Origin of the sequence: Burkholderia sp. BCC1640 (assembly GCF_902833125.1) — a bacterium.
Lineage (GTDB): Bacteria > Pseudomonadota > Gammaproteobacteria > Burkholderiales > Burkholderiaceae > Burkholderia > Burkholderia diffusa.
Genome location: NZ_CADFEF010000001.1, coordinates 1 through 55574 on the forward strand (window position 1 = coordinate 1; position 55574 = coordinate 55574).

At 68.5% G+C, this 55574-nt stretch carries 54 protein-coding genes, 1 tRNA gene and 1 pseudogene (1 of these 56 running past the window's edge); 26 read left to right on the top strand and 30 right to left on the bottom strand.

What is annotated here, in order from left to right:
* The first annotated feature begins 160 nt into the window (after positions 1-160).
* From HWX25_RS00005 to HWX25_RS00015, 3 genes are all read left to right on the top strand, one after another.
* The gene (locus HWX25_RS00005; protein WP_175906321.1) at positions 161-1201 is read left to right on the top strand and encodes a 2,5-dihydroxypyridine 5,6-dioxygenase; all 1041 of its coding nucleotides are present in this window, start codon (positions 161-163) and stop codon (positions 1199-1201) included.
* A 19-nt stretch (positions 1202-1220) separates the two neighbouring features.
* Positions 1221-1868 (top strand): isochorismatase family protein, encoded by a 648-nt coding sequence (locus tag HWX25_RS00010; RefSeq protein WP_059818849.1) that lies wholly within the window; start codon positions 1221-1223, stop codon positions 1866-1868.
* Between the two features lie 220 nt (positions 1869-2088).
* Positions 2089-4368, top strand: a complete 2280-nt coding sequence (locus tag HWX25_RS00015) for a molybdopterin cofactor-binding domain-containing protein (protein WP_175906323.1) — start codon at positions 2089-2091, stop codon at positions 4366-4368.
* Positions 4369-4404: 36 nt separating this feature from the next.
* On the opposite strand, the gene HWX25_RS00020 is transcribed toward HWX25_RS00015, so the two are convergent.
* Positions 4405-4851, bottom strand: a complete 447-nt coding sequence (locus tag HWX25_RS00020; protein ID WP_059818847.1) for a MarR family winged helix-turn-helix transcriptional regulator — start codon at positions 4849-4851, stop codon at positions 4405-4407.
* 533 nt (positions 4852-5384) lie between these two features.
* On the opposite strand from HWX25_RS00020, the gene HWX25_RS00025 reads away from it, so the two are divergent.
* Together HWX25_RS00025 and HWX25_RS00030 are read left to right on the top strand one after the other, a co-directional pair.
* On the top strand, positions 5385-6692 hold the full coding sequence (locus tag HWX25_RS00025) for an MFS transporter (protein WP_175906325.1): 1308 nt from the start codon (positions 5385-5387) through the stop codon (positions 6690-6692).
* Positions 6693-7119: 427 nt separating this feature from the next.
* Positions 7120-7884, top strand: a complete 765-nt coding sequence (locus HWX25_RS00030) for a DUF4397 domain-containing protein (RefSeq protein WP_059524878.1) — start codon at positions 7120-7122, stop codon at positions 7882-7884.
* A 51-nt stretch (positions 7885-7935) separates the two neighbouring features.
* On the opposite strand, the gene HWX25_RS00035 is transcribed toward HWX25_RS00030, so the two are convergent.
* Both HWX25_RS00035 and HWX25_RS00040 read right to left on the bottom strand, forming a co-directional pair.
* A complete protein-coding gene (locus tag HWX25_RS00035) occupies positions 7936-8484 on the bottom strand; it encodes a DUF3005 domain-containing protein (RefSeq protein ID WP_175906327.1) in 549 nt (182 codons plus the stop codon).
* Between the two features lie 193 nt (positions 8485-8677).
* A complete protein-coding gene (locus HWX25_RS00040; protein WP_175906329.1) occupies positions 8678-8971 on the bottom strand; it encodes a hypothetical protein in 294 nt (97 codons plus the stop codon).
* 197 nt (positions 8972-9168) lie between these two features.
* Between HWX25_RS00040 and HWX25_RS00045 the strand changes: the two genes are divergently transcribed.
* The 3 genes from HWX25_RS00045 to HWX25_RS00055 are packed head-to-tail and all read left to right on the top strand — an operon-like array spanning position 9169 to position 12655.
* Positions 9169-10701: an NCS1 family nucleobase:cation symporter-1 gene (locus HWX25_RS00045; protein ID WP_175906331.1), complete on the top strand. Its 1533-nt coding sequence runs from the start codon at positions 9169-9171 to the stop codon at positions 10699-10701.
* Positions 10702-10723: 22 nt separating this feature from the next.
* A complete protein-coding gene (locus HWX25_RS00050) occupies positions 10724-11452 on the top strand; it encodes an aspartate/glutamate racemase family protein (protein ID WP_175906333.1) in 729 nt (242 codons plus the stop codon).
* A 24-nt stretch (positions 11453-11476) separates the two neighbouring features.
* Positions 11477-12655: a LysR family transcriptional regulator gene (locus tag HWX25_RS00055; protein WP_175906335.1), complete on the top strand. Its 1179-nt coding sequence runs from the start codon at positions 11477-11479 to the stop codon at positions 12653-12655.
* A 63-nt stretch (positions 12656-12718) separates the two neighbouring features.
* Here the strand turns inward: HWX25_RS00055 and HWX25_RS00060 are convergent, their stop codons facing one another.
* Positions 12719-14287 carry an MFS transporter gene (locus HWX25_RS00060; RefSeq protein ID WP_175906337.1) on the bottom strand — a complete coding sequence of 523 codons (1569 nt, stop codon included), beginning with the start codon at positions 14285-14287 and terminating at the stop codon, positions 12719-12721.
* 101 nt (positions 14288-14388) lie between these two features.
* Between HWX25_RS00060 and HWX25_RS00065 the strand changes: the two genes are divergently transcribed.
* Both HWX25_RS00065 and HWX25_RS00070 read left to right on the top strand, forming a co-directional pair.
* The gene (locus tag HWX25_RS00065) at positions 14389-15267 is read left to right on the top strand and encodes a LysR family transcriptional regulator (protein ID WP_175906339.1); all 879 of its coding nucleotides are present in this window, start codon (positions 14389-14391) and stop codon (positions 15265-15267) included.
* A gap of 211 nt (positions 15268-15478) precedes the next feature.
* Entirely contained in the window at positions 15479-16468 is a 990-nt protein-coding gene (locus tag HWX25_RS00070; protein ID WP_175906342.1) for an ABC transporter substrate-binding protein, read from the top strand.
* A gap of 16 nt (positions 16469-16484) precedes the next feature.
* On the opposite strand, the gene HWX25_RS00075 is transcribed toward HWX25_RS00070, so the two are convergent.
* Positions 16485-16859, bottom strand: coding sequence for a phage protein NinX family protein (locus HWX25_RS00075; protein WP_175906343.1), 375 nt, complete (start codon positions 16857-16859; stop codon positions 16485-16487).
* A gap of 290 nt (positions 16860-17149) precedes the next feature.
* On the opposite strand from HWX25_RS00075, the gene HWX25_RS00080 reads away from it, so the two are divergent.
* Positions 17150-18226, top strand: coding sequence for a glycosyltransferase family 2 protein (locus HWX25_RS00080; RefSeq protein ID WP_175906345.1), 1077 nt, complete (start codon positions 17150-17152; stop codon positions 18224-18226).
* A 16-nt stretch (positions 18227-18242) separates the two neighbouring features.
* Positions 18243-19505, top strand: coding sequence for a glycosyltransferase family 87 protein (locus HWX25_RS00085; RefSeq protein ID WP_175906347.1), 1263 nt, complete (start codon positions 18243-18245; stop codon positions 19503-19505).
* Here the strand turns inward: HWX25_RS00085 and HWX25_RS00090 are convergent.
* From HWX25_RS00090 to HWX25_RS00145, 12 genes are all read right to left on the bottom strand, one after another.
* Entirely contained in the window at positions 19469-20509 is a 1041-nt protein-coding gene (locus tag HWX25_RS00090; RefSeq protein ID WP_175906349.1) for a TadG family pilus assembly protein, read from the bottom strand. The two genes, HWX25_RS00085 and HWX25_RS00090, sit on opposite strands and share 37 nt — an antisense overlap.
* Positions 20502-20930 carry a TadE family protein gene (locus tag HWX25_RS00095; RefSeq protein WP_059818839.1) on the bottom strand — a complete coding sequence of 143 codons (429 nt, stop codon included), beginning with the start codon at positions 20928-20930 and terminating at the stop codon, positions 20502-20504. The genes HWX25_RS00090 and HWX25_RS00095 overlap by 8 nt, the downstream gene beginning before the upstream one ends.
* A complete protein-coding gene (locus HWX25_RS00100; protein ID WP_175906351.1) occupies positions 20927-21784 on the bottom strand; it encodes a tetratricopeptide repeat protein in 858 nt (285 codons plus the stop codon). Before HWX25_RS00100 ends, HWX25_RS00095 begins: the two co-directional genes overlap by 4 nt.
* Positions 21781-22725: a type II secretion system F family protein gene (locus HWX25_RS00105; RefSeq protein WP_175906353.1), complete on the bottom strand. Its 945-nt coding sequence runs from the start codon at positions 22723-22725 to the stop codon at positions 21781-21783. The genes HWX25_RS00100 and HWX25_RS00105 overlap by 4 nt, the downstream gene beginning before the upstream one ends.
* Complete coding sequence (locus HWX25_RS00110; protein ID WP_175906362.1) at positions 22722-23699, bottom strand: type II secretion system F family protein; 978 nt, start codon at positions 23697-23699, stop codon at positions 22722-22724. The genes HWX25_RS00105 and HWX25_RS00110 overlap by 4 nt, the downstream gene beginning before the upstream one ends.
* Entirely contained in the window at positions 23696-25126 is a 1431-nt protein-coding gene (locus tag HWX25_RS00115; RefSeq protein WP_175906365.1) for a CpaF family protein, read from the bottom strand. Before HWX25_RS00115 ends, HWX25_RS00110 begins: the two co-directional genes overlap by 4 nt.
* Positions 25123-26346 (bottom strand): AAA family ATPase, encoded by a 1224-nt coding sequence (locus HWX25_RS00120; protein ID WP_175906367.1) that lies wholly within the window; start codon positions 26344-26346, stop codon positions 25123-25125. The genes HWX25_RS00115 and HWX25_RS00120 overlap by 4 nt, the downstream gene beginning before the upstream one ends.
* Before the next feature lie 22 nt (positions 26347-26368).
* Positions 26369-26752, bottom strand: a complete 384-nt coding sequence (locus HWX25_RS00125) for a CpaD family pilus assembly lipoprotein (protein ID WP_059524851.1) — start codon at positions 26750-26752, stop codon at positions 26369-26371.
* Between the two features lie 12 nt (positions 26753-26764).
* A complete protein-coding gene (locus tag HWX25_RS00130) occupies positions 26765-28147 on the bottom strand; it encodes a type II and III secretion system protein family protein (protein ID WP_059818834.1) in 1383 nt (460 codons plus the stop codon).
* Between the two features lie 54 nt (positions 28148-28201).
* On the bottom strand, positions 28202-29242 hold the full coding sequence (gene cpaB, locus HWX25_RS00135) for a Flp pilus assembly protein CpaB (protein WP_175906369.1): 1041 nt from the start codon (positions 29240-29242) through the stop codon (positions 28202-28204).
* Positions 29243-29262: 20 nt separating this feature from the next.
* Complete coding sequence (locus tag HWX25_RS00140) at positions 29263-29742, bottom strand: prepilin peptidase (RefSeq protein ID WP_175906371.1); 480 nt, start codon at positions 29740-29742, stop codon at positions 29263-29265.
* Between the two features lie 88 nt (positions 29743-29830).
* On the bottom strand, positions 29831-30013 hold the full coding sequence (locus HWX25_RS00145) for a Flp family type IVb pilin (RefSeq protein ID WP_044843866.1): 183 nt from the start codon (positions 30011-30013) through the stop codon (positions 29831-29833).
* A gap of 753 nt (positions 30014-30766) precedes the next feature.
* Between HWX25_RS00145 and HWX25_RS00150 the strand changes: the two genes are divergently transcribed.
* The 6 genes from HWX25_RS00150 to HWX25_RS00175 all read left to right on the top strand — a co-directional run bounded on the left by HWX25_RS00150 (position 30767) and on the right by HWX25_RS00175 (position 36683).
* On the top strand, positions 30767-31849 hold the full coding sequence (locus HWX25_RS00150; protein ID WP_175906372.1) for an ABC transporter substrate-binding protein: 1083 nt from the start codon (positions 30767-30769) through the stop codon (positions 31847-31849).
* A gap of 15 nt (positions 31850-31864) precedes the next feature.
* Positions 31865-32704: an ABC transporter permease gene (locus tag HWX25_RS00155; protein ID WP_175906375.1), complete on the top strand. Its 840-nt coding sequence runs from the start codon at positions 31865-31867 to the stop codon at positions 32702-32704.
* A 22-nt stretch (positions 32705-32726) separates the two neighbouring features.
* Entirely contained in the window at positions 32727-33551 is an 825-nt protein-coding gene (locus tag HWX25_RS00160; protein WP_175906377.1) for an ABC transporter permease, read from the top strand.
* A 35-nt stretch (positions 33552-33586) separates the two neighbouring features.
* Positions 33587-34444: an ABC transporter ATP-binding protein gene (locus tag HWX25_RS00165; RefSeq protein WP_175906379.1), complete on the top strand. Its 858-nt coding sequence runs from the start codon at positions 33587-33589 to the stop codon at positions 34442-34444.
* A gap of 163 nt (positions 34445-34607) precedes the next feature.
* Positions 34608-35564: a TauD/TfdA family dioxygenase gene (locus HWX25_RS00170; RefSeq protein WP_175906381.1), complete on the top strand. Its 957-nt coding sequence runs from the start codon at positions 34608-34610 to the stop codon at positions 35562-35564.
* Between the two features lie 171 nt (positions 35565-35735).
* Entirely contained in the window at positions 35736-36683 is a 948-nt protein-coding gene (locus tag HWX25_RS00175) for a TauD/TfdA family dioxygenase (RefSeq protein ID WP_059818827.1), read from the top strand.
* Positions 36684-36726: 43 nt separating this feature from the next.
* Here HWX25_RS00175 and HWX25_RS00180 read toward each other — a convergent pair whose 3' ends face one another.
* Positions 36727-38388, bottom strand: a complete 1662-nt coding sequence (locus HWX25_RS00180; RefSeq protein WP_175906384.1) for an ABC transporter substrate-binding protein — start codon at positions 38386-38388, stop codon at positions 36727-36729.
* Positions 38389-38749: 361 nt separating this feature from the next.
* Between HWX25_RS00180 and HWX25_RS00185 the strand changes: the two genes are divergently transcribed.
* Positions 38750-39157, top strand: a complete 408-nt coding sequence (locus tag HWX25_RS00185; RefSeq protein ID WP_175906386.1) for a DUF427 domain-containing protein — start codon at positions 38750-38752, stop codon at positions 39155-39157.
* 209 nt (positions 39158-39366) lie between these two features.
* Positions 39367-40359 (top strand): sulfonate ABC transporter substrate-binding protein, encoded by a 993-nt coding sequence (locus HWX25_RS00190; protein WP_175906389.1) that lies wholly within the window; start codon positions 39367-39369, stop codon positions 40357-40359.
* 20 nt (positions 40360-40379) lie between these two features.
* Here the strand turns inward: HWX25_RS00190 and HWX25_RS00195 are convergent, their stop codons facing one another.
* The gene (locus HWX25_RS00195; protein ID WP_175906862.1) at positions 40380-40964 is read right to left on the bottom strand and encodes a putative glycolipid-binding domain-containing protein; all 585 of its coding nucleotides are present in this window, start codon (positions 40962-40964) and stop codon (positions 40380-40382) included.
* A 30-nt stretch (positions 40965-40994) separates the two neighbouring features.
* On the opposite strand from HWX25_RS00195, the pseudogene HWX25_RS33870 reads away from it, so the two are divergent.
* Positions 40995-41108 (top strand): annotated as a pseudogene (locus HWX25_RS33870) (LysR family transcriptional regulator); the annotation flags it as partial.
* 13 nt (positions 41109-41121) lie between these two features.
* Here HWX25_RS33870 and HWX25_RS00200 read toward each other — a convergent pair.
* The 3 genes from HWX25_RS00200 to HWX25_RS00210 all read right to left on the bottom strand — a co-directional run bounded on the left by HWX25_RS00200 (position 41122) and on the right by HWX25_RS00210 (position 43504).
* On the bottom strand, positions 41122-42279 hold the full coding sequence (locus tag HWX25_RS00200; protein ID WP_175906391.1) for an iron-containing alcohol dehydrogenase: 1158 nt from the start codon (positions 42277-42279) through the stop codon (positions 41122-41124).
* Entirely contained in the window at positions 42276-42611 is a 336-nt protein-coding gene (locus HWX25_RS00205) for a putative quinol monooxygenase (RefSeq protein ID WP_175906393.1), read from the bottom strand. The genes HWX25_RS00200 and HWX25_RS00205 overlap by 4 nt, the downstream gene beginning before the upstream one ends.
* Positions 42612-42787: 176 nt before the next feature.
* Positions 42788-43504, bottom strand: coding sequence for an SDR family oxidoreductase (locus tag HWX25_RS00210; RefSeq protein ID WP_175906395.1), 717 nt, complete (start codon positions 43502-43504; stop codon positions 42788-42790).
* Between the two features lie 133 nt (positions 43505-43637).
* Between HWX25_RS00210 and HWX25_RS00215 the strand changes: the two genes are divergently transcribed.
* From HWX25_RS00215 to HWX25_RS00230, 4 genes are all read left to right on the top strand, one after another.
* A complete protein-coding gene (locus HWX25_RS00215) occupies positions 43638-44633 on the top strand; it encodes a LysR family transcriptional regulator (RefSeq protein WP_175906863.1) in 996 nt (331 codons plus the stop codon).
* 36 nt (positions 44634-44669) lie between these two features.
* The gene (locus HWX25_RS00220) at positions 44670-46058 is read left to right on the top strand and encodes a uracil-xanthine permease family protein (RefSeq protein ID WP_059818823.1); all 1389 of its coding nucleotides are present in this window, start codon (positions 44670-44672) and stop codon (positions 46056-46058) included.
* A 98-nt stretch (positions 46059-46156) separates the two neighbouring features.
* Positions 46157-46579 carry an NUDIX hydrolase gene (locus tag HWX25_RS00225; protein ID WP_175906397.1) on the top strand — a complete coding sequence of 141 codons (423 nt, stop codon included), beginning with the start codon at positions 46157-46159 and terminating at the stop codon, positions 46577-46579.
* Positions 46580-46665: 86 nt separating this feature from the next.
* The gene (locus tag HWX25_RS00230; protein WP_175906399.1) at positions 46666-46968 is read left to right on the top strand and encodes a hydrogenase maturation factor; all 303 of its coding nucleotides are present in this window, start codon (positions 46666-46668) and stop codon (positions 46966-46968) included.
* 48 nt (positions 46969-47016) lie between these two features.
* On the opposite strand, the gene HWX25_RS00235 is transcribed toward HWX25_RS00230, so the two are convergent.
* Positions 47017-47229, bottom strand: coding sequence for a hypothetical protein (locus HWX25_RS00235; protein WP_059524815.1), 213 nt, complete (start codon positions 47227-47229; stop codon positions 47017-47019).
* A gap of 366 nt (positions 47230-47595) precedes the next feature.
* Here HWX25_RS00235 and HWX25_RS00240 point away from each other — a divergent pair, with 366 nt between their 5' ends.
* Positions 47596-48756, top strand: a complete 1161-nt coding sequence (locus tag HWX25_RS00240; protein WP_175906401.1) for a DUF4382 domain-containing protein — start codon at positions 47596-47598, stop codon at positions 48754-48756.
* A gap of 523 nt (positions 48757-49279) precedes the next feature.
* Here the strand turns inward: HWX25_RS00240 and HWX25_RS00245 are convergent.
* The 7 genes from HWX25_RS00245 to fdxH form a co-directional block, all read right to left on the bottom strand.
* Positions 49280-49858 (bottom strand): DUF4337 domain-containing protein, encoded by a 579-nt coding sequence (locus HWX25_RS00245; protein ID WP_059699963.1) that lies wholly within the window; start codon positions 49856-49858, stop codon positions 49280-49282.
* A gap of 342 nt (positions 49859-50200) precedes the next feature.
* A tRNA-Sec gene (locus HWX25_RS00250) sits at positions 50201-50296 on the bottom strand.
* Positions 50297-50326: 30 nt separating this feature from the next.
* Positions 50327-52252 carry a selenocysteine-specific translation elongation factor gene (gene selB, locus HWX25_RS00255; protein WP_059818815.1) on the bottom strand — a complete coding sequence of 642 codons (1926 nt, stop codon included), beginning with the start codon at positions 52250-52252 and terminating at the stop codon, positions 50327-50329.
* Positions 52249-53688, bottom strand: coding sequence for an L-seryl-tRNA(Sec) selenium transferase (gene selA, locus HWX25_RS00260; protein ID WP_175906403.1), 1440 nt, complete (start codon positions 53686-53688; stop codon positions 52249-52251). The genes selB and selA overlap by 4 nt, the downstream gene beginning before the upstream one ends.
* A gap of 76 nt (positions 53689-53764) precedes the next feature.
* Positions 53765-54700, bottom strand: coding sequence for a formate dehydrogenase accessory protein FdhE (fdhE, locus tag HWX25_RS00265; protein WP_175906405.1), 936 nt, complete (start codon positions 54698-54700; stop codon positions 53765-53767).
* 109 nt (positions 54701-54809) lie between these two features.
* Entirely contained in the window at positions 54810-55436 is a 627-nt protein-coding gene (locus HWX25_RS00270; RefSeq protein ID WP_059524797.1) for a formate dehydrogenase subunit gamma, read from the bottom strand.
* Positions 55433-55574, bottom strand: the final stretch of a protein-coding gene (gene fdxH, locus HWX25_RS00275) for a formate dehydrogenase subunit beta (protein ID WP_059524795.1). It continues 773 nt past the right edge of the window; 142 of the gene's 915 nt are visible here — the last part of the coding sequence; the start codon falls outside the window, past its right edge — the gene reads right to left on this strand; the stop codon is at positions 55433-55435. Before fdxH ends, HWX25_RS00270 begins: the two co-directional genes overlap by 4 nt.

Sequence of the window (55574 nt, forward strand, 5' to 3'; positions counted from 1 at the left end):
GCCACAACCAAGCGCTCATCGCGCTCGCACGGCGACGCTGTGACGTCCTGTTCGCCATGCTGCGCGACGGCACCATTTACCAACCCAAGTCAGCCCCTACCGCTTGACGAAACACATAGGGGCACCCCCTTTTCCCTTCACGCTTTTACCGGAGCCGACGATGCCAGTCAGCGACTATCAACTGATCGACGCGTGGAAGCAGGTGCTCACGCTGTCGCGCCTCGAACCGGGCCAGACCGTCACGATCCTGACGAGCGCGGCCACTCACCCGCAGACGCTGTCGTGCGCGCTGATCGCGACGCAATCGATGGGCGCGATCGTCAACCGGCTCGACCTGCCGCCGGTGAACGGCGAGAAGGCGTTCAGCCGCGACCCGCTCGCGTATCTCGGCACGACGCCGCTGACCGGCAACCGAGCCGCAATCGCCGCGCTGCGCGAGAGCGACCTCGTGCTCGACCTGATGACGCTGCTGTTCTCGCCCGAGCAGCACGACATCCTGAAGTCCGGCACGAAGATCCTGCTCGCGGTCGAGCCGCCCGAGGTGCTGGTGCGCATGGTGCCAACGCTGGCCGATCGCACGCGCGTGCTCGGTGCCGCGAAAAAAATCGCCGCCGCGCGCGAGATGCACGTGACCTCCGCGGCCGGCACCGCCCTTGCGTGCCCGCTCGGCGATTTCCCGCCGACCGCCGAATACGGCTTCGTCGACGCGCCGGGCCGCTGGGACCACTGGCCGAGCGGTTTCGCGCTGACCTACCCGAACGATCGCACCGCGCGCGGCACGATCGTGATCGATCGCGGCGACATCCTGCTGCCGCAGAAGCACTACGTGAGCGAGCCGATCGCGCTGACCGTCGAAGGCGGTTACGCGACGCGCATCGAAGGCGGCATCGACGCCGATCTGCTGCGGGACTACATGGAAACCTTCGCCGACCCGGAAGGCTACGCGATCTCGCACATCGGCTGGGGGCTGCAGCCGCGTGCGCGCTGGTCGACGCTCGGCCTGTACGACCGCGAGGCGACGATCGGGATGGATGCGCGAGCGTTCGAAGGCAACTTCCTGTTCTCGCTCGGCCCGAACAACGAAGGCGGCGGCAATCGAACGACCACCTGCCACATCGACATCCCGCTGCGCCGCTGCACGGTCGAGCTCGACGGCGAGACCGTCGTGCGCGACGGCCGCGTGACCGACCAACCCGCCTGACAGACGAGTGCCCGACACCATGACCGACCTTTCCCATCATGCCGAAGCGAACGTCTATCGCCAGCAGGGTTTCGGCACGCCGCTGCCGCCGCACGGCAACATCGGACTGCTGATCGTCGACTTCGTGGTCGGCTTCGCCGATCCCGCGACGTTCGGCGGCGGCAACATCGCGCCGGCGATCGCGCGCACGACGCGGGCGCTCGCGCTCGCGCGCGAACGCGGCTGGCCGGTCGCGCACAGCCGCATCGTGTACGCGGACGACGGCAGCGACGACAACGTGTTCTCGCTGAAGGTGCCCGGCATGGCGACGCTGACCGAGCACCATCCGAACAGCGCGATCGTGCCCGAACTCACGCCTGCCGCCGGCGAACTCGTCGTGCGCAAGACCGTGCCGTCGGCGTTTTTCGGCACGCAGCTTGCACCGTGGCTCGCGCAGCGCGCGGTGCAGACGCTGCTCGTTGCCGGCGCGGTGACGAGCGGCTGCGTGCGCGCGAGCGTGGTCGACGCGATGTCGCACGGGTTCCGTCCGCTCGTGCTTGCCGATTGCGTCGGCGATCGCGCGATCGCGCCGCACGACGCGAACCTGTTCGACATGCAGCAGAAATATGCGGCCGTGATGCCGCTCGATGATGCGATCGCGGCGATCGATACCGTGCACGCGCGCTGAGCCGCCACGCCACTCCGTGCCGCGCGGGCGGCGGCCTGGCCGTCGCCCGCGCCCTCACCCTTCACCCGCGTGCGATTGACGCTGCGGTTTTGGCGACCTAGATTGACCGCGTGCGCCGTCGCGCAAGCCCAGGCCGCCACCTCGTGCGCGGCACGCAGCGTCTGCACGCCGAAGCCCGTGCGCCCGCCAGCCGCGCCCTCTCCGACAGGACACCTCGATCGTGAATCGCTCCGAACTGCTTGCGCGCGACGGCTGCCTGACCGTGATCCGGCCGCCCGCGCCGCCGCCCAGGCCGGCGCCCGGCCAGCCGGGCAGCCTGTCGTCGTACGTGCCGGTGCTACCCGAGGTGTTCGTCGCGATTCTCGACGACGGACGCATCCTCGCGTTCAACGGCCATGTCGACCTCGGCACCGGCATTCGCACGTCGCTCGCGCAAATCGTGGCCGAGGAACTCGACGTGCCGCCCGCGCGCGTGACGATGGTGCTCGGCGACACGGCCGCGACGCCGAACCAGGGTCCGACCATCGCGAGCGCGACGATCCAGATTTCCGCGACGCCCTTGCGCTGCGCGGCCGCGCAGGCACGCCACGCATTGCTGATGCGGGCCGCCGAGCGTTTCGGTGTCGATCTCGCGCAGTTGAGCATCGACGACGGAACGATCTCCGCGCCGGCACACGGGCACGCCGCGACGTTCGCCGCGCTCGTCGCGGAGCACCGCATCGCACTGACGCTCGACCTGAATGCCCGCACGAAGGATCCCGCTGACTACCGGATCGTCGGCCGATCGTCGCCGCGCGTCGACCTGCCCGCGAAAGCAACGGGCCAGCTCACGTTCGTGCACGACATGCGCGTGCCGGGCATGCTGCATGGCCGCGTCGTGCGGCCGCCGTATGCAGGCCACGACAGCGGCGCGTTCGTCGGCACGTCGCTGGTCGACGTCGATCGCGCGTCGGTCGCCGACGTGCCGGGGCCCGTGGCGATCGTCGCGATCGGCGATTTCGTCGGCGTCGTGGCCGAGCGCGAGGAACACGCGATCCGCGCGGCGCGCCAGCTGCGCGTCACGTGGCGGCCGCATCCCGCGCTGCCGCCGCTCGATACGCCCGCGGCCGCGATCGCCGCCGCGCCCGCGCAACGCCGTTTGTTGCTCGACGAAGGCGACGTCGACGCGGCACGCACGCAACCCGACACGATCACGCTGTCGCGCACCTATGCATGGCCGTTCCAGATGCATGGCTCGATCGGCCCGTCGTGCGCGCTCGCCGACTATCGCGCGCCCGGCGACGGCCGGATCACCGTATGGTCCGGCACGCAGAACCCCGTATCGCTGCGCTACGACCTCGCGACGCTCGTGGCGCGAGACGAAGCCGATTTCGACATCGTACGAATGGAAGCAGCCGGCTGCTACGGCCGCAACGGCGCGGACGACGTATGCGGCGACGCGCTGCTGCTGTCGCGCGCGGTCGGCCGTCCGGTGCGCGTGCAACTGTCACGCGCGGACGAACATCTGTGGGAACCGAAGGGCGCCGGGCAACTAATGCAGGTGACGGGCACCGTGACGCGCGACGGCCGCCTGCTGAGCTACGACTTCACGACGCGCTATCCATCGAACGACGCGCCGCTGCTCGCAACGCTCCTGACCGGCGCGATCGCACCCGAGCCGCGCGTGTTCGAGATGGGCGACCGCACGGCCGTGTCGCCGTATGAAAGCCCGAACCGCCGCTTCGTCTGCGAGGATCTCGCGCCGCTCGTGCGCGCATCGTGGCTGCGCGGCGTGTCGGCGTTACCGAACTCGTTCGCGCACGACGCGTTCGTCGACGAATGCGCGGTGCTGGCCGGCATCGATCCGGTCGCGTTCCGGCTTCGGCATCTCAAGGACACGCGCGCGCGCGAACTGCTGCAGGCCGTGGCTGATCGCGCGGGCTGGACCCCGTGCGCGGGCCGCAACCATGAACACGAAGGATCGCGCGTCGTGCGCGGGCGCGGCGTCGCGTATGCGCGCTACGTGCACAGTCGCTTCCCCGGTTTCGGCGCGGCATGGTCCGCATGGATCGTCGACCTGAGCGTCGATCGCGTGTCCGGCGAAATCCGCATCGAGCGCGTGACGGTCGGCCAGGACACCGGCACGATGATCAACCCGGACGGCGTGCGTCACCAGATCCACGGCAACGTGATCCAGGTATTGAGCCGCACGCTGAAGGAGCGTGTGCGGTTTGCCGATGGCAAGGTCGCTTCGCGGGAATGGGCAAGCTATCCGATCCTGACGTTCGACGAAGTGCCGGATGTCGACGTGGTGCTGATGCCGCGGCAAGGCGAGCCGCCGCTCGGCGCGGGCGAATCGGCGTCGGTGCCGGGGCCAGCCGCCGTCGCGAATGCGCTGTTCGACGCGACCGGCGTGCGCTTCTACGCGCCGCCGTTCACGCCCGAGACGGTGCGTACAGCGCTGCGCGAGGCCGGCCGGCTTCCTGGTGCGGAAGCGCCCGCCGCAGCACGCGCGGTGTAAGGGTGGTTCGCGTCGAGGGCCGGACGGCGCCGCGCGTCACGCGTCGCCATCGGCCTCCATCATCTTGCGCAGCAGATACTGCAATGCGACGCGTTCGCCCGGATTGAGCGGCCCGTACGTGCGCTCGGTCACCTGCCGCGCGAACGGCACCGTGCGGTCGATCAGCGCGAGGCCCGCCGCGGTCGCGCGCACGATCAGCTTGCGGCCGTCGTTCGGGTCGGGCAGCACCTCGATCAGCTCGCGCGCCTTCAACCGATCGACGACGCCGCGGATCGTCGCCTGGTCGATCGCGGTCGCCTTGACGATGTCGTTCAGCGAACACGCCTGCTTTTCCTTGACCGCGCACAGCGCGACGAACTGCGCGGCCGTCAGGTCCGAATCGGGGATCGCTTCCTGGAAGATCGCGACGTGCCGCTGATAGGCGCGGCGCAGCAGGTGCCCGACCTGGTCGTGAAAGTCGTAGGAATCCTTGGAAGACGCCATGAAGATGAAGGCCCGCGCGGCATGAATGAGAAAGGCAAGCAGTGTACACCCTCGAATCGGCACGATCGTTCGCGCGGTGGTCGCTTCATTGCGGCACGTCAGGGTTCGTCGCGCCCGCTCCGTCTTTGACCTGACGATTGCCCGACTGTGCCGACCCGCCCACGACACCGCGCCCCAAGGGTGCCGTTCGCACCATCCTGCGGACTACCGAACGCACGCTATCGCACCACCGAGGCACTTGCATGCACACACTCCACTTTTAAGCGCACACGCACGAGTTTTGTGCATCCGGATCCGCTCGTGATGTTCGCGAAAATATGTGCTTTTCCCCGAATAATTCCTCGAAAAACATAGGCCTTATACGGCACATCGATCGATCCTAAAACGGATGTTTTCATGCCAGTGCGATTCCGTATTTTCTAGTGTGTACGCTATGTAATTGGCGTGCTATACAGACTCCAGCGCGCGGCGAACCTTCGCTCGCGTCGAACGGCCACCCACTTCATCCGTCACATTCGAACAGGGGCAATCCCATGTCTACCGCACACCCGAGCGCAGCCGTCTCCGCCGACGACACGCTGCACGGCGCGCTATACCGCAAGGTCACGCTGCGCCTGATCACGCTGTTCTGCCTGTGCTATTTCGCGGCCTATCTCGACCGCATCAACATCGGGCTCGCGAAGCTGCAGATGCTCGACGCGCTGAAGTTCAGCGACACCGTGTACGGGCTCGGCGCCGGCCTGTTCTTCGGCGGCTACATCCTGTTCGAAGTCCCGAGCAACCTGGTGCTGCAACGCGTCGGCGCGAAGCTGTGGATCGCGCGGATCATGATCACGTGGGGTCTGCTGTCGGGCGCGACGATGTTCGTGCAGACGCCGATGCAGTTCTACATCGTGCGCTTCCTGCTCGGTGCCGCCGAAGCCGGCTTCCTGCCCGGCGTGCTGTTGTACCTGACGCAGTGGTATCCCGATGCGCGCCGCGCGCGGATCGTCGCGCTGTTCATGGTCGGTCTGCCGCTGTCGAGCATGATCGGCAGCCCGATTTCCGGCTGGATCATGCGGGCGTTCGACGGCGCGCACGGGCTCGGCGGCTGGCAGTGGCTGTTCCTGCTGGAGGCATTGCCGTCCGTGCTGCTCGGCTTCGCGGTACTGCGCTGGCTGCCCAACGGCATCGAAACCGCGCGCTGGCTGAACCCCGATGAGAAGCGCACGCTGCGCGCCAACCTCGACGCCGATCCGTCCGGGAACAAGAGTCATGCGCTCGGCCGTGCGTTCACCGACCCGAAGGTGTGGGCCCTCGGTCTCATTGACCTCTGCGTGCTGCTCGGGCTGTATGCGGTGAGCTTCTGGCTGCCGACGATCCTGCGCGACACAGGCGTGAAGGACGCGTATCACATCGGCTGGCTGATGGTGATCCCCAATGCCGCGGCCGTGCTCGCGACGCTGTATTGCGGCGCGAGCTCCGACCGTGCGCGCGAGCGCCGCTGGCATATCGTCGTGCCGTTCCTGGTGTCGGCCGTCGCGCTCGCATTTGCCGCCGCGTCGTCGCACGGCACGCTCGCGACCGTGTTGCTGTTCTCGCTAATCAACGCGGGCGCGGCCGCCGCGATGCCGGTCGTCTGGGCGTTGCCGTCCACATTCCTGAAAGGCTCGGCTGCGGCGGGCGGGATCGCTTTCGCATGTTCGATCGCGAACCTCGGCGGCTTCGGTAGCACTTACTTCATCGGCTGGCTGCGCGACACGTTCCATTCGCAAAGCGCGGGGCTATACGGCTTTGCCGCATGCATGCTGGTCGGTTGCGCACTCGCGCTCGCGTATCCGGCGAAGCTCGTGAATCGGTGATGCACATCACGCGCGCGGCGCCGCCAGGTCGCCGCGCGACCGCATGATCTTCCTCATATCGATGCGCACGCAACGATATGCGCGAAAATCACCGCCCCCTGTCCCGCGTCGGCCGCAGCGCACAACGGTCGACGTTTGAAACGCCTTTTCGGCACACGTCGCGCGCTCCCTGGTTGCATCGCCTTTTTACAAGCATCCAACCCCGACTCGCACGATCCGGCGCGGCACGCAACTGCCCTGCATGCCGCACCTCCGCCACACGGGCGCCCGTGCCGATTCCGTCGCGTGGGCACATCGCTTGCGACATCCATGCGCCCGCCGCCCCGGCGGACGGCAATTCCTTCCTTCAATCCGGCGCTGCGTACCGCGCGATGCCTCGCGCGGCGACACCGCATCGCAATCAGGTTCCCTGAATGAGAGGACGACAATGAAATCCATTCGAACAATAGCAGCCCTGTGCTCGGTCGTTTCCATGCTCGCGGCATGCGGCGGAGACGGCAACGACGTCGGCACCGAACTCGGCATCTCGAAACCGCAGGCGCGCTTCATCAACGCGGTGCCGGCCGGCCCGAATCTCGATTACTACCTGAATGCGAAGGTCGACGCGTCGGGCGTCGCGTACAAGGGCGTCACCCGCTATCACGACATCGACTCGGGCACGCAGACCGTCAGCTACGACGTATCGGGAACGACCACGACCGTCGCGTCGCAGTCGTTCGGCGCGGCGAACGGCCATCACTACACCACGATCGCGCTGCCGAGCACGTCGTCGGCGATTTCGGTGATCGACGATCCGTTCGACAAGAAGCTGCTGTCCGACAAGGCGCGCGTGCGCAGCTTCAACGCGTCGCCGAACGCGCAGAACGTCGACGTGTACGTCGTGCCTCCCGGCACCGACATCAACGCGCAAAGCCCGACGCTCGCGGGCGCCGCGTATCAGAATGCCGTGCCGGCATCCGGGCAGGATTCGGTCTACCTGAACGGCGGCAGCTACCAGGTGATCGTCACGACGGCCGGCAGCAAGTCGCCTATCCTAAAGACCGCACCCGTGAGCATCAACAACAACGCCGACTGGCTGCTGGTGACGATTCCGTCGGGCGGCATCGGCGACGTGACGCCGAACGACGTCCACGTGCTCGTCGCGCAAGGCAACGATGCGGACACGTCCGCGCAGGAACTCGGCCCGCAGTAACGGCCATCGGCGGACCGCCGGCCGGCGGTCCGCCCCGCGTCCATCGATGCGTCAGTCGGTCCGCTCGAGGCGGATCACGTGCTCGGCCCGCGTGCCGTCGCCGTGCTCGACATCGACGTCGCCGACATAGCGGACGCGCCAGCCCGGCCGCGTCGCGATTTGCGGCATGTTGCCGCCCGGGCGGCTCTCGATCCCGCCGAGCCCTTCGTCGGGCGTGTCGACCGCGTCGTCGAGCGACGCGTTCGAGTAAATCACGTTGTCGTGCCATTCGGTCGCGCCTGCACGCGCCTCCAGGCCCTTGCCGTCGACGTCGACCGTGTTGTCCGTCATCGCCATGTTGGCGTTGTCGAGCGTGACGATCCGGCCGGCCGCACGACGCACGGGGTCGCCGCTGTCGACCGCATTCGCGTCGACGTCGATCGGCGGCAGGCCGGTCGGCGTTTTCGCCGCGACCGCCTCCGGTGTCAGCGGATGCTTCGCGACTTCGGCTGCCTGGGTCGCCGCATCCGGCATGTCGCCGGCCGCCGGCGTCTTCACCGGGCTCTTCTGGATCTGTTCCCGCTGCTGTTCCGGGGTTGGGTTCGATTCCGCGTTCTGCATCGCACCTCCTGTTCCCGACGGCGCGCGCCGGCATGACGCGGCCGGCGCCGCTCCGGGAATCGCTACAACGGTCCTTGCAAATCTTTCACGCGCAACGCGCTACCCGCGCACGTCCTGCGACGCACGTGCCGAGCGGAACGCCGTTACGGCGGCGCACGGGCAATCTGCCCGCGCACGCCGCCCGCTCCCGCGATCAACCGCCGCTTGCGCCCGTCGGCGCGGATGCCGCGCCCGGCATGCTCGCCGCGCCGCCGGCCGTGCCGCTGCCTGGCATGCCCGAGGGTGCGGTGGACGGCGCCGGCGCCATGCCGCCGGTGGCGCTCGTGTCCGAACTCGCGCCGGTGCCGGTGTCGCTCTTTTTCTGACAACCCGCACCCGCCGCCAGACCGGCGATCAGGATGCCGGCGAAGACGGCCCGCGATACGTGACGAATGGAATATCGCTGCATGACACCTCCGCTGATGTCGATGTGGATGGAGCCCTTCAATACGCAATTCGCGTGCCGCGCAGCCGATCCATCCCCATTCATTTTTCAAATGACGCCTAGCCGAATATTTAATTTCCCATCGCCGCGCCCGCCGCCCATACTCGCGAACAAATCCGAGACATAACGTCCACGGCGGCGGGCCCGCGCTGCGTGCACACGCTGCCGGTTCGCGCCCCGCACATGGAAGGAGACAAGGCGTGCAACTGGAAGCCATCCACCGCGCGGGCATCGTGCCCGGCGCGCACGACGCACTGCATCGAACCGATACGGCCGCGCGCGATCCCGCGCTGAGCCCGCGGCTGCACAACGCCGACCTCGCGCCGACCAAGGCCGAGGGCCGCACCTGGGGCCGCTACAGCATCTTTGCGCTCTGGACCAACGACGTGCACAACATCGCGAACTACTCGTTCGCGATCGGCCTGTTTGCGCTCGGCCTGTCGGGCTGGCAGATGCTCGCGTCGCTCGCGATCGGCGCCGTGCTCGTGTATTGCTTCATGAACCTCACCGGCTACATGGGCCAGAAGACCGGCGTGCCGTTCCCGGTGATCAGCCGGATGAGCTTCGGCATTTACGGTGCGCTCTTGCCCGCGATGATCCGCGCGGTGATCGCGATCGCATGGTTCGGAATCCAGACCTATCTCGCGTCAGTCGTGCTGCGCGTGCTGCTCACCGCGATCTGGCCGGGCCTCGCCGCCTTCGACCACGATGCGATCCTCGGGCTGTCGACGCTCGGCTGGATCACGTTCGTCGCAATCTGGCTGGTTCAGATCGGCATCCTGACTTACGGCATGGAGATGGTCCGCAAGTATGAGGGGCTCGCCGGCCCGGTCATTCTCGTCACGACGCTGTCGCTCGCCGCATGGATGTTCAGCCGCACCGGTGGCCATCTCGCGATGTCGATCGGCAAGCCGATGACCGGCCTGAAGATGTGGACCGAGGTGTTCGCGGGCGGCTCGCTGTGGCTCGCGATCTACGGCACGCTGGTGCTCAACTTCTGCGATTTCGCGCGCTCGTCGCCGAGTGCGAAGACGGTGCGGGTCGGCAACTTCTGGGGCCTGCCGGTGAACATCGTGGTGTTCGCCGCGATCAGCTTCGTGCTCGCGGGCGCACAGTTCAAGCTGAACGGCCAGATCATCCACAGCCCGACGGAAATCATCGCGACGGTGCCGAACAAGCTGTTCCTCGTGCTCGGCTGTCTTGCATTCCTGATCGTGACGGTCGCGGTGAACATCATGGCGAACTTCGTCGCACCGGCCTTCGTGCTGACGAGCCTCGCGCCGCACCGCCTGACGTTCCGCCGCGCGGGCCTGATCAGCGCGACGGTCGCGGTGCTGATCCTGCCGTGGAACCTGTACAACAGCCCGATTGTGATCGTCTATTTCCTGTCCGGCCTCGGCGCGCTGCTCGGCCCGCTGTACGGGATCATCACGGTCGACTACTGGCTCGTGCGCAAGCAGCGCGTGAACGTGCCGGATCTCTATACCGAAGCGCCGACCGGCGCCTATTTCCATACGCGCGGCGTGAACCACAAGGCGCTCGCGGCCTTGCTGCCGTCCGCGCTGATCTCGATCACGCTCGCCGTCGTGCCGGCCTTCAGCGCGATGACGCCGTTCTCCTGGCTGCTCGGCGCGGCCATCGCGGGCGGCGTTTACTGGCTGACGGCCGATCGCAAACGGCAATACGAGGAGCGCTCGGGCGAACACATCGCGGTCGCCTGCGCCCGACACTGAACGCAGCATACGGAGTGCACCGATGAGAATCCTGGTAGTCAACGTCAACACGACCGAATCGATCACCGACGCCATCGCCGCGCAGGCGCGCGCCGCCGCGTCGCCCGGCACGGAGATCGTCGGGCTGACGCCGCGCTTCGGCGCGGAGTCGGTCGAGGGCAACTTCGAGAGCTACCTCGCGGCGATCGCCGTGATGGACCGCGTGTTGAGCTACGACGAGCCGTACGACGCGGTGATCCAGGCCGGCTACGGCGAACACGGCCGCGAAGGGCTGCAGGAACTGCTGACGGTGCCCGTCGTCGACATCACCGAAGCGGCCGCGAGCGTCGCGATGCTGCTCGGCCACCGCTATTCGGTGGTCACGACACTCGACCGCACGGTGCCGCTGATCGAGGATCGCCTGAAGCTCGCCGGACTCGATGCGCGCTGCGCATCGGTGCGCGCGAGCGGTCTCGCGGTGCTCGAACTCGAGGAGAACCCGGCCCGCGCGATCGAGTCGATCGTCGGCGAGGCGCAGCGCGCGGTAAAGGACGATCACGCGGAAGTGATCTGCCTCGGCTGCGGCGGGATGGCCGGCCTCGACCGGCAGATCGAGGAATGCACGGGCGTGCCGGTCGTCGACGGCGTGTCGGCCGCGGTCGCTCTTGCCGAATCGCTGGTGCGCCTGAAGCTGAAGACGTCGAAGGTCCGTACGTATGCGCCGCCGCGTCCGAAGCGGATCGTCGGCTGGCCGGGCACCTTCGCCAAATGACGGGCCGCGCGAACGCGTAGCGACATGCGGGACGCACCGAAGCCGAACGGCCTTGCCCTCGACGCGTCCGACGCAACGGGCGCGCTCGACGTGCTGGACGCGCGGCTGATGCGCATCCTGCTCGTGCTGCTCACCGAGCGCACCGTGTCGCGCGCGGCCGTGCGGCTGAACATGTCGCAGCCGGCGACGAGCGCCGCGCTCAAGCGCCTGCGCACGCTGCTCGGCGATCCGCTGCTGGTGCGCAGCCGCTACGGGATGGTGCCGACCGAATTCGGCGCGCGGCTGATCGAGCCGCTGCGCAACGCGCTGCGCGTGATCGACTTCATCCGCATCCAGCAGCCGACCTTCGACGCGCGCACGTCGGTGCGCACTTACCGGATCGGCTGTCCCGACTACCTGAACGTGCTGTTCGTGCCGAAGCTCGTCGCGCTGTTCCGCGAACGCGCACCGAACGCGCAGCTCGTGTTTCATCCGCTCGGTGACGGCTTCGACGACGAACGGGCACTCGCCGACGGCGAGCTCGACGTCGTGATCGACAACCGCCCTGCCCGCTCGTCGCGGTTCCGGCAGGACGACCTGTTCGACGATCGCGTCGTGTGCCTGATGCGCGCGACGCATCCGCTCGCGCGGCGCGGCGCGATGACGGCCGCCGAATTCGCGCAGGCGCCGCAACTGTGCCCGACGCCGTCGTGGCTCGAAGCGTCCGGCGCGATCGACCGGCAGCTCGAACGCGTCGGCCTGCAACGGCGGATCGTCGTCACGCTGCCGCACTTCGAACTCGCCGCGCATGCGCTGGTGCGCTCCGATCTGATCCTGACCACCACGTACCGGCTCGCGCGCCACTACGCGAAGCTGCTGCCGCTCGGCACGGTCGCGCTGCCGGCCGAGCCGCCCGACATCGTGTACCGGATGACGTGGAACGAATCGGGATCGTGCGTCGACGGTGTGCGCTGGCTGCGCGGGCTGATCGCCGAGGCGACGCGCGGCTGGCTCGATGCGGAGGCCGCACGGCCGGCCGTTGCGGCGGTCGCCGCGAATGCGAACGCTGATGCGGACGCGCGAACGAACGCGCCGATCATCGATGCCCCGCCCGAGCCGACGCGGCGCACACGCCGCCGTCAGGCGACGCATTGCGGTGCATCGCAGCGACCGCACGTCGCGCGCGCGGCGCGCATCCATCGCCTCGCGATGAAATCGCGCTGAACTGCGGGCTCGACGACGCCGCGTCGTCGCGTGCAACGGGAAGCGCGTCGCTCGCGGCACGCGTCACCCATCGCGCATCGGTTGCGCAAGCAACGTGTATGCAACGACGGCGACAGCCAGCGCGAGCACGCCGCTCAACGTCAGCGCGGCGGCGAATCCGCTCGCGAAGGCCGCGGGCGCCGCGTCGGCGAGCGTACGCGCGGCCGACGGCGGCACGTGCGCCAGCGCCTGCCCGAGATCGCCGGCCAGCAGGCTCGACATGAACGGCGCATCGACGAACGCGCGCACGTCCGCCACGGCGGACAACATCCGGTCGAGTCGCGCGTGCGTGCTGGCGGCCAGCACCGCGCCGAGCACGCCGACGGCCGTCACGATCGCCGAGAAGCGGGTGGTCGTGCTGATGCCCGACGCCATTCCGGTCCGGTTCGGCGGCACGCACGCCATGATGGCCTTCTGCGTGTCGCCGTTCATGATGCCGGCACCGCAGCCCGTCACGAACATCCCGAGCGCGACGAGCCGGTAGTCGCCGCAGGCGGTCAGCGCCGCGGTCACGAGATTGCCCGCGCCGATCAGCGCGAGCCCGCCCGCCAGCACGCCGCCGGACGACACGCGCGCCGCGAGCATGCTGCCGAGCGACGGCCCGGCGATCATCGCGAACGCGAACGGCAACATCCCGAGCCCCGCGTCGATCGCCGACATCCCGAACGCGTTCTGCAGGTACAGCGGCAGGAACGTCATCATCACCTGCGCGCACGCCGCGTAGCCGAACATCGCGAGCACGGCACCGACGAAGCGCGGCTGGCGGAACAGCGCGAGATCGATCATCGGCCGCGCCTGCCAGCGCTCCGCGCTGATGAACGCGGCCAGCAGCGCGGCGGCGAGCGCGAACCGGCCGAGCGTCGCGGCCGACAGCCAGCCGTGCGACGGCGCGCCGATCAGCGCCGCGATCGCGCACGCGAGCGCCGTGCCGAACAGCAGGCTGCCCGCGGCGTCGACCCGCTTCGCATGCAGGTCGCGCGACTCGTCGATCGCGACGCGCGCGCCGACCGCGAGCAGCGCGCACACCGGCAGGTTCAGCAGGAACACCCAGCGCCAGCCGATCCACTGCGTGATCGCGCCGCCAACCAGCGGCGCGACGGCCGTCGCGATCCCCATGCACATCCCCCAGATCGCCCACGCGCGGGCGCGTTCGCGCCCGTCCGGAAAGCGGTTCGCGATCACCGCGAGCGCGGCCGTCAGCAAAAGCGCGGCCCCGCCGCCCTTCACCGCGCGCGCGGCGATCAGCCAGCCGGCCGACGGCGCGATCCCGCACCCGAGCGACGCGAGCGCAAAGAGCGCGAGCCCCGCGCCAAGCATGCGTTTGCGCCCGAAGCGATCCGCGAGCCCGCCGGCCGGCAGCAGGCATGCGGCGAACGCGGTCATGTAGGCGCTCACGACCCACTCGATGTCGGCGAAACTCGCATGGAAGCTGCGCGCGACACTCGGCAGCGACACGGCGACGACGTTCGTGTCGAGCACGATCAGCGAGCACGTTGCGGAGGCGACCGCGAGCGTCGCGGCGGCCGGCAGGCGGGCATGCGCATGCGCGGCGGCGGGCGCGCCCGCGCGCGGGGCGGGAGAAGACTGGGACATCGACGGGCTCCGGAGCAAGAGGGACGAGCCGTATGCTAGGCTGGCCCCGTATTGCCTGTCATTGACATACCCATGCAGTTTCATTGACGAAAATCGCAATCATGAATCCGCTCGAATTCCGTCACGTGCGCGCGTTCCTGGCCGTCGCGCAGCACCTGCATTTCGCCCGCGCGGCCGACGCGCTCGACATGGCGCCGCCCGCGCTCACGCGGCAGATCCAGGAAGCCGAGCGGCTGCTCGGCGTGCGGCTGTTCCAGCGCTCGCGCCGCGCGGTCACGCTGACGGCGGCCGGCGAGGCGTTTCTCGCCGAGGCGCGCGCCGCGTTCGAGCATCTGCAGCGCGGGCGCGAACTCGCGACGCTCGCCGAGCGCGGCGAGCTCGGCCGCCTCGAGATCGGCTATGTGTCGTCGGCCGTCTATTCGGGCACGCTGCAGCGCACGGTCGGCGCGTTCCGCGCCGCGCATCCGCGTATCGAGCTGAACCTGCGTGAGGTGCCGATGGACGACGTCGCGAAGCAGCTCGACACGGGCCGGCTCGACCTCGCATACGTGCGCCCGCCGTTGCCGCTGCCGGGCGGGCTGCGGATCGTCACGCTGCAACGCGACGTGTTCGTCGCGGCGGTGCCGGCCGATTCGCGTTACGCGGCGATGACCGCCGTGCGCGCCGCCGATCTCGCCGACGCACGCTTCGCGGTGCCCGAACAGGAACGCGGCACGCTCGAAGTCGCACGCCGCGGCCGCTTCGCGCCGGTAATCGCCGCGCGGCCGGGCGGGTTGCTCGCGGTGCTCGCGTGCGTGTCGGTGAACGGCTGGGTCGCCGTGATCCCGGACGCGCTCGCCGGCTGCGTGTCGTTGCCGGGCGTCGTGTACCGGCCGATCGCCGGCAAGCCGATCATGTCCGAACTCGCGCTCGCGCATCGGCGCTTCGAAAAGGCGCCCGCGGTGCGCGCCTTCCTGCGCACCGTTCCGGCCGCTGGCTAGGGCCTGTTCGCGCCAACAACGGACTGGCGCCGCCCCGCCGCCGCCGAGCATGCGTCGAGGGCGGCCGCGGCCTTGGCTTCTCCACACCGCCACTCACCAGCCTCGCGTGAATAAGCATTTCGCGATTCGATGTTTGCCGGCGCGAAACCGATTCCGTAATCTGCCCGGCAACCGCGCGACCTGCGCGCGGATCACCGAGGACCCGCCGCCGATGACTTCGCCCCCCGCCCCGGCCCGCCGCCGCGCCCTGCTGCGCGTCGCCGCCCTGGCCGCCGCACCGCTGGCCGGCGCCGCCGCATTGCCCGTGCGCGCGGCCGGTCCCGACCTGTCGAACGTCACGCTGGTGCTCGGCGACCAGGCCGGCGGCCTGCGCGCGCTGGCCGAAGCCGCGCGCGTGCTCGACGGCGTGCCGTACCGGTTTCGCTGGGCGAATTTCCAGGGCGCGGCACCGTTGTTCGAAGCGCAGCGCGCGGGCGCGATCGATCTCGCGCCGGCCGGCGACCTGCCGGTGTTGACGGCCGCGCTCGGCGATCCGGCGTTGCGGATCGTCGCGACGCGCGTCGGCTCGCCGACGTCGCTCGGCATCGTCGTGCAGCCCGATTCGCCGGTGCGCACCGTCGCCGACCTGAAGGGGCGCACCGTCGTCGTGTCGTCGGCGCGCGGCAGCATCTCGCAATACCAGCTGTACGGCGCGCTGCGCGAACACGGCCTCGCACCGGGCGACGTCGAGGTGCGCTTCGTGCTGCCGGTCGATGCGTTCGCCGCATTCGAGGCGAAGCAGATCGGCATCTGGGCGACCTTCGATCCGTATTACGGACACGTGGTTCGGCGCGGTGCGCGCATCGTGCGCGACGGCAGCGGGATCAATTCGGGGCTCGCGTTCCTCACGTCGCCCGTCGACACGCTCGACGATCGATCCAAGCGCGCGGCGCTGTCGGACGTGCTCGCGCGCCTGACCCGCGCCGGCCAGTGGGCCTTGTCGCACTCTTCCGATTACGCGGCCGTCTATGCGTCGCTCACGCGCCTGCCGCGCGATGCGGCCGCCGACATCGTCCGCCGGGCGGCGCTCGCGCAGCGCGGCGTCACCGGCGCGGACATCGACGTGCTGCAACGGATCGCCGACCGTGCTGCCGCGGACGCGATCCTGCCGAAGCGCGTCGACGTCGCGTCGATCGCGATACGCAACCTGTCGGCCGCCTAATCGGTTTCGCGCGCGCTCAGCGCGGTTTCGACATGTCGAGATCCGGGACGTCGTCGCCGAACGTCGACGCGACCAGCGTGCGCATCGCGGCGACCAGCAGCGTCGGCCCCGACTGGTTGAACGTGCAGCGCTCGCCTGCCGCCGGCACGGCCCGATGCAGCACCGCGCGCCACGCGCCGTGCCCGCCGTCGCGCTCGAACGCGCCGAACGGCAAGCGTTCGACCAGCGGGCCGCCGTCCGCCCATGACGACGACGGCGCGTACAGCACCGGCGTGCCGCCCGATTCGCGAATGACCGTGCACCGCGCGGCGTCGACGCGCGGCGCGCCGAGGTCTTCCGCCATCGCCACCCAGAAATCGAGCGGCGCACCGGCCAGATCCTGAACCTGCATCGCGCCCTCCAGCGGCCTTGAAAACGCCATCCTAGCGCCGCTGCGCGCGGTTCGCCGACGCGCCGCCGTCCGATGTTTCCCCCGGCAAACCTGTCCGGCGTGCAAATCCATCGATACGTGTTACGAATCGGCGATTCCTGCCTACAATGAACGCAACGCCTGTCGTCCGGTACGCGGTGGACGAACAGGCCGGAACCGACTTCACGCCGAACCGGGCCGGGCCCGTTCGGCAAACGACAACCGGAACCATACGGTGCAGCGCAGGCCGGATCTCTCGGGGGAACCGCAGCATGTCCACGCACGCCAGGAAGCCGCTGATATCGCTCGTCGTGCCGTTTCACGACGAAGAGGAAACGATCGACGCATTCTTTGCAGAAACGCTGCCCGTTCTCGAGTCGGTCGCCGGGGTGCGCTTCGAGATCGTCTGCATCAACGACGGCAGCCGCGACCGCACGCTCGACCGGCTGGTCGCGGTCGCCGCCCGCGACCCGCGCGTGCACGTCGTGGATCTCACGCGCCGCTTCGGCAAGGAAGCGGCGCTCACCGCGGGCCTCGACGAGGCCGCCGGCGCCGCGGTGATCCTGATCGACGCCGACTTGCAGGACCCTCCCGCGCTGATTCCCGCGATGATCGAACACTGGCGCGGCGGCGCCGAAGTCGTCGCCGCGAAACGCACCGACCGGATGTGCGATCCGTACCTGCAGCGCGCGGCGGCGGCACTTTACTATCGCGTGCACAACGCGCTGTCCGAAGTCGAAATGCCGGAAAACGTCGGCGATTTCCGCCTGATGGATCGTGAGGTCGTCGATGCGCTGCGCGCGCTGCCGGAGCGGCGGCGGTTCATGAAGGGGCTGTTCGCGTGGGTCGGCTTTCGCACCGCGATCGTCGAATACACGCGCGCGCCGCGCAGCGGCGGCCGCTCGAAGTTCTCCGGATGGCGCCGCTGGAACTTCGCGCTCGAGGGCATCACGAGCTTCAGCACCGTGCCGCTGCGCGTGTGGACCTACGTCGGCATCACGTTCGCGATGCTGTCGCTCGTGTACGGCGCCTTCATCGTGGTGCGAACGCTGCTGTTCGGCAATCCGGTGCATGGCTACCCGTCGCTGATTTCCGTCGTGCTGTTCGTCGGCGGCATCCAGTTGATCGGCATCGGCGTGATCGGCGAATACCTCGGCCGGATCTATCACGAGTCCAAGCAGCGCCCCGTCTATCTCGTGAGGCGACGCTATCGTGCCGAGCGCGATGCCGCCGGGCAGCCGGCATCGAAGCTGCTGCAGTTCCCGCTGAAGCGCGCGAACGCCGCGCGCCGCCGGACGGCGCTGCCGGCGGCAACCGGCGTCGCTGCTCGCAAGGCGTCGTTCAAGTAGAACCGGGCGGCCGCAATTGGACATTCCCCGGCAATCGCTGCGCTCGGCGGAGCGCCCGGTCGTCGCGTGGCTCACACCGCGACGCGTCATCCTGTACAGCATGCTGATGCTGGCGTTGTCCGCGCTGTTCGTCGCGATCTGGATATCCGTCGTGCGTCATGCGCACGGCAGCGTCCTATCGCGCGCCGGCGCCGACTTCTCGGTGTTCTGGTCCGCGTCGTACGTCATGCTGCACGGCTCGCCCTCGCAGGCATACGATTTCTCGGTATTCTCGCGGCTGACGGCCGAACTGTTCCCGAATCTTCGTCGCGACGCCTTCGCTCCGTGGCTGTACCCGCCCACGTATCTGCTGCTCGTGACGCCGCTGGCGCTGCTTCCCTTCGCGCTCGGTTATCCGCTGTTCGTCGCGTTCGGCGTGGCCGTGCTCGGCCTCGCCGCGTGGCGCGTGGCGCGTCTCGGCGTGATTCCCGGCGCATGGCGCGCCGGCATCGTTGCGCTGCCCGTCGCGCCGTGCGTGTTCGTCACCGGGGCGCTCGGGCAAAACGCGTTCCTGACCGCATCGTGCGCGGCGCTGGCCGTCTACTGGGCCGAGCGGCGGCCGATGTGGGCGGGCCTTTGCATCGGACTGCTGTCCGTCAAGCCGCAGATGGCGCTACTGTTCCCGTTCGTTCTGGTGGCGACACGCGCATGGCGCACGATCGCGTGGGCTGCGCTCGCCACCGGCACGTTCGTCGCGCTAAGCGTCCTGGTCTGCGGCATCGAGTCGTTGCGCCTGTTCGCCGCCGGCACGGACCTCGTACGCTCGATCGTCCTCGAACACGGCGTCGTGTTCTGGCTCGCGTCGCCGACGCCGTTCGCGGCGTTCCGGCTCTCGGGCGTGCCGCTCGGCGCCGCGTATGCGGCACATGCGGGTATTGCCGCGATCGCGATCGCGGCCGCCTGCATCGCCTGGATGCAGTCGCGCGATACCCGCGTGCGCGCCGCCGTGCTGACGGTCGCGACGCTCGTGGCCACCCCCTACCTGTGGCACTACGAACTCACATGGCTCGCCATCGCGATCGCCTGCATGCTGTCGATCGGCTGGCGCGACGGCTGGCTGCGCGGCGAACAGACCGCGATCGCGCTGATGTGGGCACTGCCGATCGTCGAATACCTGAACCCGTGGCTCCAGTGGCCGCAGATCGGCCCGGCCGTGACGCTCTTCGCGCTGCTCGTGCTGCTGCGCCGCGCGCGCCACGACGCTCACAGCGCGAGCCGCGGCGGCACGTATAAGCCGTAGTACGGCCCGACGCCCGTCGCGACGCCGGTCATCTTCACGCCGGCGACGAAGTGCCCCTGGATGTACTTGTACGTCCCGCCGAGCGACACGTCGATGTGGAACGCCGCGAACGCGACGATCGGCACGTAGGTGCTGCTCGCCGTCTGCGTGACGACCGGCAGCACGACCGTCGTGCCGACCGGCACCGACGTGTAGAGCGTGGCCTTCACGCCGGTCGCGAGATAGATGCTGTCGCCGATGTTGAGCGTCGTCGGGTTGCCGGTCACCATCAGGCCGCCCATCGTCGTCGTGTCGGTCGCGGTCGACTGGAACGACGTCCACTGGCCGCCCATGCACAGCGTGCCGTAGGTCTGGCCGTTCGTGATCGAGAATTCGTACGGCAGGCCGGTTAACGGATTGATCAGCGGCTGGTTGGTCGCCGCGTTCCAGTACTGGTTGTACACGCACTGGTCGATCGCGATCGGAAAGAGCCCGCCCGCCGCGACCCCGCCGGGCGCGGCGAGCACCGCGATCGCGGTCGCGCTGCCGGACGCGCCGGGGATGCCGAGCAGCCCGCCGAGCAGCAGCGGAATCGACCCGCCGTTCACGCCCGGCGCGCGCGACACGGTCACCTGCACCGCGGGCACATCGTACGAGCCGGGCGTGATGGTGGTCGGCTGCATCGACGCGGGGCTGCGCGTCACGTTCCAGTAGCCGGTCGTCACCGTGCCGGTCGCCAGCGGTGCGCCTGCCGCCGCGTTCCGCGCGATCACGCCGTTCGCCGCGGGCGCGGCCTGCGACCAGTTCAGCGCGCCGCCGGTCGGCGACATCATCGCGTCGGCCGCCGCGAGCGCAGCCGCGTCGGCGGCGTTCTGCAGCTGGTTGCGTACCGTGGCCACCCACGCGATGTCGATCGCCAGCGCGCCGAACGACAGCAGCGGAATCAGGAACATCAGGAAGAACAGCGCGACGGAACCGCGCTCGCGCACGGCGCCGATCCCTGGCGCGTCGGCGGCGTCACTCATAGAGCATCACCGAACTGGCCGAGATCGTCACCGGGCCGGTCAGCGCGCTGAATGCCGAACCCAGCACCAGCCCCGAATACGTGTAGGTCACCGTTACCGTCAGCGCGGTGCCCGACGTCGTGCCGTTCGCCTGCGTCACGGTCACGGTCGGCGTCGTCGCGGTGCCGCCGGTGATCAGGCTGTTCTGCGTGTAGCTCGATGCAACGCTGGCGATCTGCGTCGTGGTCAGCATCGGCACGCGCAGCATGACGCCGGCGCGCGCGGCTTCGCGGCTCGCGTTCGTGATGACGGCCTTGTCGCATAGCAGCAGGCTCGTGTCGATGATGCCGATCAGCACCATCAACAGGAACGGTAGCATCAGCACGAATTCGAGCGACACGACGCCGCGCGCGCGGCGCGCGCCCATCGCCCCGCGTGTCATTTTTCGGCCTCCGCGGCAGGCCGCACGGCGCGCGGCTCGAGCGCGGCGCCCGTCGACGGTCGTGCCGCGGCGGACGCCGGGCGCGACGCGAGCTGCGCGCGCACCGCCTGGTAGACGCGCAGATTGTCAGCCACCGCCGACGCGGGCAGATCCGCGGACAGCAGCTTCTTCGCCGAATCGGTGTTGCCGAGCACGCCATACGCGAACGCGAGATTCTGGCGCGCCTGCCACGGCGCGTCGGGCAGCCCGGCCACGTCGAGCAATACGTTCACGCCCTCGCGTGGCCGGTTGCCCAGCACGAGCGACAGCCCGAGGTCGACACGCAGCCCCTGCGCATCCGGATGCGCGCGCAGCGCATCCCGGTATACGGCCTGCGCGTCCTCGTGGCGGCCCTGCAGATCGAGCACCGTGCCGAGCCCTTCGGCCGCGAGCGGAAGGTTCGGCTGCGCGGCCAGCAGGTCGCGGTAGCGCCGTGCGGCCTCGTCGAGCCGACGCTGCCGCAACGCGACCCGCGCAAGCCCGATCTGCGGCCCGAGTTCGGCGGGCGCCTGCTGCCGCGCCTGCTCGTAGAGAATACGCGCGCGCTCCAGATCGCCCGCGCGGTAGTTGACGTCGCCGAGCCCCAGACGCGCCGGGAGCGAATCGGGATGCCGGGCAAGCACCTTCTCGTACAGCGTCGATGCGAGATCGACGTTGCCGCCGGCCAGCGCGCTGTCGGCAATGCGCAATTCGGCCTGCGGGTCGTCGCTCTTGTGCGACAACGCCGGCCGCGTCTGGATACCCGGCGCGCAGCCGCCGGCCAGCACCGGCAACACGGCCGCGAACGCGAGCGCACGGAGGACGGATCGTGTCATTTGAATACCTCGAGCAGGCGGATCGCCGCCGGGCCCGCCGCGATCAGGCCGACCGTCGGCAGGATGAACAGCATCATCGGCAGCGTGATCTTCGGCGCGAGCTTCGCGGCCTGTTCCTCGAGCGCGACGATCTGCTCGGTCCGCTCGCTGCGCGACAGCGTCCGCAGCGCCTGCGTGATCGGCGTGCCGAATCGCTGCGATTGCGTGAGCGTCGTGGCAAGCGAGCGTGCCGACGCGAAGTCGACGCGTATCGAAAAATGCGCAAGCGCTTCGGCCACGTTGCCGCTCAGCGTCAGCTCGTCCGCGCACACCTTCAGCTCGTCGGCGAGCGGCGGACAGATCCGCTCGAGTTCGCGCGCGACGCGCCGCACGCCCGATGCGAGGCTGTTGCCGGCCATCGTGCAGATCACGAGCAGGTCGAGCGCATCCGGAAAGCACGCGGAGATGATGCGTCGACGCCGCCGGATCATCGCGCCGAGCACGTATTCGGGCACGATCACGCCGATCACGAACGCGGCGACCATCGCCAGCGCCCGGATCACGAAGTATTCGCCGAAGCGCGGAATGTACGGGCTGAACACGATCGCGACGCCCGCGAACAGCACGCCGCAACTCAGCTTGATGCCGATCATCGACGACACCGCACGCCGCTCGCGAAAACCCGCGCGTGTGAGCTGCAGCCCGAGCTTCGCGCGCTGCATCGGGTCGAGCACGGGCAGCCGCTCGCCGAGCTGCGCGAGCCGCCGCGTCAGGTCCTGACGCACCTCGCCCGGCTGCAGCCGCCCCGACGCCAGCGACAGCGAGCGTTGCCCGGCCGCCTGCTGCACTCGCTCCGCGATCCGTCGGCGTGTACCGCCGCCGGGCGGCACGAGCGCCGCCGCGACGCACGCGAGCAACAACAACAGTTCGAGGCCGCGGGCGGCCAGCATCGACATCGTCATCGCGCGGTATCCAGTTTCGAGATCTTGCGGATCGTCAGTAATCCGATCGTCAGCAGCGCCGCGGCGATCGTCAGCATCACGCGTCCGGGATGCGTGTCGAACAGCAGCATCACGTACGCACGGTTCACGAGGAACAGCGCACCGATCATCACGAACGGCACCGCCGAAATGATCTTCGTCGTGATCCGCCCCTCGGCGGTCAACGCGCGCGTCTTCAGACGGATGTCGCGGCGCGTGCGAATGATGCTCGACAGCTCGTCGAGCGTCTCGCCGAGGCTGCCGCCCGTCTCGCGCTGCAGCAGCAGGTAGACGGTGAAGAACGAGAAGTCCGCGATCATCAGCCGGTCCGCCGCGAGCGTCAGCACGTCCTTCAGATCCGCGCCGACGCGCAGGCTGTCGCCCATCGTGCGAAAGGTCGAGCGCACCGGCTCCGCCGCGCTGTCGCCGACCGTGCTGATCGCCTGCGTGACCGGAATGCCCGCGCGCACCGCGCGCACGATCAGGTCGATCGCGTCCGGGAACGCTTCGAGAAAGCGCAGCCGGAACCGCTCGACCAGCGCGCGGTAACTGGCGCGCATCGCTACCAGCGGCAGCCCGACGTAGATCAGCGGATGAAGTACGCTCGGCAGCGCGACGAGCTCCACCACGGCGATCGCGGCGATCGCGCCGGCGAGCGTACCGGCGACGACGATCCGCATCCCGCGTTCGCCACCGACCGCCCGCACGCGCGTCACGTAACGCTGTAGCCACGCACGCGCGCGGCTTTGCCGGCGCGGCAGGTTGAACAGCGCGATGCCGGGCGCCGCGGCCGCACCGGCCTCCCGGCCCGCCAGCGATGGCGCAAGGTGCCGCATCCGCGCGCGAATGCGCTGCTCCGGCGTGTGGCGCGCACGATCGAGCAGCGCGGACAGCGCGAGGCCCACCGCGAGGATCACGACGAATGCGCCGAGCGCGAACAGGTCCGCGGCGCTCATTGCCGGAATACCTCGGAAAGCGCGTCCTCGACGCCGTAATACGCGGCGCGCGGTGCGAATGCGGGCCGCAGCGACGACGCCTCGAACACGCCCTTCACCACGTCCCGCGTCGTGTCGCCTTCCTGACGGAACGCGAAGAGATCCTGCGTGATCACCACCTCGCCCTCCATCCCGACGATCTCGGTGATGCGGGTCACGCGGCGCACGCCGTCGCGCATCCGCTCGACCTGCACGAAAAGGTGCACGGCGCTCGCGATCTGGCGCCGGATCGACAGCAGTTGCAGATTCGCGTTCGCCATCATGACCATGCTTTCGAGCCGGCTGATCGCGTCGCGCGGCGAGTTCGCGTGGATCGTCGTCATCGAGCCGTCGTGCCCCGTATTCATCGCCTGCAGCACGTCGAACGCCTCCGCGCCTCGGATTTCGCCGAGGATGATGCGGTCGGGCCGCATCCGCAGCGCATTGCGCACGAGGTCGCGCTGAGAAATCCCGCCGAGCCCTTCCGTATTCTCCGGCCGCGTCTCGAGACTCACGACGTGCGGTTGCAGCAGTTGCAGTTCGGCCGCGTCCTCGATCGTCACGATCCGTTCGTGCTCCTCGATATGTTGCGACATCGCGTTGAGCAGCGTCGTCTTGCCCGAACCGGTACCGCCCGAGATCACGATGTTCAGCCGGCATGCGCACGCGATCTTCAGCACCTGAAGCATCCCGTGCGAGATATTGCCCTGATGCGCCATGCGCGCGAGCGTGATGTCGCGCTTCGCGAACTTGCGGATGGAGATCGACGCGCCGCGCATCGCGATCGGCGGCAGGACCACGTTCACGCGGCTGCCGTCGGCGAGACGCGCGTCGACCATCGGGCTGCTTTCGTCGACGCGACGCCCGACCGCCGCCGCGATCCGCTGCGCGACGCTCGTCACGTGCGCGTTGTCGCGAAACTTCAGCGGCGTAAGTTCGAGCCGGCCCGCGCGCTCGACGTACACCTGATCGGGGCCGTTCACGAGAATGTCGGAGACGGTGTCGTCGGCGAGCAGCGGCTCGATCGGCCCGACGCCGAACATGTCGTTCAGGATCGCATCGACGATCAGCACCTGCTCGCCCGTCGTGATCTTCAGGCGTTCGCGCTCGACGGTGTGCGCGGCCACCTGCTCGATGCCCGCACGCACTTCGTCGCGCGTCTTCATCAGCGCCGCCGACATGTTCATCGACGAGAACACCGCGGTGCGAATCGCATCGAACTTGCCGGAGCGAATGAGCGCCTCCTGGGTATCGGCCGACGCCAGCGCGCGCGCGGACGCGGACGCGGGCGCCGGGCTCGCGGCCGGACCCGCGCCTGGGCCCGGCCCGGGCGCGCCGTCGGGCGGCGCGGCGGGCGCCCCTGCCGGCGCCGGGTCCGGCGTCGACTGCTTGCGGGTGCCGAACGTCACGATCCCTTCCTCCATTTGACGAAGCGCGCGTACCACGGCTCGGCGACGGCCATCGATTCGCCGGTGATGCCGTTCGCGAGCAGCCGGATCTCGTCCAGGAAGCCGTGACGTTTCGCGCGCTCGATCGGCTCGCCGAGGTTCTCGGCGACCGCGAGCGGCTGCGGCTCGTGCGGCAGCTCGCGCAGCCTCACGCCGCCGAATGCGTCCTCGAAGTCGGTCTGCGCGACGCGCCCCTTGACCGGTTCGAGCGGGTTGTTCAGCATCATCGACAGCAGCCGCTCGCCGGGCAGCTCCTTCACGAAGCGCGCAAGCCGCGCGGCTTCGTACGCGGCGTGCACCGAACGGTCGGCGACGATATAGACGAGATCGGACACCGCCAGCGCGTCCTCGAACAGCTTGCCGGCGCGGGTGCCGACGTCGAACAGCACGTAGTGGAAGCGGTCCTTGAGCATGTCGACGAGCAACGCGACCGCATCGTCGCGCAGCGGCGCGTCCTCGCCATACGCCAGTTCGGCCGACAGCACGTGCAAGCGGTCGCCCTTCGTGACGAACATGCGGTCGAACAACGCGTCGTCGGGGCGCTGCTCCATGTTCAGCAATTCGATCAGCCCGTTGTTGCTCGACAGCCCGAACATCGAGTTCGCGCCGCCGCCATGCAGGTTGAGGTCGACGTACGCGACGCGGCGGCGCTTCTCGCCCGCCAGGCAGCGCGCGAGACTCACCGCGATCGTGGTCGTGCCCACCCCGCCGCGCGCGCCGACGAAAGCGACGATCTTGCCGGTGCGCGCCTGCACGACCGATTCCGTCGCGGTCAGCGCGCGCCGCATCAACTCGACGGTCAGCGGCTTCACGATGTAGTCCTGCACGCCGATGCCGAGCAGGTTGCGGAACAGCCCGACGTCGTTCTGCGTGCCGATCGCAATGACCCTCACCGACGGATCGCACACGTCGGCGAGCCGCATCAGGTCCGATACCGGCAGCACCGAATTCGATACGTCGACGATCAGCTGGCGCGGCGAGCGTTCATGCTGCTGCAACAGCCGGATCGCGTCGTCGCAATTGCCCGGCTGCACATGAGCGCGCGTGATCGACAGATCCTGCGCGACGCGCCGGATCACGTCCTCGCTGCCGGCATCGGACACGACCGCGACGAGGTCCGCCGCTCCGGCTGCGGCGGCGTGCTTGGCATTCTGGCGGTCGAGGACGTTCATGGGCGGCATCGCGCTTCGCATCGGGAGTGGGTCAATGGCCGGGCGAGCCGGTCGTCGTCAACGTCTTGCCGGGCGCGGGCTGCTTCACGCGATCCTCGACGTAGCGGCGCACGGCGTCGGCCGCGACTTGCGCGTCCGCGCCGCCATACGGCACGGGCGCGACGAGATCCTCCGGGCGCGCGAGCATCGTCGCGAGATTCGTGTAGGTCGCGCAGCCGAACGGCACGCCGGGCCGCCCGAACCCGGCATCGACGAGATGCGACGGCTGCATCAGCTTCGCGCAGTCGGGCGGCACCGCGTGCACGCCGTCGAAGCCGATCGCGCGCGCATCGGGCAGGTTGATCGGCGGCGGCGCCGACAGGCAGCCCGCCAGCGCCGGCGGCAACAGGACGGAGACGATGGTTCGAATTCGCATGCGGTCCTCCGGTCAGTACACGAAGCCCGCGGCGCCGACGAGGCGCGGCGTGTCGCCCGACAGCATGTCGATCCCGAGATTGCGCTGGATCGCGAACTCGAGATCGCTACTCGGCCGCGCGACGGTGTCGAGCGCCTGCTCGAGCTGGCCGGGGCCGGTCGGCTGCACGATGTACGGCGTCACGATCACGACAACCTCGGTCTTGTTGTCCTGAAAGTTCTTCGACGAAAACAGCCGGCCGATGATCGGTAGCCGGCCGAGCCCCGGGATCTGCGACACGGTATCGGCCGTCTGGCTCTGCAGCAGGCCGCCGATCGCGAAGCTCTGCCCGCTCGACAGCTCGACCGTCGTCTCGACGCGCCGCACGGAGAGTCCCGGCACCGTGACGCCGCCGGTCGTCACGCTGTTGCTCGAGTCGACCTCGCTCACCTCCGGCCGCACCTTCAGGCTGATCCGGTTGTCGGCGAGCACGGTCGGCGTGAAGTCGAGCGACACGCCGAACGGCTTGAACTCGACCGTGATCGCGCCGGTCGTGGTGCCGGCCTGCGCGACCGGAATCGGAATTTCGCCGCCGGCGAGGAAGCTCGCGGTCTGCCCGGACATCGCGGTGAGATTCGGCTCCGCGAGCATCGTGATCAGGCCTTCCTGGTCGAGCGCATCGAGCACGACGTCGATCGACCAGCGCCCCGCGTGGAAACCGCCGAGTATCGAATACGCGCCGGTCGGCGACAGGTTGAACAGCTTGGTCGTCGGATCGATCAGCGTACGTCCGTTGAACAACCCGCCGACGAAGTTGCCGGCCGCGCCGAGCGAGCTCCAGTTGATGCCAAGCTGCTGCGTGACGTTGCGGCTCACCTCGGTCACGCGCACGCGCAGGTTCACCTGGATCGGGCGCGACAGCGTGAGCCGGTTGACGATCTTTTCCTTGTCGTTGAGATACGGTGTGAGCGACTGCATCACGGCGTCCGCGTCGGCTGCGCTCGGCACCTTGCCCGACACCATCAGCGAGCCCGGCGCGCCGGACACCGACAGCTTCAATTGCGGAAAGCGGCTGTCGAGCACCGCCTGCAGCGACACGGTATCGACCTGCACGATCACCGTCCGGCGCAGGATCGGCCGATGGTTCGCGCCGAGCGCGATCAGCGTAGTCGTGCCGGCCTTCTTCCCGAACACGAACACGGTGCGCGGCGACGGCACCTGGATGTCCGCGATGCTCGGGTCCGCGACGAACATCGCGGTCGCGGGTTCGGACAGCGATAGCATCTCGCCCTTGCCGGTCGCGATCGACAACGCCGCGCCGGCGTCCGCCGCCTGCGCGCGCGGCGCGAGCACGACGCCCGGCGCGACGATGCAGGCCAGGCACCAGAAAGCGATCCAACGAACCATGCGCACCATGCGTCTTCCCGTCAAATGCCGGCCGCCGGGCGGCCGGCCCGAATCGTCATGCCGTCACTGCGGCACGGCCGCGCGCGGCGCTTGCGCCGTCGCGTCCGCGGCAGCATTCCCGCCCGCGGGCGCAGCCGGCGCAACCGGCATGCCTGGCGTGCCTGACATAGCCGGCCACCCGGACGGCAGCGGCGGCAAGCCCGGCGTGCCGATGCCGCCGCCGCGCGACCCGTCGTCGACCGACGAGCCGCGATAGATCACGACCGTGTTGCCCTGCACCGTCGGCCGCGTGCCGCCGTCCGTTCTCCCGGACGGCGCCCGCGCCGCGTCACGGGCCGCGCGCGACACGTCGCCGGCCCACACCGGCGGCGTATCGGGCTCCTGTTCGTCGCCGCCCGCCGCCTGGCGGCGATCGCTCGTCGCGAAGCTGCGCAACGCCAGCGACAGCGAGCCGAGGCGCGTCGCGACCAGCACGACCTGAGCGGTGCGCGGCGCGACCTCGAGCGTGACCGTGCGCGCGCGGACCGGCGCGTCCGGTGCGCTCGCGGGTGTCTTCGCACGCTGGAATTCCGAGCCGACCGCGAGCACGCGCGCGCGCCGCACGACAGTCTCCGCTTCGAACGTGCCGGGCGTCGTCGCGGACCCGCCGATCTCCTGCGTGAGCACCACGTCGACGAAGTCGCCCGGCTGGATCAGCCCCGCGTTGCCCGACACGTCGTCGACCGGCACCGAGATCGCGCGCATGCCGGGCTGCAGCGCGGCCGCGAGAAAATCCGGCGCGCCGGCCGCAATCACGTTGTCCGCACGGATCGGCGCACCGGCGTCGACACGGTTGCGCAGCAGCGCGCCCTTCAGGTCCGCGCCCGGTTGCGACTCGACGAACGCACCGGCCGGCACCTGCGTGCGCGGCATGCGCTTCCACGCGAGATCGTTATCGCGCAGCAGCAGCCCTTCGGGCAGGTCCGCCGCCGCGACGCGCACACTCACCTCGGCCGCTTCGCCGGGCGCGGAAGGCGTCGACGCGGAGACATACAGCTGACGCAGGATGAACGCGCCGATCGCGGCAGCGATGATCAGCACGGCCATTCTCAGGGGTTTGGGCATGGCGGCGTGCGTCCCCCGGTCTAGGTAAGCGAAACCGCGTGAGGAAACGGCGCCCAGACGGCCAGCATGCCGCCGAGCGCGAGCGCGATGCCGTACGGCACGCCGCGCGGCGCGATCGCACGTGCCGGCGCGGTGTGACGCCGCCATGCAACGGCCGCGAGCGCGGCGACGCCATACAGGGCGCCGCTCGCGGCGACGAGCGTCAGCACCGGGAACGCGAGCGTCGGGCCGGCCCACAGGAACACCGCCGCCGCCAGCTTCACGTCGCCGCCGCCCATCCAGCCCGCGTGACGCAAGCCGGCGAACAGCAGCAGCATCGCCGCGGCGGTCGCCACGTGACCGGCGAGTTGCGCGAGCCCGTCGCGCGCGAGTGCCGCCGCGATCAAATACAGCATCGCGAACGCCAGCACGGCGCGATTGGACAAGCGCCGCTCGCGCAGGTCCTGCGTCGCGAGCGACACCAGCACGAGCGTCGCCGCCGACTGTACGAGAAAGAGCATCGGAGAGCCGTCCGTCGGCGCGCCCCGGCTGGATACGTCGTACCGCTGCGGATCCGTGTGTCCGCCGACGGCGCGCGGGTTCAGGAGATCAGATCAACGCCGTGACCTTGTTGATCAGTGCGGTGAACACGGCCGGCAAGCCGCCGGACGTGCTGCTGAGAATCACCCCGACCGCCGCCAGCGCGACCACGACGATACCGGCCAGAACCGCATATTCGAGCGAGCTGACACCACGTTCATCGCGCAGCAAGGTCTTGACGTATTGCAGCATGACAACCTCCGTGTGGCGGGGTCGGTGATCGACCGTTGAATGTAATGACGCGGTGTTGCACGGGGTGGTGCGCACGGCGTTCGCCCATTCGTGACTCATGCGGCGGCCCCGGCATCGGACCGTGCGCATTCCCCGGAATCCATTCGATCGCTGCAACGCGTGGTGTGCGGCGGCGGCATTGGCCGCTACATTCGCGCGTTTGTGGCGAGCCGCATTGACACGATGCGGAACACGCCGATTCGTCTAGGGTATATACAATTTTTTGGGCGAATTCAAATAATTTGGCGTCGGAATGCATTTATGAGCGGAGCGCTTCAGCGATGAAATACGCGCACGTCATTTACCGCTTTTCCATCGTGGCGCGGCAGGCCGGTCATGGCTCGGAGTAAGAATGTTAATGCCCGGCCGCATCATTGCCGCCGGCGTTCACTTCGATGGTTTTTTATTCAGTTTTTCGATATGCCGCGCGCTTCGCATTGACGAATTCAGAACAAACTCCCGCGTGCGTTGCCCGGCAATCCTTTCGTGCATTCCAGCGCGATCCGGAAAATATTGCACGCGCCGATCGGCTGCGGGATCGGTGCTCGGCGTTGGCGCGATTCGACATTTCCAAGTGGCGCCACGCGTGATTTGCCAACCGGAAACGCGGCGATAAGCATAGTTCAAATCGTTGCTTGTCCCGCGCCGGCGGCGTCCTCCAGAATGGTTCGACATCCTCCGGCCCGATTTCCACTCCTCGCCATCCGACGCGCCATGATCGACCGATTCCCGTCCCCCCTGCGCCTGCTGCGATCGTTGCTGATCGCGTCCCTCGTCGCGTTCCCCGCTGTCGCCGCGCACGCCGACAAGCCCGCCACCATCCGCATCGGCGTCGCCCAGCAGGGCGCCGGCGATCCGCAGACCTTCGGCGGGTCGAGCGCGGCCACCGCGCAATTGCAGCAACTGGTCGAAAAGGAGTTCGCGACCGACGGCATCAAGGTGCAGTGGCTGTTCTTCAAGGGCGCCGGCCCGGCCGTCAACGAGGCGATCGCCAACAAGGCGCTCGACTTTGCCTACCAGGGCGACCTGCCGGCGGTGCTCGCACGCTCGAACGGAATCAGGACGCGCCTGCTGCTCGCCGCGAGCGTGCGCTCGGGCGTGAAGATCGCGGTGCCGCCGGACTCCGCGATCCGCTCGATCGCCGACCTGAAGGACCGCCGCGTATCGATCTTCCGGGGCACGAACCTGCAGCTCGTCGCCGACAATGCACTCGCGAAGAACGGCCTCGGCGAACGCGACCTGCGCGTGATCAACCTCGATTCGGCGAGTTCGCTTGCCGCGCTCGCGTCGAAGGGTATCGATGCATCGGTCGGCGACTATCAGTTGTACAAACTGCGCGACGCGGGGCTTGCGAAGATCATCTACGAATCGCAGAACGACGGCCCGCAGTTCACGCGCCAGACCCACCTGCTCGTGCTCGACGACTTCGAGCGCGCGCATCCGGACATCGTGCAGCGTGTCGTCGACGCGCTGGTCAAGGGCGCGCAATGGTCGTCCGATGAAGCGAACCGCGACGCGTTGTTCAAGCTCTGGGCGAAAAGCGGCGTGCCGTATGCGTCGTGGCAGGCCGACTTTGCGAACCAGCGCCTGAAGGACCGCCTGTCGCCGCTGATCGATCCATTCCTCGTCGCGCGCTACAAGGCCGTCGCGCAGGACGCGCTGAAGCTGAAACTGATCCGCCAGCCGGTCGACGTCGACGGCTGGTTCGAACCGAAGTATCTCGACAACGCGTTGCGCGCGCAGCACCTCGAGCACTACTGGCCGCGCTACGACGCGTCCGGCAAGCCCCTCTCCTGACCCGGACCGGCCCCGATGAGCGACACCGCGATCCCGATTCCGTCGTCCGACCCGCCTGCGCTCGCGGCGCAGTCCCGCGCGGCGGCCGTGAAGCGCGTGGCGTGGCGGCTCGCGCCGTGGGCGCTGCCCGCACTGCTGTTCGCGCTGTGGAGCGTCGGCAGCGCGCGCGGCTGGATCGCGCCGCAGATCCTGCCGCCGCCCGAACAGGTCGCCGACTCGCTCGCGGAACTCGCCGCCAGCGGCGATCTCGCGCGCCATACGCTGATCAGCCTGCAGCGCGTGCTGGTCGGCTTCGCGGCCGGCACGCTGCTCGGTTTCGCGACCGGTGCGGCACTCGGCCTGTCGCGCGCGCTGGAAGCCTACGTGCTGCCCGGCTTCAACGCGCTCGTGCAGATTCCCGTGCTCGGCTGGCTGCCGTTCCTGCTGCTGCTCGTCGGCGTCGGCGAGCCGCTGAAGTACCTGCTGATCGCGCATGCGGCACTCGTCCCCGTGACGATGAGCACGCTGCAGGGTTTCCGCCAGACGCCGCCTGTGCTCGATGAAGTCGCGCGCGTGTTCGGCTATACGCGCCGCCAGCGCATCGCCCACGTCGTGCTGCCCGCCGCGATCCCGACGCTCGCGACCGGTGTACGACTCGCCTTCACGAAATCCTGGCTCGCGCTCGTCGTCGTCGAACTCGTCGCATCGTCCGAAGGGCTCGGCTACCTGATCGTGTACGGGCGCCAGCTGTTCCAGCTCGACCTCGTGATGGCGGCGGTGATTGTCGTCGGCGCGGTCGGCCTCGCAATCAACCGGCTGCTCGACGCGCTCGAAGCACGGCTGCGCCGTGGCGTGCCGTCCGCGTTCCGCGGCTGAACCCGATCCAAGGATGCCGCTCATGCCGCCTGCCGCCACGTCGATACCCGACGCCTCGTCGCCCGCCGTCTCGACCGCCCGGCGCTTTCCCGTGCCCGACTGGCGCGGTTTCGTCCTGCCACTCGGCGCGTTCGCGCTCTGGTGGGCCGTCTCGTCCGCGCATCTCGTCAAAAGCGGGCTGCTGGTCGGCCCCACCGACGTGCTGCACACGGCGTGGGCCCAGACGACCAGCGGTGCGCTGGCGCGCGCGCTGTCGGCTTCGCTCGCGCGCGAAGCGTGCGGCTTCGCGATCGGCGCGACCGGCGGCCTGCTGCTCGGCGCCGCGCTCGGCCTGTCGCGCATCGCTGCGCGGGTGGTCGGCCCGAGCTTCGACACGTTCAAGCAGATCTCGCTGTTCGCGTGGATTCCGCTGATTTCCGTCTGGTTCGGCCTCGGCGACGCCGCCAAGGTCGTGTTCCTGTCACTCGCCGCGCTTCTGCCGGTCGCCACGCATACGTGCGACGGCATTCATGCAGTGCCGCGCGCGTATGTCGACGTGGCCCGCGCGCTGCGCTATTCGCGGCTTCAGCTGGTGCGTTACGTGCTCCTGCCCGCCGCGCTGCCATCGATCTTCACCGGGCTGTATCTCGGCCTCATCTACTCGTGGCTCGCGACGCTCGGCGCCGAGTACCTGCTCGTCGCGGGCAGCGGGATCGGCAACACGCTGATCGACGGCAGCGAGCAGTTCCGGATGGACCTCGTGCTGTTCGGAATCATCGTCGTCGGCGTGACCGGCTGGGCGCTGAACGCGATCGCGCGTGCGGTCGAACGCAAGGTGCTGGCCCGGCGCGGCGAGCTGCGCCGCTGATCGCCCTCCTTCTTCCTGTCGCTTCCTTCTCCGCCATGACGAACCTCGCTTCCGATTCGCTCGATATCCTCCACGTGAGCAAGCGCTATGCGCAACGCGGCGCGACGCTTGCAGTGCTCGACGACGTGTCGCTGCACGTGCGTGCCGGCGAATTCGTCACGATCGTCGGCGCGAGCGGCTGCGGCAAGTCGACGTTGCTGCGGTTGATCGCCGGGCTCGACACCGACTACGCGGGCGAAATCCGCGCCGGGGACGAACCGGTGCGCGACACGTCGCTGCAGCGCGGGATCGTGTTCCAGGATCACCGGCTGTTCCCGTGGCTGACGGTCGCGCAGAACGTCGAGGCCGCGCTGCGCAATGCGCCGCTCGACGCCGCGAGCAAGCGACGCGCAGTGGCCGAGCACATCGCGCTCGTCGGGCTGAACGGCTTCGAGCATGCGTACCCGAACCAGTTGTCGGGCGGGATGGCGCAGCGCGTCGCGATCGCACGCGGCCTCGTCAACCGGCCGCGTGTGCTGCTGCTCGACGAGCCGTTCGGCGCACTCGATGCACAGACGCGCGCGCGAATGCAGAACGAACTACTGCGCATCTGGGAGCAGGAACGCATCACGATGGTGCTCGTCACGCACGACGTCGACGAAGCCGTCTATCTCGGCGATCGCGTCGTCACGATGGCGCCGCGCCCCGGGCGCATCGAGCGCATCGTCGACGTCGCGCTGCCGCGACCGCGCCGACGCGATTCGCCGGAATTCGCGCGGCTGCGCGACACGGTGCTCGCCGATTTCGACGATCGTGCACCGCCGGGTGGCGGCGATGGTGGCGATGGCGGTCGGGCAAGGCGCGTCGATGCGCCCGATGCGCACCGGATCGGCGAATGGCGGCTCGCGTGGTGACACGGTCGCGCCGCATGACCCGACACCGTGCCCGAATTGCTCAGCATGACGACACATATCGATCATCGCGGCGCGCGCTAAGGATGTGACGATTCATCGGTTCCGGTTCCGCGCGATCCCTGCTTGAATGGAGACTCGACCGATCCGATCCAGGAGACTCCCGATGTCCGAAGTCCAGCACGCCGCTCACCCGTCATCGCATGCTTCGCACGCCGCCGCACCGCGCACGGCCGCCGTCCCGCTTCAGGTTCGCCAGGTCGCCGGCCGGATCGGCGCCGAGATCGCCGGGGTCCGGCTGTCCGGCGCGCTCGACGACGCGACGTTCGACGCGATCCAGGCCGCGCTGCTGCGCCACAAGGTGCTGTTCTTCCGCAACCAGGGCCATCTCGACGACACGGCGCAGGAAGCCTTCGCCCGCCGCTTCGGCGATATCGTCGCGCACCCGACCGTGCCGTCCGTCGACGGCAGCGCGCACCTGCTCGAACTCGATTCCGCGCACGGCGCGCGCGCCAATTCGTGGCACACCGACGTGACCTTCGTCGACGCGTATCCGAAGGTGTCGATCCTGCGCGCGGTCGTGATCCCGCCATTCGGCGGCGACACGGTGTGGGCCAACACGGCCGCCGCGTACACGCATCTGCCCGAATCGCTGCGCGCGCTCGCCGACACGCTGTCGGCAGTGCATACGAACGCTTACGACTACGCGTCGACGCACGTGCATGCCGACGACACGCAACTGAAGCGCTACCGCGAAGTGTTCACGTCGACCGTCTACGAAACCGAACACCCGGTCGTGCGCGTGCATCCGGAGACCGGCGAACGCACGCTCGTGCTCGGGCACTTCGTGCAGAAGATCAAGGGGCTGTCGTCGCAGGATTCCGCGCATCTGCTTCAGGTGCTGCACGAACACGTGACGCGCCTCGAGAACACCGTGCGCTGGAACTGGCAGCAAGGCGACGTCGCGATCTGGGACAACCGCGCGACGCAGCACTATGCGATCAACGATTACGGCGATGCGCACCGCGTCGTGCGTCGCGCGACCGTTCACGGCGACGTGCCGGTCGGCGTCGACGGCCGCCGCAGCGTCGTGCTGAAGGGGCCCGGCGCGACGCTGCAATGACGTTCGCCGCGCGCGGCGGCGACTTCGGCTGCCGCCGTGCCGGCCCCTTCCCGCACTCCCGCATTGCCGACCGGAGGATCCGACCATGACGTTCCCGCCACCGGGCCGACGCTTGCACGCGCAACGATGTCGCCGGCCGTCCACCCCGTTCACTTCCGCCAGGAGCGTCGCATGAGCGCCCTACCCGAACCCGCCGCCCAGCCGGTCGACGTGATCCCGCTGTCCGCCCACATCGGCGCGGAGATTCGCGGCATCGACCTCACCCAACCGTTGACCACGCCGCAGATCGCCGCGATTCGCGCCGCGCTGCTGAAATGGCGCGTGATCTTCTTCCGCGAGCAATTCCTCACGCACGAGCAGCATGTCGCGTTCTCCGCGCAGTTCGGCGAGCCGACCGTCGGCCATCCGGTGTTCGGGCACGTCGACGGTCACCCGGCCGTCTATTCGATCGCGAAGCATCGCAAGGCGACGCGCTTCGAAGGCGAGCCGGTGCGCCGGCCGTGGACGGGCTGGCACACCGACGTGACGGCCGCGGTCAATCCGCCGTGGGCGTCGATCCTGCGCGGCGTGACGATTCCGCCGTACGGCGGCGACACGCACTGGACCAACCTCGTGCGTGCGTACGAGACGCTGTCGGCGCCGCTGCGCGGCTTCGTCGACGGCTTGCGCGGCATCCACCGCTTCACGCCGCCGGCCGGTGCGCGCGCGACCGGCGCATTCGATGAAGCCGTCGAGCGCCGCCCGCTCGTGACCGAGCATCCGCTGGTGCGCGTGCATCCGGAGACCGGCGAACGTGCGCTGTACGTGAGCCCGAGTTTCCTGAAGTCGATCGTCGGGCTGACGCCGCGCGAAAGCCAGGCGTTGCTCGAACTGCTGTGGGAGCACGTGACGCGGCCGGAATTCACGATCCGCTTCAAGTGGGAACCACGCAGCATCGCGTTCTGGGACAACCGCGCGACCGCGCATCTCGCGCCGGTCGACATCTTCGATCTCGACTTCGATCGCCAGCTCTATCGCACGACGCTCGTCGGCGACGTGCCGGTCGGCCCCGATGGCCGGCCATCCGTCGCGCTCGAAGGCTCGCCGGTCGAAGCAGCGGCCGCGGTCGCACTGAACTGATTGTCGCGTCGACAGCCGGCGCATGCGCGCCGGCCTGCCTTCCTCAATCCAGCCAGACGCCGTCGAACCGGTGCCCGCCGAGCGGCGAGAACGTCACCCCGTGCACGCGCTTCGAGATCGGCAGCGACACGATCGATGTCGCGATCGGCGTGAACGGCACCTGACTCTTGAATACGACCTGGGCCTGCTCGTAAAGCGACGTGCGTTTCGCGACATCCGCGTTCGTGCGCGCCGCATCGACGAGCCGCTCGAAATCCGCGTTGCACCACTTCGCGAGGTTGCTGCCGTGCACCGCGTCGCAGCCGAGCAACGTGCCGAGCCAGTTGTCGGGATCGCCGTTGTCGCCCGACCAGCCGTACAGGATCGCGTCGTGCTGCCCGTCGCGTTTCGCGCGGCGGTTGTACTCGCCCCACTCGTAGCTGACGATCTTCGCGCGCACGCCGATCTTCGCCCAGTCCTGCTGGATCAGTTGCGCCATCAGCTGCGCGTTCGGGTTGTACGGGCGCTGCACCGGCATCGCCCACAGCGTCAGGTCGAAACCGTTCGGGAATCCTGCTTGCGCGAGCAGCGCCTTCGCCGCGGCCGGATCGCGCGGCGCGTCCTTCAGGCGCGGGTTGTACGACCATTGCGCGGGCGGCATCGGGTTCGTCGCGATCGTCGCGTCGCCGTTGAACACAGTCTTGATGATCGCCGTCTTGTCGATCGCGATGTCGAGCGCGCGCCGCACGTCGACGCGATCGAGCGGCGGATGCTGCGTGTTGTACGCGACGAAGCCGACGTTGAAGCCCGTCCCCGAAAACAGCGTCAGCTTCGGATCGCGCCGCACCGTCTCGAGATCGGCCGGCCGCGGAAACACCGACACCTGGCACTCGCCCGCCGTGAGCTTCTGCAGGCGCACGGCCGGATCGGGTGTGATCGCGAACACGAGATGCGCGAGCTTCACGTCGTCCGGCTTCCAGTAGTCGGGATTCGAGTCGTAACGGATCGTCGCGTCCTTCTGGTACGCGCGCAGCTGGAACGGCCCCGTGCCGACCGGGAACTGGTTGATGTCGGCCTCGCGATGGCTCGCCGTCAACTGCGACGCGTATTCGGCCGACAGGATCGACGCGAACGCCATCGCGAGATTGCGCACGAACACGACGTCGGGCGACTTCAGCACGAAGCGCACCGTGTCGTCATCGATTTTCTCGATACGCTCGATGTTGCGGTCGAATCCGAGATCGCTGAAGTACGGGAAGCTGACCGGATAGGCCTTGCGGAACGGATCGTCGGGGTCGAGCATCCGGCGGAACGTGAACACGACGTCGTCCGCCTGGAATGGCCGCGTCGGCTTGAACCACGCGGTCGTCTGGAACTTCACGCCGCGCCGCAGGTGAAACGTGTAGACGCGCTGGTCGGACGACACTTCCCAGCTCGTCGCGAGCGACGGCGCGAGATCGAGCGTGCCGCGTTTGAACTGCACGAGCCCGTTGTAGATCGTGTACGTGCTCGCGTCGAAATCGGTGCTGGTCGTGTGCTGGCCGGGGTCGAAGCCGGCCGGGCTGCCTTCGCTGCAGAACACGAGCGTCTTGCCGGCCGGCGCCGCGAACGCGTGCGTGACCGCGCCGGCGAGGAGCAGCGACGCGGCCATGCCGCGCAGCGCTGCAACGGCAACGGATGCGGGCCGCGCGCGATGCGCTGAGAACGAAACGAATGGAATCTTCATGGTGGCGGTCGAGAAAGGACTGTCATGCGAATGACGACCGCCGATCTTCGCGCGACGCCCGCCGATCGCTTACCAATTAATTCCGCGTTGCTTATCGCGGCGGATGCATCGCGCTGCCGCTGCATGAAAATGTCCGCACGAGCGTCGGGGCATGCCGGCGAATTCCGGCTGCCAAGCGCCACCGCTCCGCGTCATGCAGCGACGCCGTTCGCGGTCCGCCTTCCGGCCCCCTGCAGGTTCTCCGGAATTGGCGCATCGTATCGGTTGGTCAACGCCGGCACCGGCGCGCGCGCATTCGCCCGCGCGCACGTTGCGGCGCGGCGTGCCTGCCGGCGCGCTGCCCCTTCCTGGAGGACCCACGATGTCGATCAGCCCCGATACGCCCTCTCGTCCCGTGAAGTCGCCGGGCCCCGATCATCCGATCACGATCGAACCGCATCCGTCGCGCGTGGTGGTCAAGGTGGCCGGCAAGGTCGTCGCCGATACGCGCCACGCGCTGGCGCTGCGCGAGGCCAGCTATCCGGCCGTGCTGTACGTTCCGCGCGAGGACGCCGACATTGCGCTGCTGCAACGCACCGACCATGCGACGTACTGCCCGTACAAGGGCGATTGCGCGTATTACTCGATTCCCGCCGGCGGCGAACGCGCGACCAACGCGGTGTGGACGTACGAGCATCCGAACCCGGCCGTCGAATCGATTCGCGCGCACCTCGCGTTCTACCCGGATCGCGTCGACTCGATCGAGGAAAGCCCGCTCGGCACCGATTGAGTGCGGCGGCGCCTGCCGGCCCGTCGTTCACGTATCGTCCGGCCGCTGATTTGCATATGCGGATTCATTGGTTGGCCGCCGATTCGCGCGGTCGTATCGTCGTGCATCCGGCGCGGGCCGGCCGCGCGCAGCTTGCGCATCCGGCTGCGTCCCGTGCCGATCGCGCCGCAAGCGCGCGCGACCCGTGAACCCGCCAGCAGGACGCCTCGATGAACGACGAATCACACGCAGACCTTGAAACGACCCCGGCAGATCCGCGCCGCCGCCAGTGGCTGCACGGCGCGGCCGCCGGACTGGCCGGGCTCGCGCTCGGCCCGCTCGCGGGCATGCCCGCACTGGCGCAGGGCAGCGAGAAGCGGCTGCGCGTCGGCTTCCAGAAATACGGCAACTTCGTCGTGCTCAAGGCGCGCGGCACGCTCGAGAAGCGGCTCGCGAGCCAGGGCGTGACGGTCCAGTGGCTCGAGTTTCCGGCCGGCCCGCAATTGCTCGAGGGACTGAACGCAGGCGCGATCGACGTCGGCACGGTCGGCGAAACGCCGCCGATCTTCGCGCAGGCCGCGGGCGTCGATTTCGTCTATCTCGGCAACGAACCGCCCGCGCCGCACGGCGAGGCGATCGTCGTGCTGCCCGATTCGCCGATCCGCACCGTCGCGCAGTTGCGCGGCAAGAAGGTCGCGTTCAACAAGGGTTCGAACGTCCACTATCTGCTCGTGAAGGCGCTGGAACATGCGGGCCTCACGTATGCCGACATCCAGCCGATCTATTTGACGCCCGCCGACGCGCGCGCCGCGTTCGTGCAGCGCAGTGTCGACGCGTGGGTGATCTGGGATCCGTATCTGGCGGCCGCCGAACGGCAGCTCGGCGCACGCGTGATCGCGAACGGCGACGGGCTCGTGCGCAACACGCAGTACTACCTCGCCGCGCGCAAATATGCCGCCGCGCAACCGCAGGTGCTGCGCACGCTGCTCGACGAAGTCGACGCGGTCGATCGCTGGGGACGCGACCACGTTCCGGAAGTCGCCGCGCAACTGTCGCCGCTCGTCGGCCTCGACGCGCCGACGCTCGAAGTCGCGCTCAAGCGCGCCGGCTACGGCGTGCAGCCCGTCACCGATGCGACGCTCGCGTATCAGCAGAGCATCGCCGACGCGTTCAGCGCGCTGAAGCTGATTCCCGGCAAGGTGACGGTCGCCAACGCGCGCTGACGCGCCGTCGCTGCGCCGCGTTACGGCGAACGCGTCGCGCCGATGCGCCGCCACTCGTCGTAATCGGTGACGAGGCCCGCATCGTCGACCGCGATATCAGCCGCATACGTGCCGCTCTCGTAGCGGTAAACGTGCTTCGCCGTGCGCGCATAGCGCTGCTCGCCGCGCACGATCTCGAACGCCGGAAAACGCAGCCAGGCCGTGTGAATGACGGCCGACGCGCCGACCGCCAGCCCGAGACGCCGGATCGGCAGCGTGTTGGTCGACGGACTGAAGCCGAGATCGATGTCGGTCGCGCCCGCGAGGGCCGGTGCGTCGACGCCGTCGATCGTCCAGCGCGCCGCGTCGCGTTCGATTGCGAGCTGCCGTGGCGGCGCTGCGCCGAGCCAGTACGCCACGTGCGCCGATCGCGTCAGCCAGTCGGCGCCGCACGCGATCGCATAGTCGACGCGAAACGGCGTGCCGTCGATCGCGCCCGCGACCGCGCCCGACAGGTCGATGCCCGCATGCGTCTCGACGAGCCGGCACCATTCGGCCGCCTGCCAGGTCTGCGTGTTCTGCCACGCGACGCATCGCGTGCGCGCTGCTTCGTCCCGTTGCGTCATGTCGCCTCCCGTCGGTTGCATGAGCCTTTGATCCAGACGGTGACGGCGACGCGCCACCGACGCCCGATGTTCGACACGATCCTGGCCGGCGGCGGCATCGGCGTCGTGCAGGCACCGGCCTGCGGCAATGCGCTCGCGCACGGCAAGCGCGTCGCGATCACCACGCCTGCCGATAGATCGCCAGCGCGTCGGCTTCCGTGACTTCGCGCGGATTGTTCACGAGCAGGCGCGTCTGCAGCATCGCGTCCGACGCCATCCTCGGCAGGTCGCCCTCGCCGACGCCGACCTCGCGCAGCGTGCGCGGAATGCCCGTCGCGACGATCAGGTGATCGATCTCGTCGATCAACGCCTGCGTTCTCGCTTCGTCGCTACCCGTCGCCGATGGCGCGACGATCGCCGCGAGTTCGGCATACAGCGGTGCGGCAGCCGGCGCGTTGAAGCGCAGCACATGCGGCAGCACGAGCGCGTTCGACAGCCCGTGCGGCACGTGGAAAATGCCGCCGACCGGATAGGCCAGCGCATGCACGGCCGCGACCGGCGCGTTCGCGAATGCCTGGCCGGCGAACATCGCGCCGACCAGCATCGCTTCGCGCGCGTGGCGATCGCCGCCGTCGTCGCATGCCTTCAGCAGGTTGCGCGACAGCAGCGTCAGTGCCTGCACGGCCAGCATGTCGGACACCGGATTCTTGAGCCGCGACGACGTATACGCCTCGATCGCATGCACCATCGCGTCGATGCCGGTCGCGGCCGTGGCCGCGCGCGGCAGCCCGAGTGTCAGCTCGGCGTCGAGGATCGCGACGTCCGCGAACAGGTGCGGCGACACGACGCCCATCTTGCGCGCCTCGCCGACCGTGACGATCGACACGGCCGTCACTTCGGAGCCGGTGCCGGCCGTCGTCGGTATCTGCACGAGCGGCAGCCGCGACGTCGCAACCTTGTCGACGCCGTACATGTCGGCCAGCGCCTGCCGCCCCGGCGCGAGCACCGCGATCAGCTTCGCGACGTCCATCGACGAACCGCCGCCGAGGCCGAGCACGATTTCCGCATCGGCCGCCACCGCCCGCGCGGTCGCTTCGAGCACGACGTGCTCGGGCGGATCGGCGATCACGTCGTCGATCACGGTCACCTGCCAGCCGTGCGCGGCGAGGCTCTCCAGCGCGGGCGCGAGCACGCCGCTGCGATGCAGGAACGCATCGGTGACGACGCACAGCCGCGCGAGCGCCGGAAAGCGTTCGCGCAACAGCGCGCCGAGCCGGCGAGCAGCGCCGAATTCGACGATCTGCGTCGGAACGGTACGGAATTGAAACGGGTTCATCGGGTGCCTCCCGGTGGCGTCGCCGTGCCGGTGTCCGGCTGCACCATGTAGCGCGTCACGTCGCGGCGATCGAGCAACGGAAAGATCGCACCGACTCCGATCCGCTGGAAATGCGGCGTTTCCCGATGCACGTCGAGGCCGTCGGCCTCGCGATAGCGCTCGAGGATCACGATGTGGTCGGGATCGACCGGCGACCGGAAGTATTCATAGTCGAGGTTTTTCGGCTCGGTGCGCGTGGCCGGCGCGAGTTCGGCCAGCAGTTCGATCACGCGGTCGCCGTTGCCGGGTGTCGCGAAGAAATGCGCGATGACCTGCAGGTAAGGTTCGTTCATGCTGCGCTCCGTATTCGCCAGCGGCCCGTCATGACGGGCCGTCATTCCACCATGCGCGATTGCGCGCCGAAAGTGGCGGTCGGCGGCCCGACGCGGTGCCGACGCCCCGACGTCGCATTGTATTGAATCGGCGCCGCGTGCGCAGCGCATCGTCACGCGCCCCGCTGCGCCGGCCGCTACCACGGCACGGTATGCCCCTGGTAATCGAGGTATTCGAGCCCGGCGCGCCGTTGCTTCCCGATCAACACGTTCACGAGGCTCGGCACGCTTTCGTCGATCGTCAATCGCGCATCGGGCCCGCCGAGTTCCGTGCGGACCCAGCCCGGCGCCATCAGCACCATCGCGCGCGGCGTGCCGGCCTGGCGCGCTGCGAAACTGCGCATGAACTGGTTCAGCGCGGCCTTGCTGCCACGGTAGACCTCGCGCATGCCGCTCACGTTGTTCGCGACGCTTCCCTGCCCCGACGACATCGCGCCGATCAGGCCATCCGGGGTCACGAGATCCTGCAGCGCCTCGATCACGCGCATCGGCGCCAGCGCATTCGTGATCATCACGCGCACGAATTCGTCGGTCGTGACGTCGCCGATCGTTTCGTTCGGGTCGTTGGTCGTGCCGGCGTTCACGAACAGCATGTCGAAGCGCCGGCCCGACAAACGCGCACGCAGTGCGGCCAATTGTTCCGGCGCGCAGATATCGAGCGTCTCGATCTCGAGCCGTCCGTCGAAGCGTTCGGCGAGCGCGTGCAGCTGCGTGCGCGCCGGTGCCGCGCGCACGGTTCCGGTGACGTGCCAGCCCTTGTTCAGGAATTGTTCCGCCATCGCGAGCCCGAGGCCGCGCGAGGCCGCGACGAGCAGGATCGACGGTGTCCTGGGGTTCGATACGGTCGATTGCATGGATTTCACCTTTGCCGGAGTTCGTCATCCGGCCACTATAGGCGCGCACCATCACATGCACCAGACGCACCAAACTCAACCAATAGTTGCGTTGAACGCCCTGTCATGCCGTGCGATGTCGTATGCTGTCCGGATGGAAGACATCGACCTGAACCTCGTCGCCGCGCTCGACGTGCTGCTGACCGAAGGGAGCGTGACCGGCGCCGCGCGCCGGCTCGGACTGAGCACCTCCGCGATGAGCCGCACGCTCACGCGACTGCGCACCACCACGGGCGATCCACTGCTCGTGCGTGCCGGACGCCGGCTCGTGCCGACGCCGCACGCATCGGCATTGCGCGATCGCGTGCACGCCATCGCGAGCGACGCGCGTGCCGTGCTTCGTCCGGCCTCGGCCGACGTCGACATGGCCACGCTGTCGTCCACGTTCACCATCCGGGCGGCCGCGTCGTTCATGGACATGCTCGCCGGCCCGGTGGTCGCCACGATCGGCGACATCGCAACCGGCGTGCGCGTGCGTTTCGTCGCCAGGCTCGACCGCGATCCGGGGCCGCTGCGCGACGGCACGGTCGACCTGGAAATCGGCAAGCGCGGCGACGACGCGCCCGAGCTGCACACGCGCGAGCTCTTTCACGACGGACACGTCGCGGTGGCGCGCGCCGGGCATCCGCTGTTCGCGGCGGCCAGGATCACGCCTGCGCGCTACGCGGCCTGCCGTCACGTGATCGCATCGCAGCTCGGCGACTTCGGCGGGCCGGCGAACGATCCGGCAGACACGCTCGCGCCCGCTCACATCGTGCAGGTCGTGGTGCCCGGCTACCCCGATGCAATGCGCGTCGCGGCCGGCACCGACCTGATTGCGCTCGTGCCGCGCTCGAGCCTCGGCAACGCCTTCACGCCGGGGCTCGTGGACGCACTGGGGCTGCGCAGCTTCGCGATACCGGTCCGGCTGCCCGAGATCCTGATCTCCGCGCTCTGGCATCCGCGGATGCAGCGCGATCCCGTGCATCGCCGTCTGCGCGAGGCCGTCATCGACGTGTGCAAACGCGCGTATCCGGCGGCCCGCGCACCGCGCGCACCGAAGCGCGGCCATTGCAACGCGCCCGACGGCGCCGGCGGGCCCTTCGGCTAAAATGCCGCACTTTCCATCCTGTCCGGCCCGCTCGCCATGCAACCCGCCTCCCCCGCCCGATCCGCCTCCCACGGTGCCGACGACGCAGATTCGTCGCGCGACCTCGTCTATGGCCCCAATGACCGGCCTGCGCCGATGGTCGCCTTCGTCGCGGCGCTCCAGCACCTGCTGGCGATCATCGTGCCGATCGTCACGCCCGGCCTGCTGATCTGCCAGGCGCTCGGCGTATCGAGCCGCGATACGACCCTTATCGTGTCGATGTCGCTGGTGATTTCCGGTATCGCGACCTTCGTGCAGTGCAAGCGCTTCGGTCCGCTCGGCGCCGGCCTCCTGATCGTGCAGGGCACCAGCTTCAACTTCGTCGGCCCGCTGATCGCCGGCGGCAGCGTGATGGTCAAGCAGGGCACGCCGGTCGAGACCGTGATGGCCGCGATCTTCGGCGTCGTGATCGCCGGTTCGTTCGTCGAGATGGGCGTGTCGCGCATCCTGCCGTTCGTGAAGCGCCTGATCACGCCGCTCGTCACCGGCATCGTCGTGCTGCTGATCGGCCTCACGCTGATCAAGGTCGGCCTCATCAGCATGGGCGGCGGCTACGGCGCGATGGCCAACGGCACGTTCGCGAGCGCCCAGAACCTGACGCTGTCGTGCCTCGTGCTCGGCACGATCATCCTGCTGAACCGCGTGCCGATCGTGTGGGTGCGCAGCACCGCGCTCGTGATCGCGCTCGCGATCGGCTATGCCGCGGCCGCGGTGCTCGGCCGCCTCGACTTCACGGGCGTGCATCAGGCCGCGGTGTTCCAGGTCCCGACGCCGCTGCACTTCGGCATCGGTTTCTCGTGGTCGCTGTTCGTGCCGATGCTGATCATCTACCTCGTCACGTCGCTCGAAGCGATCGGCGACGTCACCGCCACCAGCAAGATTTCCAAGGAGCCGGTCGAGGGGCCGGTGTGGATGCAGCGGATCAAGGGCGGCGTGCTCGTGAACGGCGCGAACTCGCTGCTGGCCGGCGTGTTCAACACGTTCCCGAGCTCCGTGTTCGCGCAGAACAACGGCGTGATCCAGATTACCGGCGTCGCGAGCCGCTACGTCGGCATCTGGATCGCGGGCATGCTCGTGGTGCTCGGCCTGTTCCCGGTCGTCGCGGGCGCGCTGCAGGCCGTGCCCGAGCCCGTGCTCGGCGGTGCGGCGATGGTGATGTTCGGCGCGGTGGCCGCATCGGGCATCAACATCCTGTCCGGCATCCAGCTCGATCGCCGCGCGCTGCTGATCATCGCGGTGTCGCTCGCGCTCGGCCTCGGCGTGTCGCAAGTGCCGGACATCCTGAACAGCCTGCCGCATGCGTTGAAGAACGTGCTGGAATCGGGCGTCGCGACGGGCGGCATCTGCGCGCTCGTGATGAACTGGTTCTTGCCGGAACAGAAGTAACGCTACGCACTCCATGACGACGCGGCCCGACCGACGGGCCGCGTCGCGCTCGGCGGCTCCGGCTTGGCCGGGCGCCCGAGTCTCGCTAGAATCGGGGCATGCCTCAAGCCCCCGTCTCCACCAATGCGCCGGAAGCCAGTGCGGTCCTCGTCAAGGAACGCGCGACCGTCGTCTGCTACCGCGAACAACAGGTCTTGCTCGTTGCGCGCGTTTCGTCGCGCTGGGCGCTGCCCGGCGGCACGATCAAGCGCAGCGAAACGCCGCTCGAGGCCGCACATCGGGAACTGCTGGAAGAAACCGGCATCGTCGGCCAGAACCTCGTCTATTCGATGCAGTTCACCGGGCTCGCGAAGGTGCACCACGTGTTCTTCGCGGAAGTCGGCCCGGAGCACAAGGCCCAGGCGAGCAACGAGATCGAGAAGTGCAAGTGGTTTCGCATCGACAACGTCGATGCGCTGCGCGCGAGCATCCCGACGAAGCGCATCGTCGAGCTCGTCTACCGGCACGAAATCCTCAAGTAGGTAGACACCCCACCCCCGCCGGCTCGCACGAGCCGATATCATGCGCCCACGGTCCGTCGTCGCGTTCCCTTCCGAGCGAGCTGCAGATGAACAGTGCGTACACCTACCGCGGATACACCATCGATGTCCGCTGCGAATTCCGGCTCGACGAACCGCGCGACCACGCGCCGCCACCCGCCACGCTTCGGTTCGGGTTCGTGGCGGTCGTGCAGGTTCGCGCGGCCGGCAGTGCGCCGCGCCTGCTGGCGCCGGTCCGGCTCGGCGACGACGGCGGCCGCCTGTTCGACGACACCCTCAACGCGCTGCGCGCCGGCCGGGCGGCCGGCGAAATCATCGTCGACGACCTGTTGGTCGATTCCGGCTCCACCGACGGGCGCGCGCATTCCTGAGCCGGCAATTGGGCCGGAGCGTTCTGCGCGGAGACGGTGCCCCGACGCTCAGTTCAGGCGTTTTCGTCGTAGTTCGTGCGTGGAATAGACGACGAGGAAGATCCCCAGCATCGCGACGCCGGATGCCATGAAGTCGTTTGCGGTTCCCATGCTGTTCAGCGACTTCGGGAAAATGCCGAGACTCAGTCCCGCGGCAGCCAGGAGCACGCCTGCCGCCACACCCCATACCGGTCCGGTGGTCTTTTCGATTGTGTTTTTCATACAGCACCCGTCTACAGTTGTTACCTGAACGGGGGCGGCGCATGGCGCTCGCGACTACCGTTCGTGCTTCGACTATAGCGGCGAAATAATCGGGGCGGATTCAGTGCTTTCACCGATCAAGTTTTCGCCGATCGCGAAATGGGCCGTATTCCAATGACACGCATCCTGCTCGATCGATCCAGAACATGATTCATTCGCCGTGCGCCGCAATGCGTGCCGCCGGTTCGCGAATACCGGTGGAGAAGCGCCTCCCCTTACGCTCCGACGCAGAATTTACGGTTCGTTTCAAAGCTGTCCACACTGTGGACGTTCCCCGACGCTATGCTTCGTTGCACCCACAATAATTTCTCGGAGGGGGACAAAACAATGAACAATACATTCTGGAAGGCCGCACTATGTGCGGCAGCGGTGCCGTTCGCGCTTGCAGCGTGCGGCGGCGGCGACGATGGCGGCAGCCCGCAAACCGGCACGCTGCATGTCGCGATGACCGATGCGCCTTCATGCGGCTTCGATCATGTCTTCATTACCGTTTCGCAGGTTCGCGTCAATGCGAACGGGAATGCTTCCGACAACGACGCCGGCTGGTCGACGATCACGCTGGCCACACCGCAGAGGATCGACCTGCTGTCGCTGACCAACGGCGTGCTCGCCGATATTGGTCAGACGGCCCTGCCGGCAGGTCAGTATCAACAGGTCCGCCTGGTTCTCGCGCCGAACCAGGGCAACACCCTCGCGAACTCGGTCGTCCCGACCGGCGGCACGGAACAGGCGCTTGCAACGCCGAGCGCGACGCAAAGCGGCTACAAGATCATCCAGCCGTTTACGGTTCAACCGAACACGCTCGTCGACCTCGTGCTCGACTTCAACGCGTGCAAGTCGATCGTCCAACGGGGCAACGGCACGTATGCGCTGAAGCCGGTCGTCACCGCGATCCCGACGGTCGTGAGCGGCGCGATCTCCGGTTACGTCGCATCGGCCGAAGCCGGCGCGACCGTGTATGCGGAACAAGGCGGCAAGGTGGTCCGCGGCACGGTTGCAGACGGTACCGGGAAGTTCGTGCTGTCGCCGCTGATTCAGAGCTCGACGCAAGGCAACTACGATGTGGTGGTCGTGCAGAACAACTTCGCATCTGGCATCGTGCGCTCGGTTCCGGTCGTCGTGAATACGACCACGGCGGTGTCGACGTCGAACGCGCCGATCGCTCTGCCGGCATCGACGATGAGCACGGTCAGCGGCACGGTGACGGCAAGCGCCGACGCGTTCGTGCGCGCACTGCAGACCGTCGATGCAAACGCGTACGAGATCACGTCGATCAACGCGAACATGGATACGGGCGCGTATGCGCTCAACGTACCCACGGCCGCGCCGATCGTCGGCACTTACTCGGGATCGCTGCCGGTCGCGCTGGCTGCATCGCCGGGCGCCGCGGCACAATATACGATCGAGGCGGACGCAGCGTCGGGCGCAACGCAATCGACGAACGTCAACGCAACGACCAGCCAGTCGAACGTCAATTTCAGTTTCTGACGCATCGACAGCATCATCGAAAGGGCCGCACGGCCCTTTCATCAATAAACGGGAGAACGAAGTGAAGAAAGGAGTTATCGCATTGCTCGCGGCGGCGAGCGTGGTCGGCGCGCTCAGCGGGTGCGTCGCATATGTTCCGGGTCCGCCGGTGGTCGTCGCACCGCAAGGCGGGCCGGGGAACGGGTTCTGCCCGCCCGGACAGGCAAAGAAAGGCAATTGCTGATTGAACGAGGCCCGCGTACGCGGGCCTTTTTTCATGGCCGCTGCAAGACAGACATGGCGTGGGAATGGCGGAAGGCAGCCGACTACAATCACCGCTCGCACCGTACCGCCAGGTAAGCTCCCCTCAATTCGGCGGAAATCGTAGGTCGCGCGTGCGCCGAGACCTCTAGCTACACGCTCTACGGCAGGAACTCCCCAGAACCCTGTCTCGTGCCAATCCTCCGCGATCACCTCTGATGCGCGCGTGACCTCACGCATACACGAGCGCAACACGACTGGACCGTGACGGCATCCCCGTCAATCAAACCCCAAAGAAGGCCAAACCCGCGATCACGATGCCAATCGCGGCCACGCCGATCGACAGACCCTGCATCCATGACCGTCGCGTGAGGATCGTGATCGCTGCTAGTGCAATCGAGATCTGGATGATGGTCGTCGCCTGCGACCATCGATGGTGTCGGTGCATCCGCTCCTCACTCGCCACGTTGTTCTTCTCGACTTCCTTTTCCAGTGCCTCGGCACGTGCCCGGATCGGCTCCTTGTCGGCGCGGTATCTCGCGGCATCCGTCTCGAACCGCTTTCGCTGCGGCGACGTCTCCGGGCTCAACGCCGCACCGAGTTCGGCGAGGTTCTGCTTATTGCCCTTCGCCTGATAGTAGGCCCACTGGTTCGCAGCCTCGGTTTTCCGGATCGCGGCGTCATTCTTGTAGAGCAACGCAAGGCTTTCGTCGGCACCGCTCTGATAGGCAGATATCGCGCCGAAGCAGGCAAGCACGGCCGTCAGCACCGCGATGCGCGACGTACCGTGATCACCATCGTGAGCCGCGTGATGTTCCACCGCATGGTCGTGAGGACCATGAACTTCGTATTCTTCAGACATCCTTGGCACCCGCGTGATACGCGTTCTGTCGGGATAATGCGGCGATTATCCGGCACGAGGGCGATTTCGGGCAACGCCCCGGGCACCGAACGCGTGTGCGTCATAGCAGTGGCCATGTTGCAAGCGCGCAGAGATCATCGTCGCTCGGTCGAAGCCAAGAATTCATCGTTGCAGCCTCGTTCGACACTCGCGCGATTCGCTCGCCGGATAACTGCCCGGCTCGCGGAAGCCGTCAAGAAGATCGGCCAATCGTAGAGCGCCGACATGATACGTGCAGAAAAACCCGCCCCACTTACGAAAAAAGCGCTCCCGATGGAGCGCCTGGATCGCCGAAAACCAATGTGGCGGAAGGCAGCCAGAGTCGAACTGACCCGGGAGTGTCTGACACCCCCAACCGGGTTTGAAGCCCGGCCGTACCACCGGATACGAATGCCTTCCGTGGGAAAAAACCAAAAGAACAACGAGCGCCTACGCCTGTATACCCACCCAACCGCTGTCAGGCCGCAGGAAGTGAAGATCGCGGTGGAAGCGAGTATACCCAACCCGATCGAAGAATTCGAGAATCTGGATCGCCCGTTTGCGGCCGAGCCCGGTCGCGTCGCGAAACGTCGCCGCATCGAGCCCGCCGCCGCGCGTCGGCGCGAGATTGGCAACCAGCCCGGCCAGTTCGCGCACGATATCCGCGTGATAGAACAGGTCGCGCACGACCTGATGCACGTCGCCGCGCCGCGCGAGCTTGCGCAGCAGCGTGCGCACGGCATCCTCGGCCGCACCCGTGTCGCGCGCCAGATCGCGGACCCACGGCGGATCGAAGCGCCCCGCATGAATCAGCGGCAGCAGTTGCTGCGCCAGCGCTTCCTCGCGCGCATCGAAACTCACCGCATGCGACGGCAGATGCAACCACGGCCCGCTTCGCGCGACCTCCCCGCCATCCACCAGCGCATCGACCAACGCGCGCCACAGCACATCGCCGACGAGCGGCGCCGCCATCCGTCGCAGGCGTGCCGCATCGAGCCCCTGCTCGTCCGGCACGCGCTCGTGATACGCGCGCAGCGTGTCGATCGCCCGCGCTTGCAGCGCATGCCAGTGCGCTCGCGCGATCACCGTGCCGTCGTTCGACGCACGCTCGCGCTGGCCGATCGCCAGGGCGTCGTCCGGCAACGCGAGCGCGTCGGGCGCGAAGCCCGTCAGGTGCGTGAGCATCGTGCGTGCGATACCGAGCGGCGCCTGCGCAAGCAGCGCATCGAGCCGCCCTTCGTCGAGCCATGCCGCGAGTGCGTCGAGCCATGCGCGACGCGCGGGCGTGCGGCGCTTGCGCGCGGGACCGAACGGGTCGAGCACGCGGCCGCCGCCGACGGTGCGCGTCGCCTGCGGATTGCGGACGATGAAGCGATCGCCCGGCAGCGCGAACACGGGTTCGTCGAACACCAGTTGCACGCGCATCTTTTGGCCGGCCGCGAGCGTATCGCCGTCGAGCAGCGCGACGTGCGCGACGCGATGCAGCGTGCCGAGATGCACGTGCAGCGGCGCCCAGTGCGTCAGCGTGAGCCCCGCATCGGCCAGCAGTGTCAGGTCGACGTCGAGACGCGGCGACGTCGCGACGAGCCGCGCGTCCGCGACGGTATCGCCACGCTCGACGTCCGCCTTGTCGACGCCGGCCAGGTTCAGCGCGCAGCGCTCGCCCGCGCGGCCCGCGCCGACCGGCCGGTTCTGCGCATGGATGCTGCGCACGCGCGCGGCGGCGCCAGTGCGCACGACCGCGAGCGTGTCGCCGGTCGCCACGCGGCCGGCGAACGCGGTACCCGTCACGACGGTGCCCTGCCCGGCGAGCGTGAACACGCGATCGACAGCGAGCCGGAACAGGCCGTCGTCGCGACGTGCGCGCCACGCCAGCGCCGCATCGGCGAGATGACGCTTCAATGCGGCGACGCCCGGATCGTCCTCGCGCGTCGCGCAGGTTTCGAAGATCGGCGCGCCATCGAGCGTCGTGCCGTGCAGCCACGCGGCGATCTCGTCGCGCACCGCCGACAGGCGTGCGGTGTCGACGCGATCGCACTTCGTCAGCGCGACCGCGCCATGCGTGACGCCGAGCAGTTGCAGGATCGCGAGATGCTCACGGGTCTGCGGCATCACGCCGTCGTCGGCGGCGATCACGAGCAGCGCGAAGTCGATTCCGCACGCGCCGGCCGCCATCGTATGAATCAGCTTCTCGTGGCCCGGCACGTCGATCAGGCCGAGCACGTCGCCGTTCTCGAGCGGCGTATATGCATAGCCGAGTTCGATCGAAATGCCGCGCGCCTTCTCTTCCTTCAAGCGGTCGGTATCGACGCCCGTCAGCGCGCGCACCAGCGTGGTCTTGCCGTGGTCGATGTGCCCCGCGGTACCGACGATCATGCAGCCGGCCCCGCGACCTGCACGCATTGCGCAACGAATGCCGCTTCGTCTGCCGCTTCGAGGCAACGCAGGTCGAGCCGCAGCGCGTTGTCGGCGATGCGGCCAATCACCGGACGCGGCCATTCGCGCAGTTTCTTCTCGAGTTGCGCGAGCGCGCGGCCGCCGCGCTTGCCGTCCGGCGTGCGCACGACGAGCCCGGCGCTCGGCAACTGATCGATCGGCAGCGCACCGCTGCCGATCTGGCTGAACATCGGCTCGACCGTCACGTCGAAACCGCTGCCGAGTGCGGCCTGCAACGCCGGGCGCACGCGCTCGGCGGCCTCGGCGATATCGCGCTGCGGCCGCGTCAGCAAGCGCAACGTGGTGAGCCGCTCGCGCAGGAATTCCGGCGCGCGGTAGAGCCGCAGCACGGGTTCGAGCGCGGCGAGCGTCAGCTTGCCGACGCGCAGCGCGCGCTTGAGCGGATGTTTCTTGATCTTCGCGACGAGCGCGCGATCGCCGACGATCAGGCCGGCCTGCGGCCCACCGAGCAGCTTGTCGCCGCTGAACGTGACCACGTTCGCGCCGGCGGCGACGGTTTCCTGCACGGTCGTTTCGTGCGGCAGGCCCCACTGCGTCAGGTCGGCGAGCGTGCCGCTGCCGAGATCGACGGCGACCGGCAGCCCGTGCTCGCGCGCGAGCGGCGCGAGTTCGGCCAGCGTCACTTCCTTCGTGAAGCCGCTGATCGCGTAGTTGCTGCAGTGCACCTTCATCAGAATCGCCGTGCGCGGGCCGATCGCATCCGCGTAGTCGCGCAGATGGGTGCGGTTGGTCGTGCCGACCTCGCGCAGCTTCGCGCCCGCGCGGCTCATGATGTCGGGAATGCGAAATGCACCGCCGATCTCGACCAGCTCGCCGCGCGACACGATCACTTCGCGTTTCGGCGCAAGCGCGGACAGCGTCAGCAACACGGCCGCGGCATTGTTGTTGACGACGGTCGCGGCTTCCGCGCCGGTCAGTTCGCACAGCAGATCGTCGATCAGGTCGTCGCGATCGCCGCGGCGGCCGGTGGCGAGATCGAATTCGAGATTGACGGGCTGGGTAAGCGCGTCGACCACAGCACGCACCGCGTCGTCGGGCAACAACGCGCGCCCGAGATTGGTGTGCAGCACGGTGCCCGTCAGGTTGAACACCGGGCGCACGGTGCCCGCGTTCTGTGCGGCCAGCGTGCGGGCGACGGCCGCGGCGATGCGCGGCTCGTCGAGCGGCTCGGCCGCCAGCGGATCCTGCTGAGCGGCGGCGCGCCAGCGTTCGAGTTCGGCGCGCACCGCGTTCAGCACGCGGGTGCGGCCATAGTCGGCGAGCAGCGGTTGCAGCGGCGCCGACGACAGCACGCGCTCTACCGACGGCACGCGCGCGAGGACGGCATTCAATTCATTCAAACCCGGTTCGGTCACGTAATGGTGGCTCCATTTCCATGCGCGGCAGGGCAGCCGGCACCGGCGCTCGCGCGCCCGCCCCGGCTGCCTGCCGTCACTCCGCTTCGCGCGACATGTCCGGCCACAGCAGCGGGTTCGGCGAACTGCGCTGGTAGCCGGCTTCGTTCATCAGCAGATCGAGCGTGAGGCTCGCGAGATCGTCCGCCAGCGGCTCGAACTCGTAGTCCTTCTCCTGGTAGCCGATCTTGCGATAGGTCTTGCATTCGTCGCACGACTCGGCCTTGACGGCTTCGCTGCCGCCCTCGATCCCGTGGTAGGCGATGCCCTTGGTCGAGTCGCAGTGCGAACATTTCGTGCGCACCATGTGCCACTCGGTCGTGCACAGCCCGCACTGAAGGAAACGGTAGCCCTGGAACTGGCCGCCGACGCGCACGACGCTCGCGACCGGATGCGAGCCGCACACGGGGCACAGCCCCGGCTGGTCGAGATATGGGATGTCGGCCGGTGCGACGCGGCTCGCGAGATCGGTCCAGACGACCTGCAACGCGGCCATCAGGAACGGCGCGGTGGCCGGATCGACTTCGGCGAAGCGCAGTGCGAGGATCGCGTCGGCCTGTGCGTCGAGTTCGGCGGGCGCCATCAGGCGCAGCCGGTCGAGCAGCTTCGCGAGCGACGGATTGACGAGCCCGGCGCTTTCGACGCGGTCGAGCAGTTCGTACAGCACGGCCCGCCACTGCGGGTTGCGCTCGCCGTCGAGCGCCGGCACGAGCGGCATCGAATGCTGCTGCGCACGCGCGATCGCTTCGGGCGACGGCATCGGCAAGTTCAGCGCCTGCAGCGTCGCGTGCTGCGCATCGGCGACGGTCGCCATCAGCCGCAGGTAGCCGCTGATCGGGTTCAGGTCGGCGAGCTTGCGCAGCCGTGCGGCACGCGCGGCAAACACGGTGTCGCGCTCCGGCAGGCGAAAGCGCGGAATGGCCGAATGATCGAGCGTCGAGATCTCGGTCGGTTCGAGAATGCGTTGTGTCACGAAAATGTCATCCAAAAAAACAAGCGCCGACGGATCGGCGCTCTTCAGGCAGTCCCGGCGGCAGGCGGGACGGCGCGCCGCAATCGGCGTACCGCCCCGCTCCCGTGCGTTATTTCACGCTTTCACGGAACCACTTCGGGTGATGCTTGCGGGCCCAGCCCAGCGTGACGGTGCCGCGCACCATCGCCCCGATCGAGCCCTTCACCCACAACGCCGCGTAAATGTGCACGATGATGCTCGCGATCAGCACGAAGGCCGCCACGGCATGCACGACGGCCGCCGCGCGGATCATCCCGATCGGGAAGTAGAACGAGAAGTAGCGTCGCCAGATCACGATCCCCGACAGCAGGAGCAACAGCAGGCACGCCACCAACGTGAAGAATAGCAGCTTCTGTCCGGCGTTATAGCGCCCGACGGGCGGCAGCTTGTCTTCCTGGTTGGTCAGCACGTCATCGATCTGCTTCAGCCATTGCCGGTCATCCGCGTCGAGCACGTTGTGGTGCCAGAAGCGCACCACGAGAATCGCGAACGACACGAACATCACGAGACCGACGAACGGATGCAGGATCCGAGTCCACTGGCCGCCGCCGAACAGCGCGGTGAGCCAGAACATCGACGGATGGAACAGCGCGAGCCCGGACAGCGCGAGCAACACGAACGTGATCGCGGTGATCCAGTGGTTCGTGCGCTCGTTCGGCGTGTAGCGGACGATCAGGTTGGGGTCGTCGTGCTTCATTTTGCGTCCTCCTTGATGCGTCGCGCCTCGTCGCGGGCGGCGGCTTCCTCGTCCTCGCTGACCTCGTTCGGACCGACCCGGGTGTAGTGGAAGAACCCGGCCAGCGCGGTCAGCGCGAGCCCGGCGACCGCGAGCGGC

Coding starts and splice junctions, on each gene's coding strand:
- HWX25_RS00005 (WP_175906321.1), top strand. CDS start 161: ATGCCAGTCAGCGACTATCAACTGATCGACGCGTGGAAGCAGGTGCTC.
- HWX25_RS00010 (WP_059818849.1), top strand. CDS start 1,221: ATGACCGACCTTTCCCATCATGCCGAAGCGAACGTCTATCGCCAGCAG.
- HWX25_RS00020 (WP_059818847.1), bottom strand. CDS start 4,851: ATGGCGTCTTCCAAGGATTCCTACGACTTTCACGACCAGGTCGGGCAC.
- HWX25_RS00025 (WP_175906325.1), top strand. CDS start 5,385: ATGTCTACCGCACACCCGAGCGCAGCCGTCTCCGCCGACGACACGCTG.
- HWX25_RS00030 (WP_059524878.1), top strand. CDS start 7,120: ATGAAATCCATTCGAACAATAGCAGCCCTGTGCTCGGTCGTTTCCATG.
- HWX25_RS00035 (WP_175906327.1), bottom strand. CDS start 8,484: ATGCAGAACGCGGAATCGAACCCAACCCCGGAACAGCAGCGGGAACAG.
- HWX25_RS00050 (WP_175906333.1), top strand. CDS start 10,724: ATGAGAATCCTGGTAGTCAACGTCAACACGACCGAATCGATCACCGAC.
- HWX25_RS00055 (WP_175906335.1), top strand. CDS start 11,477: ATGCGGGACGCACCGAAGCCGAACGGCCTTGCCCTCGACGCGTCCGAC.
- HWX25_RS00060 (WP_175906337.1), bottom strand. CDS start 14,287: ATGTCCCAGTCTTCTCCCGCCCCGCGCGCGGGCGCGCCCGCCGCCGCG.
- HWX25_RS00065 (WP_175906339.1), top strand. CDS start 14,389: ATGAATCCGCTCGAATTCCGTCACGTGCGCGCGTTCCTGGCCGTCGCG.
- HWX25_RS00070 (WP_175906342.1), top strand. CDS start 15,479: ATGACTTCGCCCCCCGCCCCGGCCCGCCGCCGCGCCCTGCTGCGCGTC.
- HWX25_RS00075 (WP_175906343.1), bottom strand. CDS start 16,859: ATGCAGGTTCAGGATCTGGCCGGTGCGCCGCTCGATTTCTGGGTGGCG.
- HWX25_RS00080 (WP_175906345.1), top strand. CDS start 17,150: ATGTCCACGCACGCCAGGAAGCCGCTGATATCGCTCGTCGTGCCGTTT.
- HWX25_RS00090 (WP_175906349.1), bottom strand. CDS start 20,509: ATGAGTGACGCCGCCGACGCGCCAGGGATCGGCGCCGTGCGCGAGCGC.
- HWX25_RS00095 (WP_059818839.1), bottom strand. CDS start 20,930: ATGACACGCGGGGCGATGGGCGCGCGCCGCGCGCGCGGCGTCGTGTCG.
- HWX25_RS00100 (WP_175906351.1), bottom strand. CDS start 21,784: ATGACACGATCCGTCCTCCGTGCGCTCGCGTTCGCGGCCGTGTTGCCG.
- HWX25_RS00105 (WP_175906353.1), bottom strand. CDS start 22,725: ATGACGATGTCGATGCTGGCCGCCCGCGGCCTCGAACTGTTGTTGTTG.
- HWX25_RS00110 (WP_175906362.1), bottom strand. CDS start 23,699: ATGAGCGCCGCGGACCTGTTCGCGCTCGGCGCATTCGTCGTGATCCTC.
- HWX25_RS00120 (WP_175906367.1), bottom strand. CDS start 26,346: ATGCCGCCCATGAACGTCCTCGACCGCCAGAATGCCAAGCACGCCGCC.
- HWX25_RS00125 (WP_059524851.1), bottom strand. CDS start 26,752: ATGCGAATTCGAACCATCGTCTCCGTCCTGTTGCCGCCGGCGCTGGCG.
- HWX25_RS00130 (WP_059818834.1), bottom strand. CDS start 28,147: ATGGTGCGCATGGTTCGTTGGATCGCTTTCTGGTGCCTGGCCTGCATC.
- cpaB (WP_175906369.1), bottom strand. CDS start 29,242: ATGCCCAAACCCCTGAGAATGGCCGTGCTGATCATCGCTGCCGCGATC.
- HWX25_RS00140 (WP_175906371.1), bottom strand. CDS start 29,742: ATGCTCTTTCTCGTACAGTCGGCGGCGACGCTCGTGCTGGTGTCGCTC.
- HWX25_RS00145 (WP_044843866.1), bottom strand. CDS start 30,013: ATGCTGCAATACGTCAAGACCTTGCTGCGCGATGAACGTGGTGTCAGC.
- HWX25_RS00150 (WP_175906372.1), top strand. CDS start 30,767: ATGATCGACCGATTCCCGTCCCCCCTGCGCCTGCTGCGATCGTTGCTG.
- HWX25_RS00155 (WP_175906375.1), top strand. CDS start 31,865: ATGAGCGACACCGCGATCCCGATTCCGTCGTCCGACCCGCCTGCGCTC.
- HWX25_RS00160 (WP_175906377.1), top strand. CDS start 32,727: ATGCCGCCTGCCGCCACGTCGATACCCGACGCCTCGTCGCCCGCCGTC.
- HWX25_RS00165 (WP_175906379.1), top strand. CDS start 33,587: ATGACGAACCTCGCTTCCGATTCGCTCGATATCCTCCACGTGAGCAAG.
- HWX25_RS00170 (WP_175906381.1), top strand. CDS start 34,608: ATGTCCGAAGTCCAGCACGCCGCTCACCCGTCATCGCATGCTTCGCAC.
- HWX25_RS00175 (WP_059818827.1), top strand. CDS start 35,736: ATGAGCGCCCTACCCGAACCCGCCGCCCAGCCGGTCGACGTGATCCCG.
- HWX25_RS00180 (WP_175906384.1), bottom strand. CDS start 38,388: ATGAAGATTCCATTCGTTTCGTTCTCAGCGCATCGCGCGCGGCCCGCA.
- HWX25_RS00185 (WP_175906386.1), top strand. CDS start 38,750: ATGTCGATCAGCCCCGATACGCCCTCTCGTCCCGTGAAGTCGCCGGGC.
- HWX25_RS00190 (WP_175906389.1), top strand. CDS start 39,367: ATGAACGACGAATCACACGCAGACCTTGAAACGACCCCGGCAGATCCG.
- HWX25_RS00195 (WP_175906862.1), bottom strand. CDS start 40,964: ATGACGCAACGGGACGAAGCAGCGCGCACGCGATGCGTCGCGTGGCAG.
- HWX25_RS00200 (WP_175906391.1), bottom strand. CDS start 42,279: ATGAACCCGTTTCAATTCCGTACCGTTCCGACGCAGATCGTCGAATTC.
- HWX25_RS00205 (WP_175906393.1), bottom strand. CDS start 42,611: ATGAACGAACCTTACCTGCAGGTCATCGCGCATTTCTTCGCGACACCC.
- HWX25_RS00210 (WP_175906395.1), bottom strand. CDS start 43,504: ATGCAATCGACCGTATCGAACCCCAGGACACCGTCGATCCTGCTCGTC.
- HWX25_RS00215 (WP_175906863.1), top strand. CDS start 43,638: ATGGAAGACATCGACCTGAACCTCGTCGCCGCGCTCGACGTGCTGCTG.
- HWX25_RS00220 (WP_059818823.1), top strand. CDS start 44,670: ATGCAACCCGCCTCCCCCGCCCGATCCGCCTCCCACGGTGCCGACGAC.
- HWX25_RS00225 (WP_175906397.1), top strand. CDS start 46,157: ATGCCTCAAGCCCCCGTCTCCACCAATGCGCCGGAAGCCAGTGCGGTC.
- HWX25_RS00230 (WP_175906399.1), top strand. CDS start 46,666: ATGAACAGTGCGTACACCTACCGCGGATACACCATCGATGTCCGCTGC.
- HWX25_RS00235 (WP_059524815.1), bottom strand. CDS start 47,229: ATGAAAAACACAATCGAAAAGACCACCGGACCGGTATGGGGTGTGGCG.
- HWX25_RS00240 (WP_175906401.1), top strand. CDS start 47,596: ATGAACAATACATTCTGGAAGGCCGCACTATGTGCGGCAGCGGTGCCG.
- HWX25_RS00245 (WP_059699963.1), bottom strand. CDS start 49,858: ATGTCTGAAGAATACGAAGTTCATGGTCCTCACGACCATGCGGTGGAA.
- selB (WP_059818815.1), bottom strand. CDS start 52,252: ATGATCGTCGGTACCGCGGGGCACATCGACCACGGCAAGACCACGCTG.
- HWX25_RS00270 (WP_059524797.1), bottom strand. CDS start 55,436: ATGAAGCACGACGACCCCAACCTGATCGTCCGCTACACGCCGAACGAG.